Raw genomic sequence first — 57,671 nt, forward strand, 5'->3', positions numbered from 1 at the left:
AGAGAGCATTTATCAGCTGGCATTATATTTAAGAAGAACTAACCTCTTCCATAACACTGCCTTGTATCAGCTTTCGGACCTCAGCATCTTTCCCTTCATGAAGGAGCTCAACAATCTTACTTCCAACAATGACGCCATCACAATTCGTACTAAGATCCTGCGCCTGCTCTACACTCGATACACCGAAGCCAGCTAATACTGGAACCGAACTATGTTCTTTTAAAATCTTTAAATAGGCTTTCACATCATTACTATGCGCCTTCCTTGCTCCAGTTGTTCCTAGGACAGATACGGCATAGAGGAAACCTTCCGACCTTTTAGCGATTGCTACAATTCTTTCGGTAGGACTTGTCATCGCAACGAGTCGAATGAATGCAATATCATTTTCTGTTAAGCTACTAGCCACCATACCTTCCTCTTCCATCGGTAAGTCAGGAATAATAACCCCATCAACTCCTGCATTTGCACAGTCCTTTGCAAAACGCTCTATCCCGTAAGTGAAAATTGGATTGATATAAGTCATTAGAATAATAGGGACAGAATGATTTTCTTTAATTGCTGCGACCGTTTTAAAAACTGCTCCTAAAGAAGTACCGTTTTTTAATGCCCGGGTACCAGCGGCTTGAATCGTTGGGCCGTCAGCTACTGGATCAGAGAACGGAATTCCTAACTCTATTGCAGCGGCGCCACTTTGGGCTAAAAAGTTGATTCGCTCTTCTAAAATATCTAATCCACCATCCCCAGCCATGATATACGGAACAAATAGATTATGCCCCGCTTCAAGCTTTTCGTTAAAGCATTGATTAATTCGCTCTTTACCCATCTTAATCTCCTCCCAATCTTGCTTTTACTTGTTCGACATCTTTATCGCCACGGCCGGATAGGCAGATTACTAATGAATCATCGGGTGTTAATTCTTTTGCTAATTTCATTGCATAGGCAACAGCGTGTGCACTTTCAAGTGCAGGAATAATGCCTTCTGTTTTTGATAAAAATTGAAATGCTTCTAGTGCTTCATCGTCTGTAATGGAAGCATAGGTTACACGCTTCGAATCATGTAGATGACTGTGTTCAGGACCGACCCCAGGATAATCAAGTCCCGCAGAAATGGAGAATGCTTCTTCAATTTGTCCATGCTCATCTTGTAATAAGTGTGATAAGGTTCCGTGTAAAATACCCAGTTTTCCTTTTGTAAGGGTTGCAGCATGTTTATCCGTATCTACTCCAGCTCCAGCGGCTTCAACACCATAAAGCTTCACTGGTTCGTCTTCAATAAAAGGATGGAACATGCCCATGGAATTGCTTCCACCACCGACGCATGCAACAATAGCGTCAGGGAGTTTTCCTGTTTGTTCTAGTATTTGTTTCTTAGTTTCTTTCCCAATAACAGATTGCAAGTCTCGAACTATTTTGGGAAAGGGGTGTGGTCCGACAGCAGACCCTAGTATATAGTGGGTATCATTTACATGACTGACCCAGTAGCGTAGAGCTTCATTCGTAGCATCCTTTAATGTTCCACTTCCACTAGACACACCACGAACCTCCGCACCTAATAACTCCATACGGAAAACATTGAGTTTTTGCCTACGAATATCTTCTTCTCCCATAAAGACAACACACTCAAGTCCAAGCAGGGCACATACTGTTGCGGTTGCTACACCATGTTGACCTGCACCAGTTTCTGCAACTACTTTCTTCTTGCCCATTCGTTGAGTAAGAAGGCCTTGCCCGATGGTGTTATTGATTTTATGGGCACCAGTATGGTTTAAATCTTCGCGTTTTAGATAAATGGTTGCACCACCAAGCTTCTTTGTTAGTTGCTTTGCAAAATAAAGGGGTGTTTCTCTACCGACATATTGTTTTAAATAATCGTTTAATTCCTTTATAAATGATGGATCATTAATAGCCTCACTATAGGACTTTTCCAATTCCAATAAAGCTGGCATTAATAATTCGGGTACAAATTGTCCTCCGAATTTCCCATAACGTCCCTTTTCATCTGGCATTGTATAGGTTGTCAATGAAATCATCCTTTCTAGTATGTTTTGCTTCTTGAATAAAACTTCTTATTTTATCGTGATCTTTCTTATTATCTGTTTCAACACCGCTAGAAACATCTACACCGGCTGGACGAACTGTATGAATTGCTAGCTTTACATTCTCGGGAGATAGTCCGCCTGCTAAGATAATTTTGTCATGATTAAGGGACAGAGAATCAACACTTTTCCAATCAAATGCTGTCCCATTACCCCCGCGGTATTTTCCTTTTGGGCTATCAAGTAATACATAATCACAAGGGTAGGATTGTAGTTTTAAGAAATTCTCTGGTTCAACGGAAAAAGCCTTAATTATTTTATATGGTAAACGTTCAGCTACAGCAGCATCCTCATCGCCGTGTAGCTGGATATAATCCAAACCAACAAGTTCGGCAACTTTTATTATTCTATCAATCGATTCATTTACAAAAACACCAACCTTATTGATGTGAGTAGGAAGCGACTTTACAATACTAGCGGCAGATTCAGGGATAATAGTCCGCGTGCTCTCTGCAAAAACAAAACCAATAAAGTCTGCACCTGAGCGGACAGCGACATCAGCTGCTTGTTTTGTTTTTATTCCGCATATTTTAACGAGCATATGTTATTTCGCTCCTTTCACTGGTAGAGCGACTTGTAGTTCCTTAAATGTCTCACCAATATCAGAAGTCTCCATCAATGTCTCACCAACTAAAATTGCTTTAGCACCTACATTACTTGCACGTAAACAATCGGCTTTTGTTTTCATACCACTCTCGCTTACTAGAATGGTTTCTGTATTGGTTACCATGGAAGCGAGTCTTTCTGTTGTTGCAATGTCAACTTCGAATGTCTTAAGATCTCGATTATTAATTCCAATTAAAGCTGGATTTAATGCTAATGCACGCTGCATTTCTTCTTCATTATGGACTTCAACAAGTACTTCTAAATCTAAGTTCTTCGCGTACCTAAAGAGTTCCGTTAATTTCTTGTCGTCTAAGGCTGCAACAATTAATAGAATGATATTTGCACCAGCAGCCTTTGCATGGTCGATTTGTACAGAATGAATGATAAAATCCTTACATAGGATAGGGAGGTTTACGGCTTTCCGAACTGCACGCAAGTCATCAATCGTACCATTGAAAAAAGCTTGATCTGTTAACACCGAAATCGCTGCTGCACCTGAAGCTTCGTATTGCTTTGCTTGTGTGACAGGGTCTACATTCATATCTATGACACCCTTCGATGGGGAGGAACGTTTAATTTCTGATATGATACGGATCGTGTCGGAAGCGTCAACCAGTTGCTTAAACTTTGGAACACGCTTATACTCAATTTGATCAAACGTTTGTTTTAATAGTTCTTCTACCTCTTTTCTTTTTTCTGCTAAGATTTTATCCAGAATTGTCATTTAATGCACCTCGCTTGGAATTTTCTTGCTATATTCTATTAGATTTTCTAATTTACTTAACGCTGCACCAGATTCAATGCTTTCCCTTGCTATGTCAATTCCATCTAGAATGGTTTCTGCCTTTCCGTTAGTAAAAATACCGACGCCAGCATTTAAAAGGACTGTGTCATAATAAGCACCTTTTTTACCTTTAAGAACATTTTGTAAGATTTCGGCATTTTCAACCGCATTGCCACCACGAATTTCATCTTTTGAAAAATAAGGTAGCCCGACATCTTCAGGACGTAGTGTAAAAGATGTAAGCTCACCATTATCAAGGAGTACAAGGTGATTTTCTCCAGCAAGTGTTGCTTCATCCATATTACCTGCACCATTTAAAACAACTGCTCGTCGTCTACCTAATTTTTGTAGAGACTCTGCAAGCATTTCAAGCATATCTTTACGATAGACACCTAGTAACTGAGAATCTAGTGAAATTGGATTCGTCAGTGGTCCGATTACATTAAATACGGTAGCAATGCCGAGATCCTTTCTTACTTTGGTAAATGGCTTTAAAGCATGATGAACATTTGGGGCAAATAGAAATGCGATTTTGTTTTCATGTAGTAATTCTTCTACATGGGCTATTGATAGTGTCAAGGATACGCCTAATGCCTCTAATACATCCGCACTTCCAGATTTGCTTGTAATACTGCGATTCCCATGTTTTGCAACGGTAATCCCAGCACCAGCCATTACAAAAGCTGATGTGGTACTAATGTTGAAGCTATAAGACTTGTCGCCACCAGTACCGCAATTATCGATTGCACCGGGGATAGGGGGAATGCTGAATGTGGATTCAGAGCGAATAACGTCGACGATGCCTGCAATTTCATCTGCTGTTTCCCCCTTGGCTTGTAGTGCGGTTAGTAAAGCTGCAATCTCTGAATCAGTTGACTCCTCTGATAGACAATATTTCGTAGCACCTTTCATTTCTTCAAAACTTAAATCCTCACGACTAATTAACTTTTCAAGATAATGTTTCACTTTACCTTCTCCTTTCTAAATTCTTTAATAAAATTTTGAATGATGTGCTTTCCTGCCTGAGTACCAATTGATTCGGGATGAAATTGAACACCATAAACGGGATACCTTTTATGACGAATTGCCATGATTTCTCCATCGTCGTTTGCGGTTGAAGTGACTTCAAGTTCATTCGGTAAAAAGTCTTTGTCAATGACGTAAGAGTGATAGCGCATGACTTCAGGGTTATAAGGTAGTGCCTGAAATAGTTCGCTTCCATCATGACTAATTGTTGACGTTTTCCCATGCATGATTGTTTTTGCTTGCTTTAGTTTTCCACCTAGAGCCACTGCAATTGATTGATGACCTAAACAAATTCCTAGGATTGGAATCGATTGATAGAAAGATTGAATGAGTTTGATGCATATCCCAGCATGGGCGGGTAATTTTGGACCAGGGGAAATGACAATTGCCTCAGGTTTTAGATTCTCGATTTTCGGGAGGCTAATTTTATCATTACGAACAACCTTAACTTCTATATTCTCCTCAGAAAAATATTGATATAGGTTATACGTAAAAGAATCATAGTTATCAATTAACAAGATCAATTTTGTTTACCTCCATTAATGATTTGGCCTTATTCAACGTTTCCTCGTATTCCGCCTCAGGTATGGAATCATAAACAATTCCAGCTCCAGCTTGTAAATAGGCTTTCTTATCTTTTATGACGAGAGAACGGATGGCTAATGCGATATTCATGTCATGATTAAAGTTTATAAATCCAATCCCACCCGCATAGACACCTCGCTGTTTCTCCTCTAATTCATTGATGATTTGCATGGCACGAATCTTGGGTGCGCCGGAAACTGTCCCGGCAGGCAAACAAGATATGAGTGCATCAATACTGGAATAATCAGCTTTTAATATTCCTTTTACTTCGGATACAATGTGCATCACGTGTTGATATTTTTCTATTTTCATATAGGTTGGTATTGTAATCGTACCAATTTCACAAACGCGTCCAAGATCATTTCTGCTTAAATCTACTAACATACGATGCTCTGCAACTTCTTTCTTATCATTTAAGAGTTCGTTCATTAATAATTCGTCTTCTAGCGGTGTTTCTCCACGAGGTCTTGTTCCAGCAATGGGATTGGTAACGATAGCTTTTCCTTGTGTTTTTACGAGACTTTCAGGAGAAGCGCCTAATAGGACGTAATCCTCGAAATCGATATAAAACATGTAGGGAGATGGATTTGACTTTCTTAGCTTTTGATAAAAATCAAAGGGATCTCCCTCTATAGCTGCTGTCATTCGCTGTGATAAGACGACTTGAAAGATGTCCCCTTGTTGAATATACTTCTTTGCGGTTTCTACTTTTTCTTTAAAAGCATTTGCTGATATTTCGTGTTCAAAATGAATATTACTTTGTTCAAATGCTGTTTTAGTTGGTGTGTTTTCTAAGGTCTCATTTAGAATTTGTAGTCTTTTCTGAAGCTGGGATTCGGTTTGCCCGTCAGGATTTGTCACGATTAAAGTAATTTGGTTATTCGTATGGCCGAAAACAATAATATCTTTATAAAGCATGAAATGAATATCTGGCATATTCATTTCATCAGGTAAGTTTTTCCCAATATATTCAAATTGCCGAATTGCATCATACCCAACATATCCGATAGCCCCACCGTAAAAGGGGAGGGGGAGGTTCATGTCGATCATTGGTAAATGCTCCTTTAAGTAATGAAGTGCATGTAGACCCATGCTTTCTTTGACTCCGTTTTGTAGATCGATACATGTTGTTCGGTTTTCAGTCCCGATAATCTCCTGATAAGGATTAGAACCAATAAAGGAATATTTCCCTTTTTTCTCATGCTGAAAGGTACTCTCAAGTAAGAATTTTTTCGTACCTGGTAATTTACGAAAAATATCAGTTGGTGTTAATGAATTAGCATTTCGTTGAAGAGATTTATACTTCATGCTTCAAACCTTCCTTCTTATTCGTAGTAATAGCGATTAAATAAAAAAGTCCTCTATAGACACAAGAAATATGTGTCTATAGAGGACGATTGGACCGCGGTGCCACCTCTGTTGAAAAGAAATATCCTTTTCATCTTTTTCAGATACGGGTTTCTTTATCAATAAAGAAACCGATACCCTATCCGTATAACGTCGGAAGTCCGTTTTTCCCTACTATGCTTGATTCAGGAAATCTCTCGTAAGTCCATTCGAGCAACATTTATGTACTGGATTCCCACCATCACCAGCTCTCTTTAACATATAAATAGTTGTCTACTACTCTTACTCAATGATTTATGTTATGAAATTTTAATACAAAAAAGCCCCTCATCCGAAAAAGGACGAGGGACCGTGGTACCACCTTTATTAGCTGAAAAACAGCTCACTTTCGTAATATCAAGCAATGCTTAATATTTGTCTCGGGTAACGATGAGACTATTCGCCAAAGCCTACTGCATAAAAAGTTATGGTTCAGTTTGGAAGCTCAGAAGCCCATTCATCTATCCGTTCACACTGGTTTCCACCAACCACCAGCTCTCTATTGTGCCTTAAAATAGATTACTCTTCTTCTTCATAGCCAATTCATAATTAATTTATTGATGTTTATATTAGAATAGTCTGAAATAAAAGTCAAGCGTTTTTCAGAATTTATTTTAAAAAAAGACAAGATGGAGTTTATTAATCAAACGAACGTTTGAACTAATTTTTAATACGAAGTAAATTTATCGTCAATCGAAATACGGTTTTTGCTTGCAGGGGCTTCATCGAAATATCCAAGATGAATAAACCCTATTATTTTTTCATTCTCTGCAACATGTAAGATTTTCTTTACCTCTTGATCATAAATATGGGGATTTGTTTTCCACACAACCCCTAAATTCTTTTCCCATGCTAAAAGCCAAAAGTTCTGAATCATGGAGGATGTAGCCCCAAAATTTTCATCCCATTGTTTAGGGATATCAGATTCCTCCATGATGATAACAAGTATTGCGTTGGGCTCGTTTAAATAATTCTCTCTGTTTTCTCTTTTTTCCTCTGGATATGTCTCAGCTACTTTTCTCGCAAAATCAGGTAATCTGTCATGACCAACAAAAATGAAACGCCAAGGTTGACGCATCCCATGTGTTGGTGCCCAAATTGCTGTATCTAATAGTTCACGAACAGTTCCTTCCGTCACTTCCTTATTTGTATACCCTTTCTTTACTGATCTACGCTCACGGATTACTTTTGCTAAATTACTTTGTCCCATTCTGTCACCCCTATATTAAATGAAAATGATTATCAGTAAATTCTAATTGATAACGATTGATAATGCAACCACTTGTATGAGCGAGAGAAAGAGTTAAAGTTCATGTTTTTGTAAAAAAGCTTCACTTTGGATGTGAGGAATATCACACCCCTATTACTAGTGTAGTAGTGTAAGATAGATATTGACAGGGGGAGTAACAGTGACATTTTATGATATTCTCGTTTTTATTCATATTTTTTCTGCTATCATAGGAATGGGGCCTGGGCTGATAATGACTTTTGTTGTTACAAAGGCGAAACCTACAAATATGACGGAGCTAAGACATGCTTTCGCAATACGTAATTCCTTACATATTCTTACAATGGTTGGTGGAACACTACTACTTATTACGGGGATATGGATGGGATTTATAAATCCTTACTGGTTTTCACAAGGATGGTATATGACGAGTTTAATTCTATTTTTAGTGGCATTAGCATTTGGACCATTTCTTTTAAAACCTAGATCAATACCAATAAAGAAATTATTGAAGGAATATCAAGGAGAAGAAATACCAGAAACGTATTATCGATTATCTAAAAAACTATTTAAAGCGGAACATATAGAAAATATAATTTTTATTATTATTATTGCCCTTATGATAACGAAACCATTTTAATTGAAAGGATTAATCTCTCTTAGGAAATTTAGTATATGAGAGGTGTTAAATGAGAATAAGTTATATTTTAGATATACTACTACAAACAATCTACTTAAGTAATATCTAAAAACCATTGATGCTAATTGTCTCTAAAAAGGTCGTCGTGCCATTCATTGAACAAGTTAAGTGAATGGCTGAAGAAAAATAAAAGTAGAAATCCTATTCTCCATTCATAGGATTTCTACTTTTCTAGTTGTAATATTCTTCTAAAGTAATGCCCTCTGACATGATTTCTTGTGCAGTTTTGTTCCCTACATAACGAAGATGCCATGGCTCATATTGATATTGTGTGATATCTTCTTTACCTTCAGGAAATCGAATGATAAAACCAAAGTCAGCTACATGTTCTTGAAGCCAAATTCCTTCATCTGTATCCCCAAAATCAGTATTTAAGTCAAAAGAAACATCAGGGCTGGTTACATCCATTGTTAAACCGGATTGATGTTCACTTTCACCAGGTCTTGCACTAAAAATATTTGCTTCTTCTTCCCCGTGATTGCTTACATAATTCGCGAAAAGAGACTTTTGCGTTTCATAGGAACGATACCCAGATTGGGCATATAACTCCAAACCGGCATCGTCAGCAGCAGCAAAGAGTTCCTCCAATGCAGTAGCTGCAACTTGTCGCATCTGTTTTTTCGGGACATCATCCTCATAAGGGAAACGAACATTTGGGACAACTAAATCTTCTGGAATATAATTCTCTGGTAATGCTTGTTCTTTATTAATTAAAGCTAATTGATCGTAAGGGTTACTGATAACTGGAATCCCAGTATTTGTTGTTACTTCCTGGTCAGGAAGTAGTAGCCCTAAGCCGGCTTCAATTACATGATTATTCTCTATAAAGGACTCTAAAGCTTCCTTCGTTTCTGTATTATAAACACCAAGTGCCATTAAATTCTCATGCTGTAGCTGAAAGTCAGTAATAGCCCAGGTTGTCATTTCATCATAGATACCATTTACGTCTATCGTATAGCCGATTTCATTCAAAGATTTTTGTAATAGCTCTACTTGATCTCCTTGGTCTTTCTTCTGTAGTTCTACTTCAGGAGCTACGATGCTATCTTCTGTGTCAACTGGTTCCTCTTGTGTAGTGATCGTTGTTTCTTTTTCCGTATTTTTATCATCAGAGTCTTTGCCTAAATCTTCAAATGAACATGCTGATAGGAAAAATAGTATTAAAATGAAGCTTAAAATTAAAATAGACTTCTGCTTTTTCATGAGGTATTTCTCCTTTATTTTCTCTTAAACACTTGCTTTATTGTCTACCTATCTTCTCATAAATTTATGTTATTGAGCAACACAATAATGTATACAAATTATTCCAATTTATCTCAAAATTTGGTATAATAAAAGTGAAGTGAGTATGGGGAGGGAGAGATATAAATGAAAGCGCAAATAGAATTGGGAATAGGGGATATTATAAAAACGTTAGATTTCTCGGGAGCGGTTTTGGTGAAAAGTGGGGGAGAAACCCTTTACGAATCAACAGGTGGCTATGCAAACCGTTCCGAGAAAAGAAATAATACATTACTTACTAGATTTGGAATTGCATCAGGATGTAAGCTGTTTACTGCTGTTGGTATTGCAATGTTAGTAGAAAGTGGAAAATTAACCTTTCAGACAAAGCTAAAAGATTGTCTAGATATCAACTTTCCAAATTTCGATGAAAAGATTACCATTCATCACTTACTGACACATAGCTCAGGAATAGCCGATTATTTTGATGAAGAGGTTATGGACGACTTTGAGGAGCTTTGGGAAGAACTGCCTATGTATAAAATGAATAATCTAAGTACATTTTTGCCATTGTTTCAGGACCAAACGATGATGTTTTCGCCAGGGGCAAGATTCCATTATAATAATGCGGGATATATTGTGTTAGGGCTAATCATTGAACAAGCAACTGGTATGACATTTACAGATTATATAGAGACGCAAATCTTTAAGAAAATTGGAATGAATAGCTCAGGATATTTTTCGTTAGATCAGCTGCCAAAAAACACTGCTACCGGATATATCGATGGTCAAGATGGTTGGAAAACAAATGTATATTCCATTCCTATTAAAGGAGGAGCAGATGGTGGTGCATTTGTAACGGCACCTGATATGATTACATTTTGGGAAGCTTTATTATCGTATCAGCTTTTAACTGAAGACACGACGACATTGTTACTTACACCTCACATTGAAAGTGATGAAGATGAATATTATGGCTATGGAGTCTGGATTGATAGAAGGGGGGACGAAATTTTAAAATACCATATTATGGGTTACGACCCAGGGGTAAGTTTTCATTCGGCCTTTTACCCAGAAAGTGGTGTAAAACTTGTTATCCCCTCTAATAAAAGTGAAGGTGCGTATGATGTCATGTTAGAGATAGAAAAATATATTATGTAAAAAATACGCTAAGGTTAGACGATGGAAAAAGCTAACCTTGGCGTATCTTTTTAGTCTAGCTCTAGTGGTCCAGCTATTGCTATGAAATAAGATTGCTCAAAACGAATTCATTCTATGTGAACAATTATACAACTCTTATTTTAGTAACAAAGGGAAATTATGTTGTTCATTAAACGTGCCTTTTAACCAAAATCTTTTAATAACTTGAAGCTGTTTGCTTTGAGCATTCATACTTCATCCTCAAAAACTCAAAACGACTTCCATTTGTATCTTGCATGAAGGTCTTAACGGATTCAAAGCCTGCCTTTTTGTAGACCTTTATGGCTCTCTCGTTAAAAGTAGCAACTGAAAGCGTTATTTCCTTGGAGTTATAGTTTGATATTGCATAACTTAGTCCAGCTTTAAGAAAATCCAAACCCATACCCCTACCAGTTAATTCAGGTTTCATTCCCAAGCCAATATCAACGGATTTGCCTTCATTTGCAAAATAAAAAAATCCGATTTCTTCATTGCCCTTTTTGACGATATAATATTTATCTCCACGTTCTTGAGGGTTCAAAAGTTCAGCTAGATCGTCCTCATCAGCCGAAAAATTATAAAAAGAATATTTCCCTTCATAGTGCCAGTTTGATGCAATATCTTCTGCTTGCTCTTGTGACATCTTATTGAAACTATACTCCATGATAACCCTCCAATCATATCTTTAAAACCCTCTGATCTTCCAAATGGGGTTCGATTATTGAATAGTTACAATCCAGGTTGGCAACGTAATTGTATCAAACTTTTTTATCATCCACGCGCTACTTGGGTGCAGTCCTTTCGTCGCTATACGGGAGCTTCCGCCTGAATGGGAGAACGAACGCCAGAATAAGAAACAGAACCCCCGAATAGGTGATTGAGCAAGTTAAGTCATTATTTTTCTTCAAATAGTTTACAAATCTCTACGATGACGTTTGTTGCTTTTTCCATATTATCAACGGAAATATATTCAAATTTCCCATGGAAGTTTTCTCCGCCTGTAAAGATGTTCGGTGTAGGCAGTCCCATATAAGAAAGTTGTGAACCATCTGTACCACCGCGGATTGGTTCAATAACTGGTTCAATATTCAAATTTTTCATTGCTTGGCTAGCGATGTCGATAATTTCTTTTACAGGTTTAATTTTCTCACCCATATTGTAATATTGATCGTTTAATTCTAGCTCTATATTAGCTTCACCGTATGTTACCTTCATTTCGTTTACAAATTTTTGAACAGTGGTTTTACGTTCTTCAAATTTCTCTTTATCATGATCTCGAATAATATAGTAAACTTGTGTTTTCTCAACGTCACCATTAATGGAAATTAAGTGATAAAATCCTTCGTAACCTTCCGTATTTTCAGGAGCTTCCTGTTCTGGAAATTTGGCTACAAACGCTGTTGCTAATTTTCCAGAGTTAATCATCTTATTTTTCGCAGAGCCAGGATGGACACTACTTCCTTTAAATGTGACCTTTGCTGCAGCTGCATTAAAGCTTTCATACTGTAATTCGCCAAGCGGGCCGCCATCAACGGTATACGCATAGTTAGCATTAAAACGTTTCACATCAAACTTATGTGGACCACGTCCGATTTCTTCATCTGGTGTAAATGCAACACGAATACGACCATGCTTGATTTCTGGATGCTGAATGAGGTAGTTCATTGCTGTCATGATTTCAGCAATTCCTGCTTTATTATCTGCTCCTAGAAGGGTTGTTCCATCTGTAGTAATTAAGGTATGACCTTTGTAACTAGGAAGTTCAGGGAATTCCTTTGCTGATAAGATGATATTTAGTTTTTCATTTAACGTAATATCGTTCCCGTCGAAGTTTTCAACAATTTGTGGATTTACATTTTTTCCAGTGAAATCTGTTGCTGTATCAACATGGGCCAAAAATCCAATTGTTGGTACATCCTTATCAGTGTTAGCTGGTAACGTTGCCATTAAATATCCGTTTTCATCTGCTTCTACATCTTCCATACCGATTTCTTTTAACTCATCTATTAGTACATTAATTAAATTAAACTGCCCTGGAGTCGATGGCGTTGTATCCGAGTCTTCATTTGACTGTGTATCAATTTTTACATAGGTTGTAAATCGTTTTATGATTTCATCTTTCATTGTGGTGTCGCTCCTTTAATGGTTTACCAATATTTTACCATATTTTGTTCTGAGAATGTACACATGGAAAGGGGAAGATGCCACTAATAGGGCCAAGCGGCTGGGGATTTTTTTCTTTGTCTATTCCAAAATATCGATGCGTCACTTTTGCCGGACTTTTTGAGGATTATCTATTAAGAAAAGACGTTAATTTATCTACAAATGTTTTAAAAACACAAGAAAAGGAATAGTACTCGTGTAAGCAACTATATTGGGAGGGAGAGATTTTATAATGAAAAAAGCATTATTTACAGCTCATGCGACAGCTAAAGGTGGACGAGGTGGCCATGTAAAATCAGATGATGGGTTACTTGATCTAGATTTAGTGATGCCAACGGAAAATACTGATAAAAAAGGAACAAATCCCGAGCAATTGTTTGCTGCAGCGTATTCGTCCTGTTTTGATGGAGCGCTGAATTCAGTAGCTTCAAATAAGAAAAAAGCGATTGATTCAACAACAACTGCTGATGTAAGCTTCTTGAAAGATTCAGATGGCGGAGGATTTAAAATTGCTGTCACGTTAAATATTGAAATTAAAGGTGTTAGCCCGGAGGAAGCTGAGGAATTATCCGAGGAAGCACATCAAGTTTGTCCTTATTCAAAAGCTACCCGAGGAAATATTGATGTTGAATTAAAACCAAAGGCCATTTAAAAATAATTAGGATCTATTTAAAATGCAAAACAACTAATTAACAACGTTTAGGACACTAAAAAGGAACCAATAGGATTATCGTAAGCATCCAATTACCCACCCGAATGTGTGGGATGATTGGATGCTTATTTTTCCTTTTCAGCGTGCTAGTAAGATGAATTCACATGTTCATGTTGGAGTATATTAGCCATACGTATCTGGTTATCTTGTAAACTATTTTCGTTTCGTTTATTTACCCTTTAACCTGATTTGCTGTGATATTTACATTCGCCGAAAATGGTCTGGCTAAGCCCCTGCTTTCAAAAAAGCCCCTAATATTAAAGGATTTCGTCATACAAATGTAGAATGATAAAAGAAGATAAAGGAGTGTTTTCTGATGATTAGACAAGCTGTGCTTACTGATGCGGCTGCACTTGCTAACGTGATTCAACAAGTTGAAAGGGAAAGTCAATATATGTTGTACGAGGCAGGAGAAAGAGACGTATCTGCCGAAAAGCAATGCAATATGATTAAAGCTTTATCAGGGAAAGAAAATTCAGGTATTTTTGTGGCGCTTGAACAAGACATGCTCGTTGGTTACCTATTGGCAATTGGAGGAAATACAAATAAAAACAAACACAGTGCATATATCGTTATTGGTATTATGCAGGAATTTACGGGCAGGGGGATCGGAGCGGAGTTATTTAAAGAACTTGAAGCATGGGCAGAAGGGCATATTCATCGTCTAGAATTGACGGTTATTACAGATAATATCGCTGGCGTAAAACTGTATGAAAAGGCTGGATTTCAAGTGGAAGGGACTAAGAGAAATTCATTATATATGAATGGAAGATTTGTGGATGAATATTATATGAGTAAAATTTTGGAGGGATAGGAATGTCTTATATTATGATGGTAGACCAGTTACAAGATAGATTAAAACATGACAAATCTAATCTCGTTCTTGTAGATGTAAGATTTGAACTCACAGACCCTGATGCAGGAAGAGAACGATATGCAGAAAGCCATATTCCAGGAGCTGTTTATTTAGATTTGAATAGAGATTTATCAGGGCTAGTTAGAAAACACGGTGGTAGCCATCCACTGCCAGATTTCGATGTGCTAGCAACTAAACTTGGTAAGGTTGGTATTGATAATGAAACGACGGTTGTTGTATATGATCAAGATAATGACATGTTTTCGGCACGATTCTGGTGGCTTCTTCAGTATATGGGTCATGAAAGTGTTTATGTATTAGAAGGTGGTTACAATAAATGGATTGAAGAGGGGAATGATGTAACGAGTGAATTTCCCGTTATTCAAGAAAAGGGATTTAAGCTAAAGCTAAGTGAGTATGAAATTGTAACGATGGAAGAAGTAAAAGCAAATATTACGGATAAAAAAGCTATTTTAATTGACTCGCGGGCAAGAGACCGATATTTAGGTATAAGTGAGCCCTTGTATCGTAAGGCAGGACATATTCCTGGAGCGGTTAACTATTTCTGGAAAGATGTCTACACAAAAGAAGGCGGGTGGAAGAAGAAAGAAGATATTGAAAAGCATTTCACACCTCTTTTAAAGGATCATGAAATCATTGTCTCCTGTGGTTCTGGTGTATCTGCGTGTCCGAATATTATTGCTTTAAAAATAGCGGGCTATAAGAATGTGAAACTATATCCAGGAAGTTTTAGTGATTGGATATCTTATGAAAATAATGAGATAGAAGAAAGTAAGGAATAGAGGGTTATCTAAAGAGGTAGAAAGGACCTCCAAAACCATTCAGTTATGGGGATCCTTTTCTCACATTACAATTTGAATGTCTTCAGTTCTTCTGTTAGTTGATCCGCAAGCGCTAAAAGCTGATCTGCACTATGTGAGACCTCTTCCATCGAACCTGCCGTCTGTTGTGCTGAAGCTGCAGCTTCTTCGACACCGGCTGCCGATTCTTCTGATACAGAGGCAATGTCCTCGATTGTTTGATTCATATTGTTACTGTTATCGGCAATGTTTTTTAAATTGGAGGATATAGTAGATATCTTTCCAACCATTGTTGTAACAGCGTGATTGATCGTTTCAAAGTTCTTACCAGTAGCTTCAATCTGATTCTTTCCTTCATGTACCTCATGATAACCAGTATTCAATGAAGAAACTACTTGTGTTGTTTCTGCTTGAATATTTGTTACTATCGTTCTGATCTCTTCAACGGATGAGGCAACCTGGTCGGAAAGTTTTCTTACTTCATCCGCAACTACAGCAAATCCCTTCCCATGTTCTCCAGCCCTAGCAGCTTCAATAGCAGCATTTAGGGATAAGAGATTTGTTTGATCGGCAATTCCCTTAATTACAAGTACGAGTTTAGAGATTTCGGCAGACTGCTTATCCAGCTTTTGTACCTTATTAACAGCTTCAGAAACAATGGTGTCTATCCGTTTCATTTGATTCACGGATTCTTTCATTAAGGTAGTGCCATCTGTTGTCAATGCTAGTACCTCTTCTGAATTTAATACGATTTCCTTTCCATTCTGCTCTGATTGGAGTACAGTCTGTAAAAACGTATTCATATTTTCTGCTAAATCAGAGGCTCCGTTTGCTTGTGTCTCAGCTCCGGAAGACAGTTCTTCCATCGTACTTGCGATTTGCATGTTGCCTTCCCGAACTTCTTTTGATGAGTTGTTTAATGCACCGCTTCTTTCGGATACAGATTTCGCAGCATCTGTAACCTTTTGTACAATGTTATGCATGTTTTCTTTCATTAGATTAATTGCTGCAGCTAATTGCCCAATCTCGTCCTTTCCGTTATATTTCATCGAATCCCCACTAAGATTTCCTCTTGAAACTTCTGAAGTTATCTTCACTAAGTTAGTTAGGCTTAACCTGATTTTTCGACTGATTAAAGCCATAAATAATGTACCAATAATAATTACGGAAAGATTAGAGAGTATTAAAATAATTGTACTGTTAGCCATGCTTGACGAAGTAGAGGCAACGGTTTTAACTTGCTCTTCCTTTATCGTCTCTATTAGTTGAGTAGCCAGTTCACTTGTTTCTGTTCTTAAATTAGTTGAGTAATTTCTTTGGGATGTTGCATAAACAGTCCGGCCTTCTTCAACGGCTGGAACCATTTTTTCCAATAGTATGTCATCCATACTCTTATCGTTCGTTACAATTTGTTCTAAAATCGCCTTCTCTTTATCTGTGCTTAGTTTTGGTTCTAGATTGGCGAAATAGGTTTTAATTTCTTCTGAGTAAGTATGATAGGATTCAATAAAAACGGTCCTTTGCGTCAATAAATAATCAGAAATCTGTACATCTTTTAATTGAATAAGAGAAATGACCTGATTCATATCGTTCACAAGATTGTTCTGCTCTTCTATTGACTCCATATCTTTTTGCATACTATGTAGTTGTAGAAAGACAATTGCACTTCCCATTAGGAAAAGAGTAATGGTGGTAAAAAAGGCAATTAAGTATTTATTGCTTATCCTTATATCTTTCCAATTGAAAGGTATATTTTTCTTGCCTTTTTTCTTTCTAGCTATCTTTTTCATGATGACCTCCCCCTTTTGTTGGATAAATATTGCTAAATTTCTGTGTAATTATACCTAATTTTACATTATTTTTTGTTTTTTACAAAGACTTTTGTAAAAAAACTATAAATATTCTTCTAATTTAGTAAAAAGTAAAACTTAGACGACTTGAACGAATGTTAGTTATCTAGTAGAATAGCAAATTGTGTTTGTCTATAAATATAAGAAAGGTGTTTGATATGGTGTATTCGGCCTTCTTACAAGAAGAGAAAACGAAAGGTGAATTACAAGAGGAGCTTGACACCTTAGAGATCCAACTATTCCGTATGCAGAACAACATGAAAGAAATTGCAAAGGAATCAGAAATCGTTAGTATTGACCAAGTAAGAGATGATAATTGGGTTATTATTTATGCGAATAAAGATGATAATTCTCTTCAGTTAATGCTACATGATTGCAGAAAGCCTTATCGTGGAAAATGGCATTCTGCAATTCAGGCGGAATTTAAAAATGATAATACATTGCACATTGCAGATATAAAAGGTGAAAAGAATCAAGGTTATGGATCAGTTTTAATCAGTCATTTAAAGGAAATGGCTGGAGAAGAGAATATTCAGTATATAACTGGTGATATCGCAAAAAGAGACGCCGATCATTTTGACAGATTGGAGTATTTCTATAAAAAGCATTATTTTAATGTGGAGATTGACCATGAGAAGAAGTGCGGAGGAATTATTTGGAATGAAGGTTAAGTTTTTTGGGGCTTGAAAAAAGTGGTTTTATTAAGGTGAAATCGCTATCCTTCAACATTTTCCATTACAATTCAAATTAGTTCGAAGTTTATATCAAATCCGGAATTAATATTTAGTTATGCTTAGCCTTTATTTTTGGGTATTGACTCCTTGAACTTTTTAAAATAAAATAAAAATAATAAAAGGAGGTGGGTTTGATGAATTTTACTGGTAGTGGCATGACGAAGATAAAAGCATATCTTGCTATTCGTTATGCAATTTTTGCGGCATTTTTTGTTAAAGGGATAAGTCTGTCCTTTTTTAGAACAATTTAGCGCAAAAATACCAGTAAGAGACATCTACCTACGAACGGATTTTAGACGTTGGGAGACACGCTCTCCTGACGTCTTTTTGGTATGTGAAAAAGTATGAAAATTCCGTACGTGCGTTAGTGCAACGAAGGCTGCCACTTAAAAGGCTTGGCTAAGCCTATGTTTTCTAATATTGGTAAAATGTCTCTTCTATAACGGAGGAAGAGAAAATGATTGTTTGTAGCATGCAAAAAGTAGCGCAAATGTATGGAGGAAACACGATATTTAGTGATCTCTCCATTGAAATGAAGCTAGGTGAGCGTATCGGCTTAATTGGAAGAAATGGTGAAGGAAAGACAACGTTATTACATCTTATTGCTAGGCAAGCAGAGCCCTCATCAGGAACGATTTCTTGGAAAAAAGGCTTAACGGTTGGGTTATTGCAACAAATGCCGGATGTTGAAGGTGATAAAAATGTGGAGAGTATCCTTTATGATGTATTTACTTCATTAAATGATTTACGAATAAAGATGACGAATTTGGAACAAAAGATGTCTGTAGAAACCAATCCAGAAAAACTAACACGTTATGTAGAACGATATAGTGAATTACAAGAAACCTTCCAAGAAAAAGGCGGCTATGAAGTCGATGCCGGGGTAAGAAGGATAACGCATGGACTGCAAATAGCTGATCTTGTTGACAAAGAGTGGGCCCAGTTGTCAGGTGGTGAACGGACAAAGGTTGGCTTAGCTAGTCTGCTTTTAAAGGCGCCAGAGTTATTATTGTTGGATGAGCCAACAAATCATCTGGACTTCTTGGCTATTGAATGGTTAACGGATTTTATTAAGCAGTATGAGGGCACGGTTATTATTGTGTCCCATGATCGCTACTTTTTAGATGAAACGGTGACATCGATTCTAGAATTAGACCAGGGTGAATTAATAAAATACCATACAAACTATTCGAATTACGTAAAACAGAGAGAAGAACGATTGTTGAATGAGTTCCAGCAATTCAGGGACCAACAGAAGAAGATTAAGAAAATGAAGGAGACCATTAAGCGCTTAAAAGAATGGGCAAATCAAGCCAATCCACCAAATGCTAGTATGCATAGACGAGCGAAAAGTATGGAAAAGGCATTAGATAGAATCGAAGTAAAAAAACGTCCAATACTAGAACAGAAAAAGATGAACCTTGATTTTCATATGAATAAGCGAAGTGGAAAAGATGTCATTATAATGGAGGAAATCTGTAAGCAATTTGATGAGAAAAGGTTATTTGATAACTTGAACCTTCATGTTAGATTCCAGGAGCGTATTGCCGTTGTAGGTGTAAATGGAACTGGTAAATCAACAATACTGAAGATGATTTTAGGACATGAAGACCCCGATAAAGGTACCGTTAGACTGGGTAGTAATTTATCGGTTGGAGTGCTATCGCAACATATGTTGGAATTGGATAGTGAACAAACGGTTCTGGATGAATTCAGGGAGCATGTTCATGTTACGGAAGGTGAAGCACGAGGAATCCTTGCTACATTTCTTTTTTATGGGAATACAGTATTTCAGAAAGTGAAAAGCCTAAGTGGTGGAGAAAAGATGCGTTTACGTTTAGCGGAACTGGTTTATCAAGACCATAATTTATTAATTTTAGATGAACCTACCAACCATCTAGATATCGAGTCCAAAGAGGTATTAGAAGATGCCTTGGAGCAATTTGAAGGAACAATCGTTGCTGTATCCCATGATCGGTATTTTCTAGATCGTATATTTCCTATAACATATTTATTGACTGAGCAACGATTAACAAAGTTTGAAGGGAATTTTACATTTGCTAGGGCAAAATGGAAGGAAGGGGATTGCTAAAGTTTAATTCCAAGATTGACCTATGATAAACTCTAGGTATTACAGGCGAAAGGATGTAAGCAAATGCAAAATATCATATTAAATAATGGTCTCAGCATGCCACAATTAGGGTTTGGTGTATGGAAAGTGCCCGACGATGAGGCAACACCAGCTGTTAAGAAGGCACTTGAAGTTGGGTATCGCTCTATCGATACAGCAATGATTTATGGTAATGAAGTTGGGGTAGGAAAAGCAATTGCAGATAGCGGTATTCCTCGCGAAGAACTTTTCATAACGACAAAGGTGTGGAATAGTGACCATGGTTATGACAATACATTAAAGGCATTTGATACAAGTCTTGAAAAACTAGGACTTGATTATGTTGATCTATATCTCATTCACTGGCCAGCGCCTAAATATGATCAATATGTGGAAACATACAAAGCGCTAGAGAAGCTCTATAAAGATGGACGAGTAAAGGCAATTGGTGTTTGTAATTTTGATACGGAACATCTTGAGCGTCTTCTAAATGAATGTGAAGTTGTCCCAGTCGTTAACCAGGTGGAATGTCATCCTTATCTGCAACAAAAGGAACTGAAGCATTTCTGTCTGGAACATAATATAATTGTTGAAGCTTACAGTCCATTAATGAATGGTAATGACGTATTACATGATGAAGTAATTAAGGGAATCGCTGGAAAACATAAGAAGTCAGCAGCCCAAGTAATTCTCAGGTGGCACCTGCAATCTGGAGTAATAGTCATTCCGAAATCAGTAACACCATCTAGAATGGAAGAGAATTTAAATGTATTTGATTTTGAATTAAGTAATGAGGAAATGGATAAAATTGCTGCATTAGATCGGAATATGAGAAATAATAGCTTGCCGAGTGAAATGAACAGAAGATAAATTAAAAGGAAATCAGACGTTCAATGTATGGCTGGTTTCCTTTTTTTAATAAAATAGTGGCATTTTTATAGAAAATTGAGTAAACTATTGCTAATAAGTTCTTCTATTTTGAAAGGAGTGATGTTTTATGACTGTAAACATTAATCAAAATATAAAAATCAAAACAACATTACAAACATCGAAATGGAGGAACAGTCGGTATAATTGACTTTTCCTCCAATTAATAGGAGGAAATTTAATTTGAATAAGCTTCGAAAATTAGGTTGGAGCAGTACTAATGAAGACCAGGATACACAACTGATGGCGCGTGTGACGACTGTACAGAAAAATAGCTACCGCATATCTGATGGTGAGATGGAATTTCTTGCGCATGTGAGTGGGAAGTTCTTAAATGATGCAGGTTCATCACTTGATTTTCCCGCGATAGGTGACTGGGTGGAAGTGAAGAAATTAAGGGATGAAGGGAAGGCTGTTATAAATCGTGTCCTTCCACGTAAAAGTAGGTTTATTCGTCAAGCAGCTGGAGAAGTTACAGAAGCACAAATTGTCGCCGCAAATATAGACACGGTGTTAATTGTAAATTCACTAAATCATGATTTGAACGTACGTAGAATAGAACGGTATATTTTATCTACGTATGAAAGTGGAGCAATGCCAGTTGTTGTATTAACGAAAAAGGATGAATGCACGCAAAGAGAAGTGGATCAAGCAATTTCCCAAGTGGAAGAGGTTGCGATTGGTGTACCGATTATTGCGATTAGTAGTGTAAGTGGAGAAGGCATGGTTGATTTGCTCGAACATTTGCCAATTGGACGAACAGCCGCGCTGTTAGGTTCATCAGGTGTTGGAAAGTCTACGCTCGTAAATACACTCCTTAGTAGTGAAGTTCAGGAAACAAAAGGTATTAGAGAGTCTGATAGTAGAGGTCGTCATACCACTACCCACCGTGAAATGTTTATGCTTCCTAATGGGGCATTAATTATTGATACACCTGGAATGAGAGAACTGCAATTATGGCAAGGTGAATCAGCGATAGATACTACTTTTCAGGATGTCGAACAATTCACTGACAAGTGTAGGTTTACTGACTGTAAGCATGAAACCGAACCAGGCTGTGGTGTGAAGGCAGCTATAGGAAATGGTGAGCTCACCAAGGATAGATTTCAAAGTTATGTAAAGCTTCAAAGGGAATTAGCGTACGAGAAACGGAAACAAGATCAAAAAGCGAAGTTAAATGAAAAGAATCGGTGGAAACAGGTTAGTAAAGATTTGAGAAGTAAGTATAAATACAATAGGTAATCGAAGCCTTGGTAGTAAGAAGCGTCCTCAAAAGTTGAGAGAGTAAACTTTTGAGGGCTTTTTATAGAGAGAATACGGTGGATATCCCGAGAAAAAGCACCCCCTACATCGGGCATTAGCCCATACCACCAAATACGCGCTTCACAGCCTCTTCAAATTCCTTGAAGTATCCAGGAATCTCATCATCTTTCAAACCAGTGTACATATTTTTGGCGATTGACTCGTTATACCATTTCTGTTTATCTGGCCCTGCATTAAACTTCCTCCAAATAGTATCACCTTGTTCTAGAAGGTCCTTTTCTAATCCAAGTAGATTATCAAGCTTGTCGGCGACGATTAAATATTTTATTTCTTTATCAGCAGATTTAATTGTATCAATGGTAAGTTGCTTTCGTTCTTTCCATGATTTGGTTTTGTCTTCCGTATGAGCCGCAACCAACGTAGCAACAGCAGGACCGAATTCTCTATCGATATCATCAATGTTAAAAGGCGTATCTTCAACAACATCATGTAAGTATGCTGCACATACTAGTTCATCACTGAAATTACAATCCTTTAATCTCTGTGCAACTCGAATGGGGTGTGTGATATAAGCATCATTTGAATTCTTTCTTGTTTGCCCCATATGTGCATTGGTTGCAAATGCTTTTGCTTTTTCAATCATTTCCTTACCTCCCGCCTTGTTTTACTAAACATACCATACATTCAGTCACTTGAAAAAGCCGCCTATCTTACATTCACTTCACTTCCATTTAGAAGGTGAAAAGGGTAAACTTAAAGGTAATAATAAATTAAAACTTGGAGGTACCTCAAGGATGGAAAAAGGCATCAATCAGCGTAAAACAGAACATATACGTCTATGTCTAACAGGCAATGTAGAGGGTGTAAATAAATCTACTGGTCTGGAAGGTATTCATTTTATACATAATGCTCTACCGGAGATTAGCTTTGATGATATTAATATCAATACCAACTTTTTGGACAAGACGTTAAAGGCACCGTTTTTAGTAAGTTCAATGACAGGTGGTTCGGATTTAGCGATAACTATTAATCAAAATTTAGCTATTGCTGCAGAAGAGAAAGGCTGGGCACTTGCAATTGGTTCAACACGAGCGTTTCTTGAAAGTGACAAGTATGAGGATTCATTCTTGCTTCGTAAACATGCACCGAATACACCACTAACGGTTAACCTTGGTGCAGTTCAACTAAATTATGGTTATGGTCCAGAAGAATGTCAGCGTATTATTGATAAGACGAACGCGGATTCAATTGTCCTACATCTAAACAGTTTGCAGGAAGCTGTTCAAGATGGGGGAGATTTAAACTTTGAAAATCTGTTACCAAAGATAGAAAAAATCTGTAAAACATTAGAAGTACCTGTCGGAGCAAAAGAAGTAGGTTTTGGAATTGATGGTACCGTTGCTGAAAAACTTTACAATGCTGGAATAGCATATATTGATGTGGCTGGTGCTGGTGGTACATCATGGAGCCAGGTTGAAAAGTTACGTTCGAGAGACCCACTTAGAAAAGCTGCTGCAGAGGCATTTAATAATTGGGGAATACCAACAAAAGACTGTTTGGTATCTGTTAGAAGTCATCTTCCTGAAGTACCTTTAGTTGCAAGTGGAGGTATGAAGACAGGGGTTGATGCTGCTAAGGCAATTACGTTAGGAGCGGATATGGTTGGTTTTGCACGGCACTTACTAAAAGCAGCAACGGAATCACCAGAAGCAGTAATCCAAACAATGGAGCAACTTGAACTTGAATTAAGAATGACAATGTTTGGTATTGGTGCTAAGACAATTGAAGAATTAAAAAATACAAAACGCGTTAGCATTATGGGAACGTCTTTATTAGAGGAAAACAGTTAACATTGGTTAGCTGTTTTCTTATTGGCGGGTATTCGCTGATAAATGCAGAACCTGCGTAAAAATGATTTGCCGCTCACTGTCCCCATAAATCAACATTACCCGCCCATATAATACTAGCATTGCCTGGTATTCCATTTATTTACATGTAGCATATCTTGTTATTCGCACAAACTACATGACATACATTCTAAGCACATCATTTTTCGTTAAAAAACTGCTATGCTACAATAATCTCAAGTAAAGGTGGTGTTTATAATGAAAATTGAAGTTTGGTCAGATTTTGTTTGTCCATTTTGTTATATTGGTAAAAGAAGATTGGAACATGCCATGGAAAAGTTTGCACATCGTGACAAAGTAACCGTGGAATATAAGAGTTATCAACTAGATCCGACAGCGAAACATATACCAGGTAAGGACTATTATGAAACATTCTCTGAATTAAAAGGAATACCGCTTGAACAGGTGAAAGTCATGAATCAGCAAGTAGCTGAGCAAGCAACAACGGTAGGATTAACCTATCATTTTGATACGGCGAAGTATGCAAATACATTTGATGCACATCGAGTTGCGAAATTCGCAGAAACAAAAGGTAAAGGAAAAGAAATCACGGAAAGATTCCTACATGCATATTTCACTGAATCAAAACTTATGAGTGACCACCAGACATTGGTTGAACTTGCTGGTGAAGTTGGTTTGAACAAAGAAGATGTTAAGCATGTACTAGATGCTAATTTACACGCAAAGAATGTTCGAGAAGACATTAATGAAGCACGTCAAATTGGGGTCCAAGGTGTTCCGTTCTTTGTATTTAATGAGAAATATGCAGTATCAGGTGCACAACCAGAAGAAGTATTTAGCGAAGTACTTGAAAAAGTCTGGGAGGAAGAAGCTAAGAAACCGGTTCTTCAATCCTTAAATCCTAATAAACAAGGGACATCGTATTGCACGGATGATGGATGCGAAATAAAAGAATAAATAGGGAAACTAACCATTTTACAAGTAGTGATAAAATGGTTAGTTTTTTATTTTCAGCGATCAAAAGCGAACGCCAAATTTTCTAATAAAAAAAACAATTAATGTAACCTATATAGGCTTGTTTTTATTGACGCACTCTATAATTCTGTTATACTTATAATTGATAGCTAATTGATAATGAATATCATTCTTATTTAGATTGATTAAAAGGTGATAATCATTCTTAATTACATTATATTTAAAAGGTTTCAAAAACAGTTATAATGAAATATTTAATTTACAAAAAGAGCAATTATGAGTTGACTCAGCATGATAATATTTTCAATTATTATCTGAGAATAAACAAGTTATGGGGATTACAAATGAGATTATGGATGTTAATAATTGCAACTATCGTCCTGTCATTTATATCGCTATTTATAGGCGCAATTGATATCAGTTTAGGGGATTTACTAGATTTAGATTCTGATAAGACACAAATCTTCTTAATCAGTCGACTGCCTCGTTTATTGGCGATTATATTGGCGGGGGCTGGGATGAGTATTGCAGGTTTAATTATGCAAAGTTTAAGTCGAAATAAATTTGTATCCCCAACAACGGCTGGAACATTAGATGCAGCTAAATTAGGGATTATGATTTCAATGCTGTTTTTTACGAATGTAACCTATACGCAGCAAATTATTTTCAGCTTTGCATTTGCTTTAGTAGGAACATTAGTTTTCATGCAAATTTTGGACCGTATTAAATTTAAGGATGCCATTTTCGTTCCATTAATAGGAATTATGTATGGGAACATTTTGTCATCGATTACAACATTTTTTGGTTACGAAGCAGACATTCTCCAAAATATTTCATCTTGGTTAATGGGAAGCTTTACATTAATTATCGCAGGTCGCTATGAGCTGCTTTATGTAAGTATTCCAGCCATTATATTAGCTTATCTTTATGCGAACAAGTTTACGGTTGCTGGGATGGGTGAAGATTTTGCAAAAAACTTAGGTTTAAGCTATAAGTTTGTGCTTAATATCGGTCTTGTTCTAGTCGCAATCATTTCAACATCTGTCGTACTAACTGTTGGTGTTATACCGTTTTTAGGTCTTATCGTACCGAACATTGTATCGCTTTATTTGGGTGATAATTTACGTAAAATAATACCTCATACAATGGTACTTGGATCTATGTTCTTGTTAATATGTGACATCATCGGTCGTGTCATCGTCCATCCGTATGAGATACCAGTAAACGTAACAGTGGCAGTAATCGGTAGTGCAATCTTCTTAATCATGCTATTTAGGGGGAGAGCATATGCAAAAAAATAGTACAAAATTAATTTTTTTAGCAGTTTTAGCGATTATTGGTATCTTGCTTTACGCATTTTATGATATAAAAGGTGGATTTGATTACGCATTTCCAAGACGTATGGTACGTATAGGAGCAATGGTTGTAACAGGGATTGCGATTTCCTATTCGACAGTTGTGTTCCAGACAATTACACAAAACCGTATTTTAACCCCATCCGTTATGGGACTTGATTCGATGTATGAGGTAGTTCAAACACTGATTTACTTCTTTGCGGGTTCTATGTCAATTTGGGTGTTAAATCATTATTTAAACTTCGGAGCAGCGGTAATCGCAATGGTTTTATTTGCACTTATTTTATATCGTTTTCTATTCCGAACAAATAAGCATCCGATTTATTTGCTATTATTAATCGGTATGATTATAGGAACACTTCTAGGTAGTCTTGTAACGTTCCTACAAGTCTTAATTGACCCAGTAGAATATTTAAGCTTACAAACGCGCCTTTTTGCAAGTTTTACAAACGTAAAATCAGAGCTTTTATATATTTCTATCGGTATATTATTCATCGCATTTATTTACGGGTATCGTATTATGGGCAAATTAGATGTTATGTCACTTGGCCGAGAAAACGCAATGAACCTCGGTATCAACTATGACCGAATGGTAATGAATATTTTAATCTTATCATCGGTATTAATTGCTACATCCACTGCACTAATTGGTCCAATTACTTTCTTGGGACTAATCGTAGCAAACTTGGCATATCAATTCTTATCAACGTATAAGCACTCTATTTTAATTTTAGGGGCAAGTTTAATTAGTATTATTGCTTTAGTTGGTGGACAGTTTTTCGTTGAACATATTCTTGAATTACGTACGACGTTAAGTGTTATCATCAACTTTATTGGTGGAATTTACTTCATATACTTATTACTAAAAGAAAGTAGGTCTACAAGATGATTGAAATCAAAGAACTGACGAAGCGATTTGGTAAAAAGAGTGTTGTAGAAAATGTTTCAGTAACAATTGAGCCGGGAACAATTACATCTTTTATCGGGCCGAATGGTGCTGGTAAATCAACATTACTGTCAATGGTGAGTCGATTATTAGATGCAGACACAGGTGATGTATTGCTTGATCAAAATAATGTGAAAAAGTGGAAGTCGGGTGAATTTGCAAAACGTGTATCCATTTTAAAGCAATCCAACTATACAAATGTTCGTTTATCAGTACGTGAATTAATTTCATTTGGACGTTATCCTTATTCTAAAGGGCGTTTGACAGCAGAAGATGATAAGTTTGTCGATCAAGCGATTGAATATATGAATTTAGAAGATATGCAGAATGAGTTTATCGATGAATTATCTGGTGGGCAAAGACAACGGGCATTTATTGCAATGGTTATCGCACAGGATACAGATTACGTATTGCTGGACGAACCATTAAACAACTTAGACATGAAGCACTCAGTTCAAATTATGAAGATTTTACGCAAGCTAGTTGATGATTTGGGAAAAACGGTTGTTATCGTTTTACATGATATTAACTTTGCATCCGTTTATTCAGATCGTATTGTTGCTCTGAAGGATGGAAAGTTAGTAAAAAACGGCCCTACACAAGATATTATAAATTCAAAAGCACTCCGTGAAATTTATGACATGGATATCCCAGTTCAAGTGCAGAATGGATGTCGTATTTGTGTATACTTTAATTCTCATGCATAGCATATGTATATAAAAATAAAATGTAAACGTCTTATTCGAAATGTTTTTACATACTTTTGATTAAGGCGTTTTTATTGTGGAAAGCTATAATAGCGAACGTATTTTTGAAAGTAAAAATAAAGTTGTGAATTGTTAAAGTTAAGTATTGACGATTACGATTAATACAACTATAATGGGAATAGTTAATTGATAATGATTATCATTATTGATTAAAACATACATAAGGGGAGATAGTATAATGAAGAACTGGAAATTACTAAGTGTAATTTTTGCAATGCTAGTATTTATTCTTGCAGCCTGTGGTGGAACGGATGAATCAACAGATGAGTCTGCAAATGAAGAAAGCGCAACAAATGAGGAGCAAGCGGCTGAAGAATCAACAGATGAAGGGTCTAAATATCCAATGACAGTTTCACCTACTGTTTCTTCAAGTGAAAGTAGAGATGGAAGTGATTCATACACGTATGAAGATGTAACTTTTGAATCCATGCCTGAAAGAATTGTAGTTTTTGACTACGGTTTCTTGGACACGCTTGATGCACTAGGTGTTGATGGTATCGTTGGAGTTGCAAAAGAATCCACCTTGCCGGCACATCTTGAAGATTACTCAGCTGATGAATATGAAAATATAGGTACGTTAAAAGAACCATTGCTTGAAGATATTGCTGCATTAGAGCCAGATGTAATTTTTATCTCCGGCCGTCAAGCTACATTCTATGAACAATTGAAAGACATCACTCCAAATGTAGTGTTCGTAGGTGCTCAACAAGATGACTACTGGAACACATTCTTAGCTTCGGTAGATATTGCAGCTGAAATGTTTGGTAAAGAAGCTGAAGCTGAAGAATATCTTGCTAAATTCGATTCAGCTTTAGAGGAAGTAAATGCTTTAACAGCTAATTTTGAAACGAGCCTTGTTACGATGTACAACGAAGGTAAATTATCTGGGTTCTCAACAAACTCTCGTTTCGGTTACATTTATGACATATATGGTTTTAAACCAGTAACAGAAGATATTGAGGCTTCTTCTCACGGTTCCAACTTCGGTTTTGAAGCAATATTAGAATTTGATCCACAAGTGTTGATGGTGATCGATCGAACAGCTGCTACAGGCGGAGAATCAAATATAGAAGCTGACATGGAAAACGATATTATTAAAAAGACTGAAGCATATGAGAACAACCGTATCGTATATTTAGATGGTCCACTTTGGTACTTAAGTGGCGGTGGCTTACAATCTGAGCTTGCGAAGATAGAAGAAATCCTAGCTGAATTGGAATAAATTAGCTTCGATTAATTTAACTGAATAAAAGTAACGATAGGCAACTTGGTGATAGTCCAAGTTGCCTATTTACTAGTTGTTGGTATTTTAATAACATTAATTTTATAGAAATGAATAGTTTAATTAGGGGAGGATGGAAATATGCTTAAAAAAATTGCTGCAGATGCGTTAGGATTATCGGATATTGGGAAAATTATTGGACCAGCGGATTATGATAAAACAGATGCTGATGATTATGTTCGACATGAAGACAATGAAAAGATTTATTTCCTAATAAAAACCAAATCGGATGAATATTGTTTTACGAACATTGCTTTTATTCATGTTGATGGGGAAAATGCAACTTCATCCAAAAGAACATTAAAACGTTTTCCATATTCGCAATTTAAGTTTTCTAATGTGTTCTTAGAAACGGCCGGAAGAATTGATATGGATATAGAAATTAAATTTACCCTTGGAAATAATTCATATAGTATTGATGTTCACAAAGATGAAATTGAAAAGCTGAAAGATCTATATAAGGCGCTAATGTTTATAGCAGAACAAACATATGAAAATGAAGTAATCTTAAATATGGCTAATCAAAGCTTGGATAAAGCTGTTTCTGTCTTACAAAATTCAAGGACTGACCAAACGAATATTGCTGAACAGTATAAACAAATTACAGAGTTTGGTTTTTCGTGGCTAACTTCAATTAGAGAAAAATATCATGAAAAAGATTATGGAGCTATTTTCGAAAAGTATATCAATAACTAATTAGGAGTTCCTAATGGTTTCCGCTAGCTATCTCAAACATTGAAGAATAAAAATTAAAATGACTATCAAAGGTAGGTTGATAGTCATTTTTTTCTGTGGATAAAGTATATTAAGATGCGAAGACTAATTGCAAAAATTATAGGAGTGAGCATCTTGAAGAAAGTGATTTTATTCTCTACAATTTTAATAATATTTGCCACAAATAACTATTTAGTTAATGCTAAACCCCAAGAGCCAAAGGAAGCTAAACCCTATGCGGAAGACTGGTATGTTACGACAGAAGATGTTATTTGGGATATTATATATCCAGCCATTGATAAAAGGGTGGTAAAAGAGTATGGGGGAAAGGAGAAGTCTAGTTTTGGATGGGGGAAACAGAGGATTGTAAATATTGTTTATAACAACAACCATTCATATGATATTTCTATAATGGTTCAAGTTCCCGATAATAACAATAATCCATTTGAATATGCAGAAGACTTGGTTAAGGTAAGGGTATCTCCATCTTGTAATAGTCCTAAAATTAGTTGTAGTCATGCGTTTAATGTAGAAGTGATAGAATACAAACATTTAGGACAATAATTTAATGAACTCGTGCTTTAGTTGAGGAAAAAGGAACTTGGTGACTATCATATAGGAAACGAGTAAGGGAGGATACATCATGACCAAACATAAGATTTATACAATGAGTTTCGCAAGCGTCTATCCTCATTATGTTACGAAGGCGGAGAAAAAGGGACGTACGAAAATAGAAGTCGATGAAATTATCCGTTGGTTGACGGGGTATAGCCAGGAAGCGTTGGAAATGCAACTGGAAAAACAGACAGATTTTGAGACATTCTTTGCGGAAGCTCCCCAACTGAATTCTTCACGGGCTTTGATCAAAGGTGTCATCTGTGGTGTCCGTGTAGAAGACATCGAAGAACCAACGATGCAGGAAATTCGCTATTTGGATAAGCTGGTTGATGAGTTAGCAAAAGGAAAAGCAATGGGGAAGATTTTGCGGACAAAATAATTAAGTTAAGTGATATAGCATTAAAATGACGGGAATGGGGAAGGGATAATATATTCCTATTAAGTGAACGGGCCCAATTACTGCATTCTTCCCTTTTTTGATTGTTCCTTTTACTCCTATACTTGAAATGGTAATATAAAGTATGGTTGAATGAAGAAAGACGTAGGGAAAAGAGGGATATACATGAAGAAAATATTAACATTTTTAATGATATTAACACTGGCATTGTTTCTAGTAGCATGTAACGATGATGAAAATGGTACTGATGATACTGGGCAAGTTGAAATAACGAATGACGAGCGATTGGATGAAGATGAATCGGTTGTTCGTGTAAATGATACAGAAATAAAGGGGGATAAATATAATCAAATCTACACCCAAGTGAAATTAATGATGGATCAATATGGACAAGATGTTAGCGACTTAGATTTGGTAAAGGAACAATCTGTATCTATCCTTGTTGAACAAGAACTTATCAATCAGGATGCTAAGAACTTGGGAATTGAAGTGACAGATGAAGAAGCACAAATAGAGATAGATACAATGAAAGAGGAGACAGACGAAGAGCAGTTTTCTCAAGTTCTAAAGACGTATCAAATTACGGAAGATGAGTTTAAAAATCAGCTTGTTGATGATCTAGTAACTGTTAAATATATGGATCATGAGTTTGATGTTGAAGTTACCGATGAAGAAATAGAAGAATACTACAATCAATTGAAAGAACAAAACCCAGAAAGAATCGCTGAATTAGATACGGAAGAAGTTGAAGAAGAAATAAAATCTATTCTTTCAAGACAAGAGCAAAGTGAGCAGTTAGCAGAAAGAGTTGCTGAGCTTCGGGAATCTGCTGAGATTGAGATCTTGATATAAGAGAACAATAGACGAAATCAGGATGATTTCGTCTATTGTTATGTTGGATTCATTCCTTTTCTTGTCCTTCTTTCTTAATATGTCTCTTCTTTAATTCGTCTTTTATAGCTACTGTAGTTATGCCTAACATTTCCATTAAAACAAGGGTATGATAGGTTAGGTCGGCGATTTCGCTTGTCGTTTCCTGCTTATCATTGTTTTTTGCCCCAATGATAACTTCGCTTGTTTCTTCACCAACTTTTTTAAGTACCTTATCAATGCCTTTTTCAAATAAGTATGCAGTATAAGATCCTTCTACTGGGTCTTCGTGGCGCTCTTTAATCTTCGTCACAACCTGTGGAATAATATCATGTGATGGTACTTCATTTGTGTAAAGGTCATTATGAAAACACGTTGCTGCACCAGTGTGACATGCTGGCCCAAGTGCCTTTACTTGTACTAAAAGAGCATCTGAATCACAGTCATATGTTATTGTTTGCACCTGTTGTTTGTTACCTGATGTCTCCCCCTTATTCCAAAGTGCTTGTCTACTTCTTGAGAAAAACCATGTTTCATTGGTATCTAATGTTTTCTGTAAAGATTCCTCGTTCATGTAGGCTAATGTAAGGACCTTCCCAGTTTCAGCATCCTGAATAATGGCAGGTATAAGCCCTTTTTCGTCAAATTTTAATTCTGGTATGTTTACCTTCATTACATTTCCCTCCTGATAATGATGTCTTCGGCAGCTAGATATGCTTTTAAAGTGGGAATTGGAATTTCCTCATAGTGAAATACCGACGCGGCTAAGGCAGCATCAGCATTTGCTTCTTTTAGAACCTGACTGAAATGCTCTAATTTCCCTGCACCACCACTTGCAACGATTGGAATATTAACTGCACCTGCAATTGCCCTTGTAAGTGTCATATTATATCCATTCTTTTCTCCGTCTGTGTCAATGGCATTAATAACAATTTCACCTGCACCAAGCTGTTCACCGTATTTTGCCCATTCAATTGCGTCAATGCCTGTATTTTTACGACCACCATTGATAAAAACTTCCCATTTTCCTTGGGATGTTTCCTTCGCATCGATGGATAAAACAATGCATTGGTTTCCAAATTTTGCAGCTGCTTGTTTAATTAGGGATGGATTTGTGACTGCTGCACTGTTAATCGAAACTTTCTCAGCACCAGAGCGAAGGACACGATTAATGTCGTCTATGCTACGAATTCCTCCACCAACAGAAAAGGGGATAGAGATTTCTCTCGCCACTTTTTCAACAACATCTAGGAAAATATTCCGCTCCTCATTGGAAGCAGTAATGTCATAGAAAACGAGTTCATCTGCACCAGCGTCATTGTACCGTTTTGCCAGTTCAACTGGGTCGGCTACATCTGCAATATTTTGGAATTTTTTCCCTTTTACAACGCGGCCTTTATCTACATCAAGGCAAGGAATAATTCGTTTAGCCAGCATTATTATCGTCCTCCAATAACGCTTCAAATTTAAATGTACCGTCATAAAGTGCTTTTCCGATGATCGCACCATAGAGGTTCAATGTTTCTAGCTTATGAATATCTTCTATTGAAGAGACACCACCAGATGCAATGACATTCATCGTTGTTGCTTCGTTAATTGTTTTTAGTTCTTCAAAATTTGGCCCTTTTAACATGCCATCTTTTAAAATGTCGGTATAAACGATGGTTTTTACGCCGATGGATTCTAACTCTTTTACAAGGTCAATCGCCATTACCGTACTATCTTTTGTCCAGCCGTCTGTTGCAACATAACCATTTCTTGCATCGATGGATACTGCAATTTTTTCACCATACTTACTGACAGCTTCTGTTAGGAATGCTTTATCTTTAATCGCAGCTGTACCGATAATTACACGTTCTACACCAGCAGAAATATAGTTTTCAATGATAGGTAAAGAACGAATCCCGCCGCCAACTTGAACAGGAATCTTAGTTTTTCTTGCAATCTCCCTGATTTGGTCTTGATTAATTGATTCTCCTGATTTTGCACCATCGAGGTCGACGATATGTATATAAGATGCACCTTTTTCTTGCCACTCGGATGCAACTTCAGTTGGTGCGTCATTATATATTTTTTCTTTATTGTAATCACCCTGTGTAAGGCGAACACATTTGCCACCTCTTATGTCAATTGCTGGGAAAAGAATCATGATATCATCTCCAAATAATTAGTTAATAGTTGTAGGCCAACTGTTCCGCTTTTTTCTGGATGAAATTGCATACCTACAACATTGTCCTTTTGTACAATTGCAGGAACCGTTCCACCATACTCAGCACTTGCGACGAGTGTTTCCTTTTCGTATACTCCACCAACTGCATAGGAATGGACAAAGTAAACGAAAGCATCATCTATTATGTTATGAAAAAGGGTACTATCAGCATGCTTTGTTAGTGTGTTCCAGCCCATATGTGGAACTTTAACATTGTCTGGAATGGGATTAACGGACCCTTTTAAGAGGCCAAGGCCTTGCCACTCGCCGTCTTCAAAGCTTTTCTCGTAAAAGAGTTGCATACCTAAACAGATGCCGAGAATTGGCTTTCCAGCAGCCGCCACTTGCATAATTACCTCAACCATACCTAATTCGTTCAATGACTTCATTGCATCTTTAAAGGCTCCAACACCAGGTACGATAATGGATGATGCCTCTTTAATGGTTTGTGGATCCTTTGTTAAGACGGACTTAACATTTAGCTTGTCTAGTGCAAATTGCAAGCTTTTAATATTACCTGCATCATAATCGATGATTGCAATCATAAGCTTTTCTCCTTTGAAAATATCTATTGATATAAAGCTTTTTTGTGATTAGTATTGCTATTTAATCACACAGTTGATGTAAAATGCGAAGTAATAAAGATTATTTTATTGCTCTCGCATCCACTCGTGATTGTATGTGCTATCTTTCGCTCCGACAGAATACTTCGCTTTCCACGGGCACGGCCTCAGCCCCCTCAGAAGCAAAGAACGCTTCTTCCTGGTCTTCGGACACGTGCTTTTCCCGTAGGAGTCTACGTATTCTGTCTCCGCTATTACTGGTTTTCTGATTATCGAGAAGTTAGAACTCAGAAATCAACGTTTCGTAGTACCTTCTCACTTAAACAGGATTGAAATTCAACAAATACTAGTGTCTTTCCGGAACGGTATGTTTAAGCAAAACCCTTCACTTACCTCGCATTTTATATCTTTTGTGAAAAACTCAATCCTCTATAAATAGCCATCTACAACGAACCTTTTGTCGATGGTACGCCTTTTACCCGTGGGTTTATTAAGCTGGCTTGGTCGAGGGCACGTCCAAAGCCTTTGAAAATAGATTCGATAATGTGGTGCGAGTTTTTCCCATATGCTAGATTTATATGAAGATTAACCTTTGCATTGCTAACAAACGCAATAAAAAACTCCTCAACAAGCTCTGTATCAAAATTACCAACTTTATCTTTTAATCCTTCTACATGATACACAAGGTAAGAGCGACCACTGATATCAATGGAAGTAGTTGATAAGGATTCATCCATTGGTGTTGTTATGGTAGCATATCTTGTAATGCCTTCTTTATTCCCTAATGCTTCATGAAAGGCTTGCCCTAGTGCAATACCAATATCTTCAACGGAATGATGTTGGTCAACCTCTAAATCACCATCACATGTTACATTGAGATCGAATAAACCGTGCTTTGTCATTAATGTAAGCATATGGTCTAGAAAGCCAATACCAGTTTGAATGGAAGAAGTTCCAGTTCCATCAATCGATAGCTCTAGTGTAATTGCTGTTTCATTTGTTTTTCTATTTATTTTCGCATGACGCATGTGGATAATCCTTTCTGATTTTTATCGAATTTGCATGTGCAGTTAATCCCTCTGTACGAGCAATTTTCGTAATTTGATCTGTTGCAAGAAGCAATGCATCTTGTGAATAGCGGATAATACTTGATCTTTTTACAAAATCATATACACCAAGTGGTGATGCAAATCTAGCTGTTCCATTTGTTGGAAGGGTGTGATTTGGACCTGCAAAATAATCACCTAAAGGTTCAGGAGAATAATTTCCGAGAAAGATGGCACCTGCATGTTTTACACTCGATATATAATCAGTTGGGTTTTGGATCATTAATTGTAAATGTTCGGGTGCGATTTCATTCACGATATCAAATGCATCCAATAAGTTGTTAGCGATAATTATGCTTCCGTTCTGCTCAAGGGACTTTTTAATAATATCTTTTCTTTCAAGCTTCTCCATTTGTCTTTCGATTTCGTTTTTGATGTTTTTGGCAATTTCCTTCGTTGTTGTCACACAAATTGCACTAGCTGATTCATCATGCTCTGCTTGTGAAAGGAGGTCAGCAGCAACATAGCTTGGTGGTGCAGTTTCATCCGCAACAACACAAATTTCACTTGGACCAGCAATCATATCAATCGCAACATCTCCATACACCCATTTCTTCGCACGAGCTACAAATGCATTACCAGGACCGACAATTTTATCTACTTTCTTAATTGTTTCTGTGCCATATGCTAATGCTGCAATTGCCTGAGCCCCACCAACTTTATATATCGTGTCCACTCCAACTTCCTCAGCAGCAACTAGGACATATGGATTAATCTTTCCATTCGATTGAGGGGGGGTGGTAATAACAATTTTATTTACACCCGCGACTCTAGCTGGAATAACATCCATTAACACAGATGATGGATATGCAGCTTTTCCACCAGGTATGTAGACACCGACTTTCTCTAAGGGGGTTACTTTTTGTCCTAAAAGAACCCCATTTTCCTTTTCCATGAACCAGGATTGTTCCTTTTGAGCTAGATGAAATTCCTTAATATTCTCCGTTGCCTGTGTTAATGCAGTAATAAAATCTTCTTCAACAAGCTCTCTTGCTTCTCTAAATTCAGCTTCTGACACGAGCAGGTTGGTTAACTTTACATCGTCAAATTGCTCGGTATATTGCATTAACGCGGCATCCTTTTCTTTTCTTACATGCTTTATGACTTCTAATACGGTACTGTCGAGTTTTATATCGTTTGATTCGGAAGGGGATGAATCTTTGGTTTCATTTATAAACTCACCTGATGTAAGAATTCTCATCAACTATCACTCCATTACTGACTTTAATTGGTTAATAAATTGCCCTACTTCTTCAGACTTGGTTGCAAAACTTGCCTTGTTTACAATCAACCTGGTACTAATTAAGTCCATATCTTCTATAACAATCAAGCCATTCTCTTTTAATGTACTACCAGTTTCAACGATATCAACTATATAATCAGCTAGACCAATGATTGGAGCGAGTTCAACTGAACCATTCAATTTTACAGTTTCTATCGGTTGACCTTTTTTCTTGAAGTGTTTTTTTGCTACATTTGGATATTTTGTAGCAATTGTAAGCTTTTGCGTATCACTAAAATTGTGATCAGGCTTACCGGCTACAGCAAATTTACATTGTCCAATTTTTAAATCGAGTAATTCATACACATCTGCTTGGGACTCTAATATATTGTCTCTTCCGACAATTCCAATGTCAGCAGCACCCTTCTCTACATAGGTAGGTACATCTAATGCTTTAACAAAGATAAGTTTGATTGTTTTATTCGCGTTATAGAATACTAGTTTTCTAGTATCTTCATGTAAATCGGTAAAATATTCACCTGTTGTCTCCAATAGTTTAATCGTGCTGTTGGCGGGTCTTCCTTTTGCTAATGCTAATGTAATATGTTCCAACTAAACGTCCTCCTTCCGTATGATTGAAAAGAGTTCAGCAGAATGTTTAAACTCCTGCTTTTTATTCTGTATTAGTATTGAATGTTGGACATTTGAAAATTGAACACGGAATGTAGATGTTACCGTGTTTAACTTTTCTTCCGCCCGATCAATTAGTACTTGATAACCCGTGTCTCTTAATTCATAAGCAGCAAGTAGTGCTTCTTTTTGCTTTTCTTTGTCATAAATAATTGTTACATCAACGAATGTATCTTGTTTATCGGTTGATCCTTCTTGATTCAAAGCATGAATTAGGTAATCGACTTCAAATGCAAAGCCGATTGCTGGAGTTGGTTTCCCAAATTGCTCTCCAAGGCGATCGTATCGCCCACCCATTAGTACTGGTTTACCAATGGTATCTACAAATCCTTGAAAAATAATCCCAGAGTAATAATTCATATTATTGATTAATCCAAGATTATACAATACTGCATGGTCCACATTACAATCTTGAAGAATGTCATACACATCTATAAGATTTTGTAAGATTTTTTGCATAGAATCATTTAATATAATTGATTTAGCCTGTTCAATTACCTGTCTAGGATTACCGTACATCATTGGAATTGTTTCGATAGCTTTCTTAATGTTTTCTTCAATCGACAAACTGGATAAAAAAGGTTCAATTTCAGCTAGATTCTTCGATTGGATAAGGGATTGTAATATTTCAATTTCATGATTGTTTAGGTTTGTCAGCTCGAGAAGTTCTTTGAAAAACCCAGCATGGCCAATCTCAATTTTAAAATTATTAAAATCCAGATCTTTTAATGTGTGGGTAGCCATCATAATAACTTCCGAATCAATTTCTGGTGAGTTTTCTCCAAAACATTCAATTCCAGCCTGTGTACTTTCCTTTTGGTCAATTTGTTCGGTAGATTGTCTGAATACGTCTAATACGTAAAATAATCTTTGATTTTTACTTGAGATAGCTTTGTTTAAGGCTGTCGTTCTCGTTAAAGGAATCGTTACATCAGGCCGGAGTACTAATACTTTTCCATATGAATCAATCACTTTAATCATTTCATCCTTATTTATCGTGCCTATAATGTTTGAATACATATCATAGGACTCGAATGCCTGAGTTCTGACCTGTTTATAACCATACGTATGAAACCGATTTTTTAACACCTGAATGACCTGATCTCGAACAAGGAAGTCTTGTGCGTTCGTGTTTTTGTTATTATCCATCACATATCTTTGCATATTCTAAAAAGCTCCTTTATATGACTTAAAGAAATTATACCTCTATATATGTTATAAATGTAAGAATATTAATCTTATTCGATATAATTTATTTAGAATAAATATTGCATAATAACTTTATTACTCTATTGCTTTATCTAATTAAAGTTATGTAGTATTATAAATTCTATAGGGGAAAAAGTCAATGACTAAAGGAGCGTTCTATATGTTTGATTATCATATCCATAGTGATTTTTCAGCCGATTGTGAGACAAAGATGGAGACAACCATCGAAAAGGCAATTGAAATAGGTTTGGAGGAGATATGTTTTACGGAACATATTGATTACGAATATCCTGACAAAGATTGGATTTTTGAATTTGATTTAAATGCATATACTAAAAAGGTAAAAGAAATGCAGGAAAAATATAAGGGAAACATTCGCATAAAAAAAGGTGTGGAAATAGGTGTCCAATCCTATTTATTGGAGCGGTATGAAACATTAGTGAATCGTGAGACTTTTGATTTTATTATTTGTTCGATGCATTCCACTGAAAAAAAAGATCTTCATTCAGGAGCATTCTTTAGAGGAAAAAGCGCAAAAGAGGCGTATCAAACTTATTACGAAGAGTTACTTGATTGTGTAAAACGTTTTAAGGGTTTCCACGTTTTAGGGCATATTGATTTAGTAAAACGTTATTTGAAAGAAGATAGTAACCATCACTTTCATGATATAATTCGGGAGATTTTCAATGAGATTATTCCAGCTGGTAAAGGCATTGAATTGAATACGTCAGGTTACAGATATGGATTGGAAAAAGGAATGCCAAGCCCAGATATATTACGATTATATAAAGAATGTGGTGGAGAAGTATTAACGCTCGGATCTGATTCACATGTTGAAACAACTCTGGCATATCGATTTAAGGAATCTCTTGAGCTTCTCAGGTCCATAGGATTTAAATATGTAACTACTTTTGATAAAGGTAATGCTGTGTTCCATTCGATTGACAAGGTCTAAGTGGTAGCGGCAAAAAATTCAAAAAACGTTCCAATCCTATCGGGAAGATAACCTGCATCGATGTGTTATAATAGGGAGAATAAAACTTTCTATTTCAGTAGGTGTTTTAACATGATGTCTATAAAAAAATTATTCTTAATAATCGTTGGGTCTCTTTCTTTAGGACTTGGTGTGCTAGGAATCTTTCTTCCATTATTACCAACCACGCCATTACTGTTGCTTTCGGCTGCTTGCTATATCCGTAGCTCAGACAGGTTGTACCAATGGTTAATTACGAATAAGCGGTTTGGAGCCTATATTTTAAATTATCGCGAGGGGAACGGAATACCTCTTAAAGCGAAAGTTATAGGTGTTTGCACATTGTGGATTTCGATGCTGTTTACCGTAATCTTTGTTATTCCTTTGATGGTAATTAAAATTCTGCTCTTGCTTATTGCTTCATACTTTACTTGGTTTATTCTGAAACAAAAAACATTACACAAAAATGTAGTAGAGAGGGAAAGTTATTGAAGAAGAAAAAACACATTATTATGGTTTTCCTTTTCGTGATTGCATTTTTAGTCATCGTTAATATTCCCAATAAAACAAAGTCGGAAGATAATTCTGGAATTCCGACCGTCTTTGTCCATGGTTACAAGGGAACTGCGAATTCCTTTGGTACAATGCTAGAACGGTTTACAGAAAATGGATGGGGAAAGAAAAAATTGATGTATTATGTTTCTTCAAATGGAAAAGTACATGATTACTATAGTAAGGGAGACACTTCTAATCCATTTATTCAAATTATTTTACAAAATAACCGTGCAAGTTTTGCTGATAGTACCGAATGGTTAGCAACTGCTCTTCGCCACCTGAAAAAGAATTATGGTGTTGATACGGTTAACCTTGTTGGGCACTCAATGGGTGGAATTATTTCGACGAAGTACACGATTGAATATAATGATTCTGCATACCCTAATGTAAACAAATTAATTGTAATTGGTAGCCCATTTGATGGCATTTATAGTGAAGAGTATTTTCAAGTTCACCACGACCCAGCTGCAACTGATTTGAAGCCTAAATCGCTTGCATTAAGGTTATTTAAAGAAAGCAGATTTCCTAATCACATTTCTGTGTTAAGTATTGGAAGTACAGGGGATGCAATTGCTTTTCCTGATAGTGTGAATGCGGTAAATAAAGTAATTCCAGCAAGACAGCTGAAGAAAATAATGATTGAAAATGAAGGTTTAGGACATAGTACTCTGCATGAGAGTGTTGATGTTGATAGCATGATTCATTCTTTTTTGTGGCAAGATGGAACCCAATAACCTACAATAGAAGAGGTAGTATATTAAAAAAATCACCTTTAATGATTGGTGATTTTTTACTTGTTTAAAAACATATAAATAGAAGAACGTTTGATGGAATAAAAGAAAAGGAATGATTTCCAGTGGCAGTAAATCATGAGATTTATGATAAATTAGCAAAAATTGTATCAGTTGAAAATGTGATGGTAGATGAACCTTTAAAGAAACATACCTATACCCAATTAGGTGGGAATGCTGATTATTATGTGACACCAGAAACTTATGAACAAGTCAGGCAAATTGTTCAATTAGCTAACAAGGAAAGCGTCCCTTTTACCCTACTTGGAAATGGTTCTAACTTAATTGTTAAAGATGGTGGGATCAGAGGGATTGTTTTAAACTTACAGAAACTGGATGCAATAAAAACGGATGAAAACCTTGTCGTTGCAGGAAGTGGTGCTCGAATTATCGATGTTTCAAGGGAGGCATTAAAGGAGCATTTATCTGGATTGGAGTTTGCCTGTGGGATACCAGGATCTGTTGGTGGTGCATTGTATATGAATGCAGGTGCTTATGGTGGAGAAGTGAAAGATGTGCTAACAAGTGCTGTTGTCGTAACACGTGATGGCGAACTTCTAACATTAGCAGCAGATGAACTTGATTTAGCGTATCGGAAGAGTAATATTCCTGATAATGGATACATTGTGCTTGAGGCAGAGTTTTCCTTGAAAAATGGGAAATATGATGAAATAAAAGCACTAATGGATGATCTAACGCATCGACGAGAATCTAAACAACCACTTGAATATCCGTCATGTGGTAGTGTATTCAAGCGTCCACCAGGTTATTTTGCTGGAAAGCTAATTCAGGACAGTGACTTACAAGGAAAGCAGATTGGTGGGGCGCAAGTTTCTCTTAAGCATGCAGGGTTTATTGTTAACATTGACGATGCAACAGCAGAGGAGTACATTTCTCTTATTCGTTTCGTGCAGAAGACGGTCAAAGAAAAATTTGGCGTGAAATTAGAAAGAGAAGTACGAATTATTGGTGAGGATTTGGAATAGAACAGAATGACTGCGACTTCTAAACCTGAGGTTGCAGTTTTTTTGTATCAAGTTACAAATTCTAATTTTGAGCTCGGTTTTTATCTAGAGAGCGCTTATCAAGTTACAAATTCTGATTTTGAGCTGCGTTTTCATCTAGAGAATGCTTATCAAGTTACAAATTCTGATTTTGAGCTCCATTTTCATCTAGAGAGCGCTTATCAAGTTACAAATTCTGATTTTGAGCTCTGTTTTTATCTAGAGAACGCTTATCAAGTTACAAATTCTGTTTTCGTACTCTGTTTTCATCTTGAAAAGCCTTTATCAAGTTGCGTTCTCTTCCACGAGGACTCCATTCCTGAATGTAAGCCAAAATACCTTTTCTGCGTGTAATCTTACTGCACATATTACATCATCTGTGAAGCCAAAAAAACAGTACTCCTAAAGGAGCACTGTCAAAATCTCTAAACACTTCTAAACCGACGTAGGAATGTTTGTAGACGTTCATTCTCCGAGTGTTCAATCACATCACTTGCTGTACCTTGTTCTGCGATAACACCTTCATCAAGGAAGAGGACTTTATCCGCGATATCTAAGGCAAAGTCCATTTCATGCGTAACAAGTACCATCGCCATATCATCGTTCTTTGCGATATCCCTGATAACTTCAAGTACTTCACCAACTAATTCAGGGTCAAGTGCAGAGGTTACCTCATCAAACAACATAATCTTCGGACGCATTACCAGTGCTCGTGCCATCGCTACACGTTGTTTCTGTCCACCTGAAAGCTGGCTCGGGTAGTTATTCAATTTATCACCAAGACCAACGCGCTCTAGCATCTGAATGGAACGTTCACGTACTTCATTTTTATCTTCTTTCTTAACATTTACCGGTGCTGTCATACAATTATCTAAGATCGACATATGTGGAAATAGATTAAAATGTTGGAAGACCATTCCAATATCTCCGCGAATATTTCTCAAATGTTTTTCATTTGCTCTTACTTGCTTGCCTTTCTTTGACATTTTCCAAAGATTATTTCCTTCAACAAGGATGTCGCCAGAAGTAGGCTCTTCTAATGTCATCAACATGCGAATAATCGTCGTTTTACCAGAGCCACTTGGTCCAATTACTGCAACTTTTTCTCCAGGTTTAATATCTAAGTCAATTCCTTTTAGGACCTTAACATCGCCAAATGATTTATGGACGTCAATAAATTGTACGATGGGTTCCTTTATGGTGTCACTCATTACATCACGGCCCCTTTCTTCACATTTTCTAATGCAGCTTTTTTATCAAAACGTGTATTCATTTTTACCTCTAATTTCTTAATAAGAATGGCAGATGGATAGCTTAATAGTAAGAAAATAATACCTACAATGGTTAATGGCTCTAAATAAGCCCAGTTCCTTGCCCCGTAAGTGTTTGCCATGTGGAGGATTCCAGCTACACCAATCGTTGATGCGAGAGGAACTTCCTTGAACATGATAATAAAATAGTTCCCTAGCATTGGTATCGTCGGTGGCAATGCCTGTGGTAAAATAATTTTTTTCCATTTATCAAAAACTGAAAAGTTTAACGCTCTTGATGCTTCCCACTGTCCTTTATCTACACTCTCGATACCAGAACGGTAAATTTCTCCTATATACGTACTAAAGTGCAAGCCGAGTCCAAGAATTGCACTTGTAAATGGGCTTAATGTGACACCAATTCCAGGAATCATCGGCCATGCATAGAAGATAAAGAATAATTGAACAAGTGGGGGAGTTGAACGGATAAATTCCATGGTCCAAGTTACAATCCAATGAATAAGTTTGTTAGGGATTCTACGTAAGAAGGTCCAAACAAAACCAAATAAAAGCGCAAATGCATAACAGGAAAATGTTAATCCAACAGTGATTCCTAGCCCTTGTAAGACCATAGGTAAGGCTTCTGAAAATGTTTCCCAGCTCCAATAATTCATCCGCTAGCCACTCCTTTCTTAGAAATACTTTCTCCTTTTCTTGTCAACCAAATTAATGGAAGGGCAAGAATGAAATACATGACAAGTACTAATAGATAGATCAGAGGAGCTTGATCAAGATTTGTACTTCGCATAATATCTCCGTAGTATAGAACATCTGTTAAGCCGATTAATGATACCAAAGATGTCCCTTTTAACATTTGAATCGTATAATTACCAAACTCAGGAAGCATCATTCGAACAGCCTGTGGGAAAATAACGAGACGCATTCTTTGAAAGCTTGACATATTTAATGCAGTTGCTGCTTCTGTTTGGCCTTTTGCTACAGAAAGAATGGAACCACGGACAACCTCTGATAAATATGCTCCGTAGTTCAAGCCAATTGCGATAACACCAATCCACCAATTAGATCCGAGATTTATACCAAATAACATTGGAATCGCATAATATAACCAGAAAAGTTGAACAATCAAAGATGTTCCTCTAAAAATTTCAACATAGAAGCCTGTCAACTTTCGAATGATAACATTTTGCGAAAGTCTTGTTAGCCCAGCAATAAAGGCCATGAGATAAGCAATAACAGCAGAACCAAGAAGGACTGTGACCGTTATTTCCAGACCCCTTAAGAGTTGCGGAAAAATATCTATAATTGCATTAATGGTTGATCACTCCTTTGTATAGAAACACATAGGGTCTAGGCCCCTGCGCGGGGGAGCTAGACCCTATGGAGTCATGTTTTAATTAATTCTTCATAAAAAATTGTATTTACAATCTTAATGAATTATACTTCCCCGTTGCAGACAGCCTCTGTTGTAATTTCTGCCGGTACTGCATTACCTTCACCGCTAAAGCCGTTTGCTTCTAGGAGCTCAGCAACTGTACCATCATCTTTTAATTCTTGAAGTTTTTCATTGTATGCATCACGTAGCTCTTCATTTTCTAAGCTAAATGCTGCAGCACCATAACTCGGAACACCTTCAATATCTGGTTGTTCAAATGATTCAACAAACTCTAAGGCATCATTATCAGCAGATTCTAATGCCATTTTTACTGTCATTTCTGTTCCTGTTGTTGCATCAGCACGTCCGGATTGTACTGCTGAGAATGTTGCTGGAATATCTGCAGCTGTTGTAATTTGGTCTTCACTAACACCTTCTTGTTTCAAGAATTCAATTTCTGTGGCACCTTCCATAACTACGACTGTTACATCAGGATTATCAGCAATATCCTTATAACTTTCTAGACCTAATGGGTTACCAGCTTCAACAATTAAGCCTTCCCCATATTGCATTTCTGGTTCACCAAATAGTGCATTTTCACAACGATCAGGGTTGATGGCCATACCAGCAGTAATAACATCAAATTGTCCTGCTTGTACGCCTGGGATTAATTGACTGAAGTCAGCAAGTTGTGATTCAACTTCATCAACACCTAGTTCTGCAAATACTGCAGTAGCAATATCAACTGCAGCACCTTTTAATTCCCCGTCATCTTCATAAGCATATGGTGCTTCATTAGCAAAACCAATCTTAACAACACCAGCTTCTTGTAGTTCAGCTAATTTATCCCCCGATGCATCTCCCGTTTCTCCATCGCCAGAGCTCGCTGAATCATCGGATCCACACGCAGCTAACGCAATTATGCCAAATACTGTTGCTAATGTTAGTAATAGTTTTTTCAATTCTTAATGACCTCCCTTAGATTTAAGAACTTTTACCTATGTCTTTAAATAAAGCTCCCAGTGTTAGGCATATGTATATGCTTAGATGTAATAAAGTAGACTGGTAGATTTAAAGAAAAAGTAAAATGTGTACCTACTATTATAATGATAGATGTGTTCATTAATTCATTCAAATACGATAAATTCTGATAATTCAGGAATAATTAGGATATGAACTGCTGAGCCTCAGCTGAGATCAAGAAAACAAAAATATGCTTGATGATGATGCTAAATCCTTTGAAATGCTCCAAATTTGCTTAGGGATAGGGGTTTGAAATTAATTTAGGATTAGTATACGCTTAAGTTACTTTATCACTGCCTGAAAAGGAGGTATAATTATCAGTACTTTAGGTGTCATTTTTATTTCTATTATTATATTTGTGCTCGTTTTTATTCTTTGTGTTGTACAGATAAAAAAGGGGTATGCGTATAAACATACAATAGATACACTTCCAATGGAGGAAGAAAAGACTAGGAGAAAAGAGTGAGTTGAAATGAAATATTCTACTATTGGGACAAGTTGGATTACTGAATCCTTTATAAACGCTGTAAAGCATACGAGGGAGGCAGAGCTTTCCTCTATTTACTCTAGATCAGTAGAAAATGCTGAAAGATTTGCTAAGAGAAATGGTGCGGAAAACGCATTTACGAGTATAGAGGACATGCTTAATGAAGAAACAGATTTTATCTATATTGCATCACCTAATACAATGCACTATGAACATATAAAGCTAGCAATTAAGCATAAAAAACATGTGTTTTGTGAAAAGCCGATGGTACTGAATGAGCGTGAGTGGGAAGAAATATACGAACTTGCAGAAAAAGAGAATGTTTTTGTCTTCGAGGGATTCCGTCATCTATATTCTCCAAACTATAAAATATTTAAAGAGGCATTAGAGGAAATTGGATCGGTTCGAAGTGGGGTTTTACAATATATTAAATATTCTTCACGCTATGATGTACTCAAAGATGGAAAAGAGACGAATGTGTTCTCAAAGGAATTCGCTGGTGGAGCACTAATGGATTTAGGGGTCTATCCACTGAGTATGGCAATTGATCTCTTTGGTGAACCGAAAGACATGAATTATTTTCCAGTACTGTTATCCAATGGTATAGACGGAAGCGGTACAATCGTCTTAACGTATGATACTTTTATTATAACAATACTTTGCTCTAAAATTGCACAAGGATTGATTTCGTCTGAAATTCATGGAGAAGATGGAACAGTGACAGTTGATAGTATTGCACCGATAAATAGCATATCGGTTTATAATCGTAAAGCTCAGGTGAGCAAAGAGCTAGCAAAAGAGCAACTAGCTTTGGATATGGTTTATGAAGTAAAAGAATTTATTCGCATAATCAAAGATAATGATAATAAATGCTATCAAGAGGCCATGGAAAGAAGTAGAATCGTTGCCAGATGTTTGCACACATTAAGAATGAAACAAGGTACACTATTGTTTCCAGGTGAATCTATAGGCGAAAGCCTTTAAGGCAGATAATAGAGGACCTATCATTATCATTAAATAGGTCCTCTTACATATTAATACAAACGTTTGTTTAAATCTAAGTAAGATAGTTATTTTATGCTGTTCGAATATTCGCTTGCTTTGGTATAATCTATAGGAAGTCTTGAAATTCTAAGTAAACAGAAAATTTATCTGGATTTATGAATGGAGGACAATATGTTAGATTTTATTATTTGGATTGTAATAATTGCGTTATTTCTTTTAAGTTTCATCGGTATTCTATATCCGATTATTCCGTCTGTTATCGTATTATGGGGCGGTTTCTTACTGTATCAATTTGTCATCAACCCAGACGAACTTAATGCTCTTTTTTGGATTGTAATGGTTCTGTTTACAGCCTTTCTCTTTATTGCTGATATTCTTGCAAATAGTTATTTTGTAAAGAAATACGGTGGAAGTAAGTGGGGAGAGCGGGGAGCGGCGGTAGCGGTTATTGTTGGTTCCTTTATTATTCCGCCTTTTGGTGTGGTTGTTGTTCCATTTCTCGTTGTCTTTGTTATTGAATTACTTCAAAAACGCGCACCAGGGGAAGCGATTCGAGCATCTATTGGATCTCTTTTTGGCTTTTTAGGTGGGTCTGTGGCAAAAGTACTTATTCAATTTATTATGATTGTTTGGTTCTTTATCGTAGTATGGTTTTAGAGAAAGTATAACGTTCTTTAAACTAAGCCTGGTATCCAAAAGGAATAGTTATGTATGTAACAAAAGATATAGACTTCGGATCTATTTAATTCAGAATAGTGTAGCTCTCGCTCATACTTATGAATGTTGTGTGTAGTCATTCGCTGCGGCAGAATGCTTCGCGGACCTTAGGGCACGGCCTCAGCTCTCCTCGGAAGAAGAACACTTCCTGTGGGGTCTTCAGACACGTGCTGTTCCCGCAGGAGTCTACGCATTCTGCCTACGCTATATTGAGTGCTCTAGATGTTATTAAAGCTATCGAACATAAAATTACGTTCTGGGAAGCTTTTCCTCGCAAAAGCATCGTTTTTTTAGTGGAAATCAAGTAGAGCAGGAGCTTAGTGGAGGAAAGACACGAAGACTCCTACGGGAGGATAGGCCTAGGTGAGACTGCGTAGTGCGTTAGCACGGAGGAGGCTCACCAGCCGCCCGTGGAAAGCGAAGTGTCTTTCCGGAACGGAGTGCTTAAAACAATTCTGAATTAAATATATCTACACTTTATATCAGCTACGAAGTTTTTTGCTTGAAAGTTTTCTAAGCTAAACATACAGAAAGAGGTTGTTTACAATGAAATATCCACCACGTGTCATGTCCATTGCCGGATCTGCAGCAGGTGGGAGTGCCGGAATCCAAGCAGATCTAAAAACATTTCAGGAACTGGATGTCTATGGAATGAGTGTAGTTACTGCGATGGTTGGTCGTCATCCTAAAACGGATAAAAATGTGCATCTCGTTGACATGGAGGCAATGGAGGCGCAATTTGCTACAGCTATGAGTCAAGTAGGTGTGGAAAGTATAAAAACAGGAATGTTATTTACAAAAGAAGCAATTGAAAAAGTAGTAGAGTTGATCAAGCTTTCAAAAATAGAAACAATCGTTGTAGATCCAGTGATGATTGGGAAAATGAATTCAAAACTTCTAAAGGATGATGCGATAGAAGTGTTAAAAGATAAGTTAATTCCTTTAGCAATGGTAATTACTCCTAATGTTCCAGAAGCATCTGTTTTGTTGAATGATAGAGTCATATCTACTTTGGAAGATATGAAGCAAGCAGCAGTAGACTTGTATCAACTTGGTGCTCGGAACATTTTAGTTAAAGGTGGAAGATTGAAAGGCCCAGCAATTGATGTGTTATTCGATGGGGAAACACTAACTACTTTTGAGGCACCACGGATAGATACAGTAAATACTAGTGGTGCTGGCTGTACTTATTCCGCTGCAATTACCGCAAATTTAGCTAAAGGTTTGCAGGTGAAAGAAGCGGTAGAACATGCAAAAAGTTATGTAACAACTGCAATTGCACATAGTTTTTCTTATACAGAAACTGTTGGGCCGACTTATCATGCTGCGGAGCGAAAGTACGGAGAAACATATAAAATTATAGTGGAGGGAGACCTGAAATGACGAAGCGTGCATTAATTAATGTCGATTATACGTATGATTTTGTTGCGCCGGATGGTGCACTAACATGTGGTGAGCCAGGACAAGCGATTGAGGAACGTATCGTAGCAATAACGAAAGAATTTGTGGAAAACAATGACTATGTTGTTTTCGCGATTGATGCCCATCAAGAAGGGGACAATCTTCATCCGGAATCAATGTTATTTCCACCTCACAATATCATTGGAACTTCTGGACGTGATTTATACGGGAAACTAGCTGATGTGTACGAGGGAAATAAAGCCAAAGAAAATGTATATTATTTTGATAAGACTAGATATAGCGCTTTTGCTGGTACAGATTTAGAAATAAAATTACGAGAGAGAGGTATTGAAGAAATCCATATTATTGGTGTGTGTACAGATATCTGTGTGCTTCATACGGCAGTAGATGCGTATAACAAGGGATTTAAAATTGTAGTACATCAAGATGCGGTAGCTAGCTTTAATCAAGCTGGTCACAAATGGGCATTAGGTCATTTTACAGATACGTTGGGCGCAGAGGTTATATAAATCTTTCTATAAGGAAAAAATAGAAAGATTATATTAAAAGGAGTCCTGGGATGAAAGACTTATTTAAAAGTTATATGTTTGGACCATATAAAGTAAGGAAAGCTACTGAGAAGGATATAGAAGATATTATCGAATTATTGCAAGATGTAGCAAGGTGGTTAGAGAGTAAAGGCATTATGCAATGGGAATATTTACTCACTGGTGAAGAAAACGAAGAAATAAAAAAAGATATTGTAGCGGGGAGAACATATCTTGTAGAATATGCTGGTGAAATTGCTGCTACATTTAACTTTTCTTCCCTACAAAACGACTGGGATATTGAACTGTGGGGGAAAAGGAATGATCTTGCATATTACATTCATCGTTTAGCAGTGAAGAGAGAATTCCAGAGACAACAGCTTGGTAAAAAAATATTAAATTGGATAGACGCAAATATTCAACTTAAAGGTGGATATGTTAGGCTAGATTGTATAGCAAATAATCCAGTGTTGAATAAGTTTTATCAAGAGGCTGGTTTTACGTTTGTCAGGCATGTAGGTGAAGGGGAAGATAAATTCTCAACGTATGAAAAGAGCTATTCTTGACTTTCTAAAAACATCCATATATATTAATGATATTGAATACATGAAACGTCTAAAGAGGATTAGTATAATTTTCACGTCTTTCTAAGAGAGGAAATGGTTGCTGCGAATTTCCGAGAGACAAAATTAGAACCTGCCTCCTAAGTTCGCCATCAGAAAAGCTATGTTGCTGTAAGATGTGCGCGGTGCAATACCGTTATCTAGAAGAGAGTGCAGGTATATTAAATTACTTGCAAACAAGGGTGGTAACGCCAAACCTCGGTCCCTTTTTCGGATGGAGGTTTTTTTGTGTATAATAATTAAAATGAGGTGTATAGAATGGGTAAGAAAAATAAACAATTTGTTGAAAAGATTACGGCGATGGAAGACGATTTCGCACAGTGGTATACAGACGTTGTTAAGCAAGCAGAGCTAGTAGAATATGGCCAAGTTCGCGGAACAATGATCATAAAACCATATGGTTATGCAATTTGGGAGAATATTAAATATGAATTAGATAAAAAGATTAAAGAAACTGGTCATTCAAATGTTGCATTTCCTTTATTCATTCCTGAAAGTCTACTGCAAAAGGAAAAAGACCATGTAGAAGGCTTTGCACCAGAAGTAGCTTGGGTTACGCATGGTGGGGAAGAAGAATTAGTTGAACGCATTGCTGTTCGTCCAACCTCTGAAGTGCTTTTCTGTGATTATTATTCAAAAAATATTCACTCCTATCGTGATCTACCAAAGCTTTATAATCAATGGGGAAATGTAGTTCGTTGGGAAAAAACTACACGTCCGTTCTTACGCTCATCTGAATTTCATTGGCAAGAAGGTCATACAGCACATGCAACGGATGTGGATGCAGCGGAGGAAACAGATAGAATGCTTGGTGTCTATGCAGATCTTGTAGAAGATTATTTGGCAATCCCTGTGCTTAGAGGGCGTAAAACAGATAAGGAAAAATTTGCTGGTGCGAAATATACATTAACCATTGAAAGCTTAATGCATGATGGTAAAGCACTACAATCTGGAACATCCCATCATTTCGGGTCAGGGTTTGCGGAAGCATTTGATATTACGTATTTAGACGAAAATGGTGAAAGTCAGTTCGTTCACCAAACATCATGGGGTCTTTCTACACGGATTATGGGTGCATTAATCATGGTTCATGGTGATAATCGTGGATTAGTTGTACCTCCACGGATTGCACCAACGCAAGCGATGATCGTTCCAATTGCACAACATAAGGAAGGCGTTTTGGACAAGGCGTATGCATTACGTGATCAATTAAAGGAACTTGTACGCGTTGATATTGATGCAAGTGATAAAATGCCTGGTTGGAAATTTAATGAATACGAAATGAAAGGTATCCCAGTGCGTATTGAAATGGGACCGAAAGATATTGAGAAAGAACAAGTTGTATTGGTTCGTCGTGATACAGGTGAGAAGGAATTTGTTGCATTAAGTGACCTTGAAACACGTCTACCAGTGCTATTAGAAGAAGTACAACAAAACTTATATGATAAAGCACTGACACATCGTAATGAAAAGACTACTGTTGCTACTAACATGGATGAATTCAAACAAACGCTTGATGAAAAAGGTGGATTCATTAAAGCAATGTGGTGTGGCGACTTAACTTGTGAAGAGAAGATTAAAGAAGAAACAACTGCAACATCTCGCTGTATTCCATTTGAGCAAGAGGAAGTCTCAGAAACGTGTGTCTGCTGTGGGAAAGAAGCGAAAGAATTCGTTATATGGGCAAAAGCATATTAATAGTAGGGAAAACTGATGCAGGTAATGCGTAACGGGTTTACTTCAGGGGCGCAATCAAGCAATTAACATTCAAAAACACATGCTATTTCACATTAGAACTAGTGTGTGTTTTTTTGTTGGTATATTATTGTTTAAATTGTTCTCAAACGTAAAATCAAGCACAAATTCATAAGACTGACATAATCAATCTATTTAATTGAGAATTATTATCACTTATTGTATATTAGATAATAATGATACATATAACCTGAGTAAGGAGGATATATAATGCAAATATACTGGACGAAAATAAATAAGATTATTGAAGAAACGCCTGAGGTTAAAACGTACCTGCTTGACTGTCCGGAAGACTATACATGGGAAGAAGGTTCCCACATCCACCTTGCACTGGAAGGCTTTAATGCTGGAGAAAAGCCAAATCGTAGCCTGATTCGCCATATGTCAATCTCTACTTTACCGAAATCAAACTCAATCGGTATCACAACACGGATCAGAGAGCAGTGCTCTGAGTTTAAAACGATTTTAAGAAATCTTGAAGTTGGCAATGAAGTTGCAGTATTTAAAACGCATTCGAATGTACCGCTTAAAAGAGAAGACAAAAATATTTACCTACTGTCTTCAGGTGTAGGTCTGGCAACTTTCAGACCGCTTGTACTTGATTATTTCGAACGTGCTGCAGGCGTCAATCAAATGCATTCCCTGAACATCGATTCATCAAAGGATTTCTTATTCACTAATATTTTTGAATCCACACCTGACAAGAAGTTTACATCACAGTTCGTTGATAACCGTAAAGACTACTATGAAGAAGTGAAAAGTCTTACTGCAGACAAGGATGGACTCTTCTATGTTGTCGGCAGCGACGAATTTCTCGTGCAGAACATTGAAGTACTTTGTAAGCAGGGCATCAAGCCAGAACAAATTATGCTCGACAAGCATGAACGACAAAGACTTGAGTTTTTATCATTTGATTTATCAATTTAACTTGAAGTTTTGGAACATATAAACCTTTATTTCTTTGTTTTTATCAAAAGTAGCTTTCAAATATGTGTATTATTAAATTAAATCGTTTTTATAAATGCTAGACTATAACTTATCCAGACTGGTCTTATGAAAAAGTGGAGAATATCCAACTGAAGAGATCATCATTGAACCACTCCATAAAATGGATAGAATAAAATAGCCTCTGTTACTAGGTACCAGAAGCCTGTATTAGAGCCTGCGCACGTGGGGAAATAATGATTGAAAGAAAAAACAGCCTTTTGCACATAGGCTGTTTTTTTTCTTATGGATAGGCGTATTTTGAATTGCTTTACAAGTGCTCCATGTCAAGTCCTTAAACATTTATCTACGGCTATATATAACTATATTTTCATAAATGATTTTCTTAAAATAACCTAATTGAAAAATATAATTTGAAAAAAGTATTGCGGATATTGTTACATCATGTTATAAATATACATACAAACTAATAAATATACAAATATATTAATAAATATACATTAAATCGGAGGCCGTCATGAAGGAAAGATTAAGTGGAGAACTTGGAGAGATAAAAGAAAAACTATGGTCAATTAATAAGCAAATGTACGATAACCCTGAACTAGGTGATCAGGAATATGATTCAATGAAGCGAATAACTAATTTATTGAAAGAGCATAAATTTACGATTGAAACTGGAGTGGTAAATAGACCTACAGCTTTCAAGGCTGAATACATAAGCAACAAACCCGGTCCGACAATTGCTTATTTAGCAGAATATGATGCGTTACCGGGTGTGGGACATGGTTGTGGTCATAACCTAATTGGAACAATGAGTGTCGGGGCTGGCATTGTCCTTAGCAAACTAGTAAATACAATTGGTGGTCGTGTTGTTGTGTTAGGTACACCTGCAGAAGAAACAAATGGCGCAAAGGTTTCGATGAGTGCTGAAGGGATTTTTAATGATATCGATGTTGCAATGATTCTACATCCGAGCGACCAATCATATGAAAGTGGGGATTCACTTGCGATGGATGCCATTCAGTTTGCATATACTGGTAAGTCTAGTCATGCTGCATCGTCCCCGGAAAGAGGAATTAACGCATTAGATAGTGTTATCCAGCTTTTTAACGGAATAAATGCACTAAGGCAGCATGTAACTTCTGATGTAAGAATTCATGGTGTTATTCCAGAAGGTGGACAAGCAGCAAATGTTGTTCCAGATTATGCGGTGGCACAATTCTATATTCGTGCAAGTAATCGTGACTATTTAAATGAACTCATCTGCAAAGTAAAACATATTGCAGAAGGAGCAGCACTAATGACAGGTGCGACACTTGAAATCTCAAATTATGAGTTGAGTTATGACAATATGATAACGAACGATACTTTGTCTAAAATCTTCACAAAAAACTTAGCCGAAACGAGTGAACTAGCTATTCATGCTACGAAGAATGGCAGTGGTTCTATTGATATGGGGAATGTAAGCCAAGTTGTTCCTGCGATTCACCCTTATATAGGGTTGAATAAACCAGGCTTGGTTCATCACACCAAAGAATTTGCTGATCAAACAATTACAAAAGACGGTTATCAAACCCTTGTTAGCGGAGTATTAGCACTAGCGCAAACGGGGTATGACGTAATAAATGACGCAGCACTACTAAAAGCAATCCAAGAAGAATTTAAGTATTCAAAACTAGAGCAAAAGGGAGAATTATAAACGATGAAACGATCATTTGGAAAATTAATTTTTATGGCATTATTAATCGGATTATTAACAGCATGTGGAACATCGGATTCAGAGAATGAAGATAGTGCTGCTAGTGAAACAAATAGTACGGTAACAGAGGATGTAGAATCTGCAGATGAAAAAGTATTGAAAATGGCTACTTCAGCTGATTTTCCTCCATTCGAATCGTATGATATAAACGGTGAATTTGAAGGATTTGACATTGAATTAGCACAATTAATTGCTGATGAATTAGGATATGAGTTAGAGATTGAAGATATGGGCTTCGATGGTTTAATTGGTGCTTTACAATCTGAAACAGTTGATATAGTGATGTCAGGTATGAGTGCAACCGAAAAAAGAAGACAGAATGTTGACTTTTCAATTGAATATCATCGTTCAGGAGAAATGTTTGTATCACAAGCAGATGCAGGTATTGAGGTACTAGAAGATCTAGAAGGAAAAGTAGTGGGTGTACAACTTGGTACGATTCAAGAAGAAGGTGCCGATAAATTAAGTGATGAATATGGTTTTGAAGTGAAAAAACTTGATGATGCGAATACCCTTATCCAAGAGTTAAACACCAACCGTATTGATGTAGCTTACATGGATAAAACCGTAGCGGTGGGTTATATCAATGAATTAGGATTAGTAGGTTTTGATGATCCTACAACTGTCTCACCAGGAATGGCGATTGCTTTTCCGAAAGATAGTGAAATGATAGAAGAAGTAAATACAGTATTAGAAGAATTAATTGATAGTGGTAAAGTAGAAGAATTAGAAGATAAATGGTTATCAGAAGAATAAGAGACATCATGAGGGGCAGGTGTTAGGGCATGGATTTGGATTTTAACCAGATTGTGCCTTATATTCCATTTGTATTAGAAGGAATATGGGCTACATTACAATTTGTAATTGTTTCTATTGTTGTAGGATTATTACTAGGTACAGTTTTGGCATTATGTAAAATAACAAAGATTTCTATATTAAGAGTGTTTGCCAACGTGTATACTTCCATTTTTAGAGGAACCCCATTAATTTTACAATTGATGCTTATCCATTATGCTGTTCCGCAAATTACTGGATATGATATTCCAGCCTTCTTATCTGCTATTCTAGCATTTGGATTAAATTCAGCAGCATATGTATCTGAGATTATTCGTGCAGGTATAATGGCAGTCGATAAAGGACAAATTGAAGCGGCAGAAGCGCTTGGTGTACCATATAAACCGATGATGCTACATATCATCATGCCGCAAGCGGTGAAAAATATTTTACCAGCATTAATGAACGAATTCATTACACTAACAAAGGAATCAGCGATTGTATCAACGATTGGTTACCTAGATCTAATGCGTCGTGCACAAATCGTTCAGGCTGATATTTACCGTGCCTTTGAACCGCTATTATTTGCAGGGGCAATTTATTGGGTAATGGTGTTTATCTTGACGAAGATTGGTGGACTAGTAGAGCGGAGGTTAAGACAAAGTGATTAGTGCAACAGAGATAACAAAAGTTTTTGGCAAAAATACAGTGTTAAAGAACATTTCTACAACGATAAATAAAGGAGAAGTAGTGGCGATTATAGGCCCGTCTGGCTCTGGTAAATCTACTTTTCTACGATGTTTAAACCTTCTTGAGGAGCCAACTTCGGGCGAGATTGCAATTAAAGATGTAAAAATGACAAATAAAAACAAACTAGAAATTCGAAAAAACATCGGAATGGTTTTTCAACAGTTTAACTTGTTTCCGCACATGACAGTTCTGGAAAATGTCACATATGCACCTCGAAAGGTTAAGAACATACCTAATGATCGTGCGCATGAAATAGCGAAAGAGTTACTCGCAAAAGTTGGTTTGACCGACAAAGAGGATGCCTATCCCAACCGTCTATCTGGTGGGCAAAAACAACGTGTGGCAATAGCGAGAGCTCTGGCCATGGAACCTGAAATTATGTTATTTGATGAGCCGACATCAGCACTTGATCCAGAAATGGTAAAGGAAGTTCTTGATGTCATGAAGGATTTAGCCAATACTGGGATGACGATGGTTATTGTAACCCATGAAATGAACTTTGCAAAGGAAGTTGCAGATAGAGTGATGTTCTTAGATGATGGTGTTCTTATGGAAGAAGGAGAGCCAGAAGAGTTCTTTAATAATCCTAGCACAGATCGGGCTCAAGACTTTTTATCAAAGGTATTATAAATTTATGAAAACCATCCAATATAAGAATTGGATGGTTTTGTTTATCCCTACAACAATTTCTTGATTTCCTTTTCTAAACTGTCTGGTTTGGTTTGTGGTGCGAAACGATTAACTAATTTACCGTTTTTATCCACTAGGAATTTAGTGAAATTCCATTTGATGTTTTCAGTTAAGAGCCCTTTTGCCTCATGCGTAAGATGTTTAAATAATGGATGCGCGTTTTCACCGTTTACATCAATTTTACTAAACA

The 57,671-nt window shown here is 36.8% G+C and carries 62 protein-coding genes and 3 other annotated features (1 of these 65 running past the window's edge); of the genes, 36 read left to right on the forward strand and 26 right to left on the reverse strand.

What is annotated here, in order from left to right:
- Positions 1-28 precede the first annotated feature (28 nt).
- The 8 genes from trpA to D8M05_RS06290 form a co-directional block, all read right to left on the reverse strand.
- A complete protein-coding gene (gene trpA / locus D8M05_RS06260) occupies positions 29-823 on the reverse strand; it encodes a tryptophan synthase subunit alpha (protein ID WP_121129754.1) in 795 nt (264 codons plus the stop codon).
- Position 824: 1 nt separating this feature from the next.
- On the reverse strand, positions 825-2,021 hold the full coding sequence (gene trpB / locus D8M05_RS06265) for a tryptophan synthase subunit beta (protein ID WP_121129756.1): 1,197 nt from the start codon (positions 2,019-2,021) through the stop codon (positions 825-827).
- Complete coding sequence (locus D8M05_RS20525) at positions 1,996-2,637, reverse strand: phosphoribosylanthranilate isomerase (RefSeq protein ID WP_245985220.1); 642 nt, start codon at positions 2,635-2,637, stop codon at positions 1,996-1,998. The genes trpB and D8M05_RS20525 overlap by 26 nt, the downstream gene beginning before the upstream one ends.
- 3 nt (positions 2,638-2,640) lie before the next feature.
- On the reverse strand, positions 2,641-3,426 hold the full coding sequence (trpC, locus tag D8M05_RS20530; RefSeq protein ID WP_245985222.1) for an indole-3-glycerol phosphate synthase TrpC: 786 nt from the start codon (positions 3,424-3,426) through the stop codon (positions 2,641-2,643).
- Positions 3,427-4,452: an anthranilate phosphoribosyltransferase gene (gene trpD / locus D8M05_RS06275; RefSeq protein WP_121129758.1), complete on the reverse strand. Its 1,026-nt coding sequence runs from the start codon at positions 4,450-4,452 to the stop codon at positions 3,427-3,429.
- Positions 4,449-5,036 (reverse strand): anthranilate synthase component II, encoded by a 588-nt coding sequence (locus tag D8M05_RS06280; RefSeq protein ID WP_121129760.1) that lies wholly within the window; start codon positions 5,034-5,036, stop codon positions 4,449-4,451. The genes trpD and D8M05_RS06280 overlap by 4 nt, the downstream gene beginning before the upstream one ends.
- Complete coding sequence (gene trpE / locus D8M05_RS06285; RefSeq protein ID WP_121129762.1) at positions 5,020-6,405, reverse strand: anthranilate synthase component I; 1,386 nt, start codon at positions 6,403-6,405, stop codon at positions 5,020-5,022. Before trpE ends, D8M05_RS06280 begins: the two co-directional genes overlap by 17 nt.
- Before the next feature lie 78 nt (positions 6,406-6,483).
- Positions 6,484-6,743, reverse strand: a binding site (T-box leader).
- Between the two features lie 35 nt (positions 6,744-6,778).
- Positions 6,779-7,028 (reverse strand) — a binding site (T-box leader).
- Positions 7,029-7,150: 122 nt separating this feature from the next.
- The gene (locus D8M05_RS06290) at positions 7,151-7,693 is read right to left on the reverse strand and encodes a nitroreductase family protein (RefSeq protein WP_121129764.1); all 543 of its coding nucleotides are present in this window, start codon (positions 7,691-7,693) and stop codon (positions 7,151-7,153) included.
- Positions 7,694-7,892: 199 nt separating this feature from the next.
- Between D8M05_RS06290 and D8M05_RS06295 the strand changes: the two genes are divergently transcribed.
- The gene (locus D8M05_RS06295) at positions 7,893-8,351 is read left to right on the forward strand and encodes a DUF2269 family protein (RefSeq protein WP_121129766.1); all 459 of its coding nucleotides are present in this window, start codon (positions 7,893-7,895) and stop codon (positions 8,349-8,351) included.
- A gap of 231 nt (positions 8,352-8,582) precedes the next feature.
- On the opposite strand, the gene D8M05_RS06300 is transcribed toward D8M05_RS06295, so the two are convergent.
- On the reverse strand, positions 8,583-9,614 hold the full coding sequence (locus D8M05_RS06300) for a D-alanyl-D-alanine carboxypeptidase family protein (protein WP_121129768.1): 1,032 nt from the start codon (positions 9,612-9,614) through the stop codon (positions 8,583-8,585).
- Between the two features lie 165 nt (positions 9,615-9,779).
- Here D8M05_RS06300 and D8M05_RS06305 point away from each other — a divergent pair, with 165 nt between their 5' ends.
- On the forward strand, positions 9,780-10,793 hold the full coding sequence (locus D8M05_RS06305) for a serine hydrolase domain-containing protein (RefSeq protein ID WP_121129770.1): 1,014 nt from the start codon (positions 9,780-9,782) through the stop codon (positions 10,791-10,793).
- Between the two features lie 196 nt (positions 10,794-10,989).
- On the opposite strand, the gene D8M05_RS06310 is transcribed toward D8M05_RS06305, so the two are convergent.
- On the reverse strand, positions 10,990-11,475 hold the full coding sequence (locus D8M05_RS06310) for a GNAT family N-acetyltransferase (protein WP_121129772.1): 486 nt from the start codon (positions 11,473-11,475) through the stop codon (positions 10,990-10,992).
- Positions 11,476-11,705: 230 nt separating this feature from the next.
- Entirely contained in the window at positions 11,706-12,935 is a 1,230-nt protein-coding gene (gene pepT / locus D8M05_RS06315) for a peptidase T (RefSeq protein WP_121129774.1), read from the reverse strand.
- A gap of 271 nt (positions 12,936-13,206) precedes the next feature.
- Between pepT and D8M05_RS06320 the strand changes: the two genes are divergently transcribed.
- The 3 genes from D8M05_RS06320 to D8M05_RS06330 all read left to right on the forward strand — a co-directional run bounded on the left by D8M05_RS06320 (position 13,207) and on the right by D8M05_RS06330 (position 15,345).
- The gene (locus D8M05_RS06320; protein WP_121129776.1) at positions 13,207-13,626 is read left to right on the forward strand and encodes an Ohr family peroxiredoxin; all 420 of its coding nucleotides are present in this window, start codon (positions 13,207-13,209) and stop codon (positions 13,624-13,626) included.
- A gap of 376 nt (positions 13,627-14,002) precedes the next feature.
- Positions 14,003-14,500, forward strand: a complete 498-nt coding sequence (locus D8M05_RS06325; RefSeq protein ID WP_121129778.1) for a GNAT family N-acetyltransferase — start codon at positions 14,003-14,005, stop codon at positions 14,498-14,500.
- Between the two features lie 2 nt (positions 14,501-14,502).
- The gene (locus tag D8M05_RS06330; protein WP_121129780.1) at positions 14,503-15,345 is read left to right on the forward strand and encodes a sulfurtransferase; all 843 of its coding nucleotides are present in this window, start codon (positions 14,503-14,505) and stop codon (positions 15,343-15,345) included.
- Positions 15,346-15,410: 65 nt separating this feature from the next.
- Here the strand turns inward: D8M05_RS06330 and D8M05_RS06335 are convergent, their stop codons facing one another.
- Complete coding sequence (locus D8M05_RS06335) at positions 15,411-17,153, reverse strand: methyl-accepting chemotaxis protein (RefSeq protein ID WP_121129782.1); 1,743 nt, start codon at positions 17,151-17,153, stop codon at positions 15,411-15,413.
- A gap of 218 nt (positions 17,154-17,371) precedes the next feature.
- Between D8M05_RS06335 and D8M05_RS06340 the strand changes: the two genes are divergently transcribed.
- The 5 genes from D8M05_RS06340 (at position 17,372) to rsgA (ending at position 22,226) form a co-directional block, all read left to right on the forward strand.
- Complete coding sequence (locus D8M05_RS06340) at positions 17,372-17,884, forward strand: hypothetical protein (RefSeq protein ID WP_121129784.1); 513 nt, start codon at positions 17,372-17,374, stop codon at positions 17,882-17,884.
- Between the two features lie 197 nt (positions 17,885-18,081).
- Positions 18,082-18,198: an RAxF-45 family protein gene (locus D8M05_RS20725; RefSeq protein ID WP_281271896.1), complete on the forward strand. Its 117-nt coding sequence runs from the start codon at positions 18,082-18,084 to the stop codon at positions 18,196-18,198.
- Between the two features lie 206 nt (positions 18,199-18,404).
- A complete protein-coding gene (gene abc-f, locus D8M05_RS06345; protein WP_121129786.1) occupies positions 18,405-20,039 on the forward strand; it encodes a ribosomal protection-like ABC-F family protein in 1,635 nt (544 codons plus the stop codon).
- A gap of 63 nt (positions 20,040-20,102) precedes the next feature.
- A complete protein-coding gene (locus D8M05_RS06350; RefSeq protein WP_121129788.1) occupies positions 20,103-20,927 on the forward strand; it encodes an aldo/keto reductase in 825 nt (274 codons plus the stop codon).
- A gap of 240 nt (positions 20,928-21,167) precedes the next feature.
- Positions 21,168-22,226, forward strand: a complete 1,059-nt coding sequence (gene rsgA, locus D8M05_RS06355) for a ribosome small subunit-dependent GTPase A (protein WP_121129790.1) — start codon at positions 21,168-21,170, stop codon at positions 22,224-22,226.
- A 115-nt stretch (positions 22,227-22,341) separates the two neighbouring features.
- Here rsgA and D8M05_RS06360 read toward each other — a convergent pair whose 3' ends face one another.
- Positions 22,342-22,890: an HD domain-containing protein gene (locus D8M05_RS06360; protein WP_121129792.1), complete on the reverse strand. Its 549-nt coding sequence runs from the start codon at positions 22,888-22,890 to the stop codon at positions 22,342-22,344.
- Between the two features lie 151 nt (positions 22,891-23,041).
- Between D8M05_RS06360 and fni the strand changes: the two genes are divergently transcribed.
- The 10 genes from fni to D8M05_RS06410 all read left to right on the forward strand — a co-directional run bounded on the left by fni (position 23,042) and on the right by D8M05_RS06410 (position 32,021).
- Positions 23,042-24,097 (forward strand): type 2 isopentenyl-diphosphate Delta-isomerase, encoded by a 1,056-nt coding sequence (gene fni, locus D8M05_RS06365; protein WP_121129794.1) that lies wholly within the window; start codon positions 23,042-23,044, stop codon positions 24,095-24,097.
- Positions 24,098-24,352: 255 nt separating this feature from the next.
- Positions 24,353-25,072 (forward strand): DsbA family oxidoreductase, encoded by a 720-nt coding sequence (locus tag D8M05_RS06370; protein WP_121129796.1) that lies wholly within the window; start codon positions 24,353-24,355, stop codon positions 25,070-25,072.
- A gap of 362 nt (positions 25,073-25,434) precedes the next feature.
- On the forward strand, positions 25,435-26,391 hold the full coding sequence (locus D8M05_RS06375; RefSeq protein ID WP_121129798.1) for an ABC transporter permease: 957 nt from the start codon (positions 25,435-25,437) through the stop codon (positions 26,389-26,391).
- Positions 26,378-27,334, forward strand: coding sequence for an iron chelate uptake ABC transporter family permease subunit (locus tag D8M05_RS06380; protein ID WP_121129800.1), 957 nt, complete (start codon positions 26,378-26,380; stop codon positions 27,332-27,334). Before D8M05_RS06375 ends, D8M05_RS06380 begins: the two co-directional genes overlap by 14 nt.
- Positions 27,331-28,098 (forward strand): iron ABC transporter ATP-binding protein, encoded by a 768-nt coding sequence (locus D8M05_RS06385; protein ID WP_121129802.1) that lies wholly within the window; start codon positions 27,331-27,333, stop codon positions 28,096-28,098. The genes D8M05_RS06380 and D8M05_RS06385 overlap by 4 nt, the downstream gene beginning before the upstream one ends.
- 238 nt (positions 28,099-28,336) lie before the next feature.
- A complete protein-coding gene (locus tag D8M05_RS06390; RefSeq protein ID WP_121129804.1) occupies positions 28,337-29,380 on the forward strand; it encodes a siderophore ABC transporter substrate-binding protein in 1,044 nt (347 codons plus the stop codon).
- 141 nt (positions 29,381-29,521) lie between these two features.
- Positions 29,522-30,136: a PH domain-containing protein gene (locus D8M05_RS06395; RefSeq protein WP_121129806.1), complete on the forward strand. Its 615-nt coding sequence runs from the start codon at positions 29,522-29,524 to the stop codon at positions 30,134-30,136.
- A gap of 162 nt (positions 30,137-30,298) precedes the next feature.
- Entirely contained in the window at positions 30,299-30,718 is a 420-nt protein-coding gene (locus tag D8M05_RS06400; RefSeq protein ID WP_121129875.1) for a hypothetical protein, read from the forward strand.
- Between the two features lie 79 nt (positions 30,719-30,797).
- Entirely contained in the window at positions 30,798-31,151 is a 354-nt protein-coding gene (locus tag D8M05_RS06405) for a DUF2200 domain-containing protein (RefSeq protein ID WP_121129808.1), read from the forward strand.
- A 183-nt stretch (positions 31,152-31,334) separates the two neighbouring features.
- Positions 31,335-32,021 carry a SurA N-terminal domain-containing protein gene (locus D8M05_RS06410; RefSeq protein ID WP_121129810.1) on the forward strand — a complete coding sequence of 229 codons (687 nt, stop codon included), beginning with the start codon at positions 31,335-31,337 and terminating at the stop codon, positions 32,019-32,021.
- Positions 32,022-32,070: 49 nt separating this feature from the next.
- On the opposite strand, the gene hisIE is transcribed toward D8M05_RS06410, so the two are convergent.
- From hisIE to hisZ, 8 genes are all read right to left on the reverse strand, one after another.
- Entirely contained in the window at positions 32,071-32,712 is a 642-nt protein-coding gene (gene hisIE / locus D8M05_RS06415; protein ID WP_121129812.1) for a bifunctional phosphoribosyl-AMP cyclohydrolase/phosphoribosyl-ATP diphosphatase HisIE, read from the reverse strand.
- The gene (hisF, locus tag D8M05_RS06420; protein WP_121129814.1) at positions 32,712-33,476 is read right to left on the reverse strand and encodes an imidazole glycerol phosphate synthase subunit HisF; all 765 of its coding nucleotides are present in this window, start codon (positions 33,474-33,476) and stop codon (positions 32,712-32,714) included. Before hisF ends, hisIE begins: the two co-directional genes overlap by 1 nt.
- Positions 33,466-34,188: a 1-(5-phosphoribosyl)-5-[(5-phosphoribosylamino)methylideneamino]imidazole-4-carboxamide isomerase gene (hisA, locus tag D8M05_RS06425; protein ID WP_121129816.1), complete on the reverse strand. Its 723-nt coding sequence runs from the start codon at positions 34,186-34,188 to the stop codon at positions 33,466-33,468. The genes hisF and hisA overlap by 11 nt, the downstream gene beginning before the upstream one ends.
- Complete coding sequence (hisH, locus tag D8M05_RS06430; protein ID WP_121129818.1) at positions 34,185-34,793, reverse strand: imidazole glycerol phosphate synthase subunit HisH; 609 nt, start codon at positions 34,791-34,793, stop codon at positions 34,185-34,187. Before hisH ends, hisA begins: the two co-directional genes overlap by 4 nt.
- Before the next feature lie 461 nt (positions 34,794-35,254).
- Positions 35,255-35,839 carry an imidazoleglycerol-phosphate dehydratase HisB gene (gene hisB, locus D8M05_RS06435; RefSeq protein WP_121129820.1) on the reverse strand — a complete coding sequence of 195 codons (585 nt, stop codon included), beginning with the start codon at positions 35,837-35,839 and terminating at the stop codon, positions 35,255-35,257.
- Positions 35,817-37,118 carry a histidinol dehydrogenase gene (hisD, locus tag D8M05_RS06440; protein ID WP_121129822.1) on the reverse strand — a complete coding sequence of 434 codons (1,302 nt, stop codon included), beginning with the start codon at positions 37,116-37,118 and terminating at the stop codon, positions 35,817-35,819. The genes hisB and hisD overlap by 23 nt, the downstream gene beginning before the upstream one ends.
- Positions 37,119-37,124: 6 nt before the next feature.
- Entirely contained in the window at positions 37,125-37,751 is a 627-nt protein-coding gene (gene hisG, locus D8M05_RS06445; RefSeq protein WP_121129824.1) for an ATP phosphoribosyltransferase, read from the reverse strand.
- Positions 37,752-38,993 (reverse strand): ATP phosphoribosyltransferase regulatory subunit, encoded by a 1,242-nt coding sequence (hisZ, locus tag D8M05_RS06450; protein ID WP_121129825.1) that lies wholly within the window; start codon positions 38,991-38,993, stop codon positions 37,752-37,754.
- 184 nt (positions 38,994-39,177) lie between these two features.
- Here hisZ and D8M05_RS06455 point away from each other — a divergent pair, with 184 nt between their 5' ends.
- From D8M05_RS06455 to murB, 4 genes are all read left to right on the forward strand, one after another.
- The gene (locus D8M05_RS06455; protein ID WP_342772244.1) at positions 39,178-39,993 is read left to right on the forward strand and encodes a histidinol-phosphatase HisJ family protein; all 816 of its coding nucleotides are present in this window, start codon (positions 39,178-39,180) and stop codon (positions 39,991-39,993) included.
- Positions 39,994-40,104: 111 nt separating this feature from the next.
- Positions 40,105-40,503 carry a YbaN family protein gene (locus D8M05_RS06460; protein ID WP_121129827.1) on the forward strand — a complete coding sequence of 133 codons (399 nt, stop codon included), beginning with the start codon at positions 40,105-40,107 and terminating at the stop codon, positions 40,501-40,503.
- Positions 40,500-41,300, forward strand: a complete 801-nt coding sequence (locus tag D8M05_RS06465) for an alpha/beta fold hydrolase (RefSeq protein WP_245985223.1) — start codon at positions 40,500-40,502, stop codon at positions 41,298-41,300. Before D8M05_RS06460 ends, D8M05_RS06465 begins: the two co-directional genes overlap by 4 nt.
- Before the next feature lie 182 nt (positions 41,301-41,482).
- Positions 41,483-42,343: a UDP-N-acetylmuramate dehydrogenase gene (murB, locus tag D8M05_RS06470; RefSeq protein WP_183072726.1), complete on the forward strand. Its 861-nt coding sequence runs from the start codon at positions 41,483-41,485 to the stop codon at positions 42,341-42,343.
- A 443-nt stretch (positions 42,344-42,786) separates the two neighbouring features.
- On the opposite strand, the gene ehuA is transcribed toward murB, so the two are convergent.
- The 4 genes from ehuA to ehuB all read right to left on the reverse strand — a co-directional run bounded on the left by ehuA (position 42,787) and on the right by ehuB (position 45,966).
- A complete protein-coding gene (gene ehuA / locus D8M05_RS06480; protein ID WP_121129881.1) occupies positions 42,787-43,560 on the reverse strand; it encodes an ectoine/hydroxyectoine ABC transporter ATP-binding protein EhuA in 774 nt (257 codons plus the stop codon).
- Positions 43,561-43,571: 11 nt separating this feature from the next.
- On the reverse strand, positions 43,572-44,285 hold the full coding sequence (gene ehuD / locus D8M05_RS06485; RefSeq protein ID WP_121129833.1) for an ectoine/hydroxyectoine ABC transporter permease subunit EhuD: 714 nt from the start codon (positions 44,283-44,285) through the stop codon (positions 43,572-43,574).
- Positions 44,282-44,944, reverse strand: a complete 663-nt coding sequence (locus D8M05_RS06490; RefSeq protein ID WP_121129835.1) for an amino acid ABC transporter permease — start codon at positions 44,942-44,944, stop codon at positions 44,282-44,284. The genes ehuD and D8M05_RS06490 overlap by 4 nt, the downstream gene beginning before the upstream one ends.
- A gap of 122 nt (positions 44,945-45,066) precedes the next feature.
- A complete protein-coding gene (gene ehuB, locus D8M05_RS06495) occupies positions 45,067-45,966 on the reverse strand; it encodes an ectoine/hydroxyectoine ABC transporter substrate-binding protein EhuB (RefSeq protein ID WP_121129837.1) in 900 nt (299 codons plus the stop codon).
- A 401-nt stretch (positions 45,967-46,367) separates the two neighbouring features.
- Between ehuB and ytzI the strand changes: the two genes are divergently transcribed.
- From ytzI to D8M05_RS06555, 12 genes are all read left to right on the forward strand, one after another.
- Positions 46,368-46,493, forward strand: a complete 126-nt coding sequence (gene ytzI, locus D8M05_RS06500) for a YtzI protein (protein WP_281271897.1) — start codon at positions 46,368-46,370, stop codon at positions 46,491-46,493.
- 6 nt (positions 46,494-46,499) lie between these two features.
- Positions 46,500-47,498: a Gfo/Idh/MocA family protein gene (locus D8M05_RS06505; protein ID WP_121129841.1), complete on the forward strand. Its 999-nt coding sequence runs from the start codon at positions 46,500-46,502 to the stop codon at positions 47,496-47,498.
- 192 nt (positions 47,499-47,690) lie between these two features.
- Positions 47,691-48,176, forward strand: a complete 486-nt coding sequence (locus D8M05_RS06510; RefSeq protein ID WP_121129843.1) for a DUF456 domain-containing protein — start codon at positions 47,691-47,693, stop codon at positions 48,174-48,176.
- A 606-nt stretch (positions 48,177-48,782) separates the two neighbouring features.
- The gene (gene thiD, locus D8M05_RS06515) at positions 48,783-49,619 is read left to right on the forward strand and encodes a bifunctional hydroxymethylpyrimidine kinase/phosphomethylpyrimidine kinase (RefSeq protein WP_121129845.1); all 837 of its coding nucleotides are present in this window, start codon (positions 48,783-48,785) and stop codon (positions 49,617-49,619) included.
- On the forward strand, positions 49,616-50,167 hold the full coding sequence (locus D8M05_RS06520) for a cysteine hydrolase family protein (RefSeq protein WP_121129847.1): 552 nt from the start codon (positions 49,616-49,618) through the stop codon (positions 50,165-50,167). Before thiD ends, D8M05_RS06520 begins: the two co-directional genes overlap by 4 nt.
- Positions 50,168-50,217: 50 nt before the next feature.
- Positions 50,218-50,751 (forward strand): GNAT family N-acetyltransferase, encoded by a 534-nt coding sequence (locus D8M05_RS06525; protein WP_121129849.1) that lies wholly within the window; start codon positions 50,218-50,220, stop codon positions 50,749-50,751.
- A gap of 40 nt (positions 50,752-50,791) precedes the next feature.
- Positions 50,792-51,018: a binding site (T-box leader), on the forward strand.
- Between the two features lie 48 nt (positions 51,019-51,066).
- Positions 51,067-52,506: a proline--tRNA ligase gene (proS, locus tag D8M05_RS06530; RefSeq protein ID WP_121129851.1), complete on the forward strand. Its 1,440-nt coding sequence runs from the start codon at positions 51,067-51,069 to the stop codon at positions 52,504-52,506.
- A 267-nt stretch (positions 52,507-52,773) separates the two neighbouring features.
- A complete protein-coding gene (locus D8M05_RS06535) occupies positions 52,774-53,490 on the forward strand; it encodes a ferredoxin reductase domain-containing protein (protein ID WP_121129853.1) in 717 nt (238 codons plus the stop codon).
- 535 nt (positions 53,491-54,025) lie between these two features.
- Positions 54,026-55,207 (forward strand): M20 family metallopeptidase, encoded by a 1,182-nt coding sequence (locus D8M05_RS06540; protein WP_121129855.1) that lies wholly within the window; start codon positions 54,026-54,028, stop codon positions 55,205-55,207.
- A gap of 3 nt (positions 55,208-55,210) precedes the next feature.
- Positions 55,211-56,023 (forward strand): ABC transporter substrate-binding protein, encoded by an 813-nt coding sequence (locus D8M05_RS06545; protein WP_121129857.1) that lies wholly within the window; start codon positions 55,211-55,213, stop codon positions 56,021-56,023.
- Positions 56,024-56,052: 29 nt separating this feature from the next.
- A complete protein-coding gene (locus tag D8M05_RS06550) occupies positions 56,053-56,712 on the forward strand; it encodes an amino acid ABC transporter permease (protein ID WP_121129859.1) in 660 nt (219 codons plus the stop codon).
- Complete coding sequence (locus tag D8M05_RS06555; protein ID WP_121129861.1) at positions 56,705-57,421, forward strand: amino acid ABC transporter ATP-binding protein; 717 nt, start codon at positions 56,705-56,707, stop codon at positions 57,419-57,421. The genes D8M05_RS06550 and D8M05_RS06555 overlap by 8 nt, the downstream gene beginning before the upstream one ends.
- A 47-nt stretch (positions 57,422-57,468) precedes the next feature.
- Here D8M05_RS06555 and D8M05_RS06560 read toward each other — a convergent pair whose 3' ends face one another.
- Positions 57,469-57,671, reverse strand: the final stretch of a protein-coding gene (locus tag D8M05_RS06560) for a glutathione peroxidase (protein ID WP_121129863.1). It continues 271 nt past the right edge of the window; only the last 203 of its 474 coding nucleotides appear in the window; the start codon falls outside the window, past its right edge; the stop codon is at positions 57,469-57,471.

This window comes from Oceanobacillus bengalensis (assembly GCF_003628445.1).
Taxonomy (GTDB): domain Bacteria; phylum Bacillota; class Bacilli; order Bacillales; family Amphibacillaceae; genus Oceanobacillus; species Oceanobacillus bengalensis.

Excerpts from the sequence above, each read along its gene's own strand:
- trpA (WP_121129754.1), bottom strand. The coding sequence starts at position 823 with ATGGGTAAAGAGCGAATTAATCAATGCTTTAACGAAAAGCTTGAAGCG.
- D8M05_RS20525 (WP_245985220.1), bottom strand. The coding sequence starts at position 2,637 with ATGCTCGTTAAAATATGCGGAATAAAAACAAAACAAGCAGCTGATGTC.
- trpC (WP_245985222.1), bottom strand. The coding sequence starts at position 3,426 with ATGACAATTCTGGATAAAATCTTAGCAGAAAAAAGAAAAGAGGTAGAA.
- trpE (WP_121129762.1), bottom strand. The coding sequence starts at position 6,405 with ATGAAGTATAAATCTCTTCAACGAAATGCTAATTCATTAACACCAACT.
- D8M05_RS06290 (WP_121129764.1), bottom strand. The coding sequence starts at position 7,693 with ATGGGACAAAGTAATTTAGCAAAAGTAATCCGTGAGCGTAGATCAGTA.
- D8M05_RS06300 (WP_121129768.1), bottom strand. The coding sequence starts at position 9,614 with ATGAAAAAGCAGAAGTCTATTTTAATTTTAAGCTTCATTTTAATACTA.
- D8M05_RS06305 (WP_121129770.1), top strand. The coding sequence starts at position 9,780 with ATGAAAGCGCAAATAGAATTGGGAATAGGGGATATTATAAAAACGTTA.
- D8M05_RS06310 (WP_121129772.1), bottom strand. The coding sequence starts at position 11,475 with ATGGAGTATAGTTTCAATAAGATGTCACAAGAGCAAGCAGAAGATATT.
- pepT (WP_121129774.1), bottom strand. The coding sequence starts at position 12,935 with ATGAAAGATGAAATCATAAAACGATTTACAACCTATGTAAAAATTGAT.
- D8M05_RS06320 (WP_121129776.1), top strand. The coding sequence starts at position 13,207 with ATGAAAAAAGCATTATTTACAGCTCATGCGACAGCTAAAGGTGGACGA.
- D8M05_RS06325 (WP_121129778.1), top strand. The coding sequence starts at position 14,003 with ATGATTAGACAAGCTGTGCTTACTGATGCGGCTGCACTTGCTAACGTG.
- D8M05_RS06330 (WP_121129780.1), top strand. The coding sequence starts at position 14,503 with ATGTCTTATATTATGATGGTAGACCAGTTACAAGATAGATTAAAACAT.
- D8M05_RS06335 (WP_121129782.1), bottom strand. The coding sequence starts at position 17,153 with ATGAAAAAGATAGCTAGAAAGAAAAAAGGCAAGAAAAATATACCTTTC.
- D8M05_RS06340 (WP_121129784.1), top strand. The coding sequence starts at position 17,372 with ATGGTGTATTCGGCCTTCTTACAAGAAGAGAAAACGAAAGGTGAATTA.
- D8M05_RS20725 (WP_281271896.1), top strand. The coding sequence starts at position 18,082 with ATGAATTTTACTGGTAGTGGCATGACGAAGATAAAAGCATATCTTGCT.
- abc-f (WP_121129786.1), top strand. The coding sequence starts at position 18,405 with ATGATTGTTTGTAGCATGCAAAAAGTAGCGCAAATGTATGGAGGAAAC.
- D8M05_RS06350 (WP_121129788.1), top strand. The coding sequence starts at position 20,103 with ATGCAAAATATCATATTAAATAATGGTCTCAGCATGCCACAATTAGGG.
- D8M05_RS06360 (WP_121129792.1), bottom strand. The coding sequence starts at position 22,890 with ATGATTGAAAAAGCAAAAGCATTTGCAACCAATGCACATATGGGGCAA.
- fni (WP_121129794.1), top strand. The coding sequence starts at position 23,042 with ATGGAAAAAGGCATCAATCAGCGTAAAACAGAACATATACGTCTATGT.
- D8M05_RS06370 (WP_121129796.1), top strand. The coding sequence starts at position 24,353 with ATGAAAATTGAAGTTTGGTCAGATTTTGTTTGTCCATTTTGTTATATT.
- D8M05_RS06375 (WP_121129798.1), top strand. The coding sequence starts at position 25,435 with ATGAGATTATGGATGTTAATAATTGCAACTATCGTCCTGTCATTTATA.
- D8M05_RS06380 (WP_121129800.1), top strand. The coding sequence starts at position 26,378 with ATGCAAAAAAATAGTACAAAATTAATTTTTTTAGCAGTTTTAGCGATT.
- D8M05_RS06385 (WP_121129802.1), top strand. The coding sequence starts at position 27,331 with ATGATTGAAATCAAAGAACTGACGAAGCGATTTGGTAAAAAGAGTGTT.
- D8M05_RS06390 (WP_121129804.1), top strand. The coding sequence starts at position 28,337 with ATGAAGAACTGGAAATTACTAAGTGTAATTTTTGCAATGCTAGTATTT.
- D8M05_RS06395 (WP_121129806.1), top strand. The coding sequence starts at position 29,522 with ATGCTTAAAAAAATTGCTGCAGATGCGTTAGGATTATCGGATATTGGG.
- D8M05_RS06405 (WP_121129808.1), top strand. The coding sequence starts at position 30,798 with ATGACCAAACATAAGATTTATACAATGAGTTTCGCAAGCGTCTATCCT.
- D8M05_RS06410 (WP_121129810.1), top strand. The coding sequence starts at position 31,335 with ATGAAGAAAATATTAACATTTTTAATGATATTAACACTGGCATTGTTT.
- hisIE (WP_121129812.1), bottom strand. The coding sequence starts at position 32,712 with ATGAAGGTAAACATACCAGAATTAAAATTTGACGAAAAAGGGCTTATA.
- hisF (WP_121129814.1), bottom strand. The coding sequence starts at position 33,476 with ATGCTGGCTAAACGAATTATTCCTTGCCTTGATGTAGATAAAGGCCGC.
- hisA (WP_121129816.1), bottom strand. The coding sequence starts at position 34,188 with ATGATTCTTTTCCCAGCAATTGACATAAGAGGTGGCAAATGTGTTCGC.
- hisH (WP_121129818.1), bottom strand. The coding sequence starts at position 34,793 with ATGATTGCAATCATCGATTATGATGCAGGTAATATTAAAAGCTTGCAA.
- hisB (WP_121129820.1), bottom strand. The coding sequence starts at position 35,839 with ATGCGTCATGCGAAAATAAATAGAAAAACAAATGAAACAGCAATTACA.
- hisD (WP_121129822.1), bottom strand. The coding sequence starts at position 37,118 with ATGAGAATTCTTACATCAGGTGAGTTTATAAATGAAACCAAAGATTCA.
- hisZ (WP_121129825.1), bottom strand. The coding sequence starts at position 38,993 with ATGCAAAGATATGTGATGGATAATAACAAAAACACGAACGCACAAGAC.
- D8M05_RS06455 (WP_342772244.1), top strand. The coding sequence starts at position 39,178 with ATGACTAAAGGAGCGTTCTATATGTTTGATTATCATATCCATAGTGAT.
- D8M05_RS06460 (WP_121129827.1), top strand. The coding sequence starts at position 40,105 with ATGATGTCTATAAAAAAATTATTCTTAATAATCGTTGGGTCTCTTTCT.
- murB (WP_183072726.1), top strand. The coding sequence starts at position 41,483 with ATGGTAGATGAACCTTTAAAGAAACATACCTATACCCAATTAGGTGGG.
- ehuD (WP_121129833.1), bottom strand. The coding sequence starts at position 44,285 with ATGAATTATTGGAGCTGGGAAACATTTTCAGAAGCCTTACCTATGGTC.
- D8M05_RS06505 (WP_121129841.1), top strand. The coding sequence starts at position 46,500 with ATGAAATATTCTACTATTGGGACAAGTTGGATTACTGAATCCTTTATA.
- D8M05_RS06510 (WP_121129843.1), top strand. The coding sequence starts at position 47,691 with ATGTTAGATTTTATTATTTGGATTGTAATAATTGCGTTATTTCTTTTA.
- thiD (WP_121129845.1), top strand. The coding sequence starts at position 48,783 with ATGAAATATCCACCACGTGTCATGTCCATTGCCGGATCTGCAGCAGGT.
- D8M05_RS06520 (WP_121129847.1), top strand. The coding sequence starts at position 49,616 with ATGACGAAGCGTGCATTAATTAATGTCGATTATACGTATGATTTTGTT.
- D8M05_RS06525 (WP_121129849.1), top strand. The coding sequence starts at position 50,218 with ATGAAAGACTTATTTAAAAGTTATATGTTTGGACCATATAAAGTAAGG.
- proS (WP_121129851.1), top strand. The coding sequence starts at position 51,067 with ATGGGTAAGAAAAATAAACAATTTGTTGAAAAGATTACGGCGATGGAA.
- D8M05_RS06535 (WP_121129853.1), top strand. The coding sequence starts at position 52,774 with ATGCAAATATACTGGACGAAAATAAATAAGATTATTGAAGAAACGCCT.
- D8M05_RS06540 (WP_121129855.1), top strand. The coding sequence starts at position 54,026 with ATGAAGGAAAGATTAAGTGGAGAACTTGGAGAGATAAAAGAAAAACTA.
- D8M05_RS06545 (WP_121129857.1), top strand. The coding sequence starts at position 55,211 with ATGAAACGATCATTTGGAAAATTAATTTTTATGGCATTATTAATCGGA.
- D8M05_RS06550 (WP_121129859.1), top strand. The coding sequence starts at position 56,053 with ATGGATTTGGATTTTAACCAGATTGTGCCTTATATTCCATTTGTATTA.